This is a genomic window from uncultured Gilliamella sp., assembly GCA_945271295.1.
GTDB lineage: Bacteria > Pseudomonadota > Gammaproteobacteria > Enterobacterales > Orbaceae > Gilliamella.
Genome location: CALYPG010000021.1, coordinates 1 through 47,901, shown reverse-complemented (window position 1 = coordinate 47,901; position 47,901 = coordinate 1). Strand labels below are relative to the sequence as shown.

Here is a 47,901-nt window from a genome sequence, read left to right as displayed (position 1 = left end):
GCAGAGCGTCTGAGGTGTAAATTTTATTTCGCTCATCCATATTCATCCTGGGAGCGAGGGACAAACGAAAATACGAGTGGATTAATCAGACAATACTTTCCAAAGAGAATGGTATTTGATAGCATCAGTGATGAAGAGATTAAAGCGGTCGAAAATCGACTTAATCATCGTCCAAGAAAAAGGCTCAAGTATAAAACACCTTATCAAGCCTTTTACTAACTCGATTCGCACTTAGATGTTGAATTCAGCACCTGCATTTGATTGAAACGTATGCTTGACCTGAAACTTTTTGTCAAAAAATAAGAAGTGATTAGTACGCTTTTTTACAAATAACCATCATCATAAAATCTGAACAGGTTTATAACATATTAGAAAGACAGAGGTTATTCTCTGTCTACTCTGAATTTTACACAATATTAATAAGGAAAATTGATTATTAGCATCACTAGTTATTATGAAATATCTTTTGCAACATAGCGTTCACTATTATTATGGATTAACAAAAACAATCCAATTACAGCCCCTAAAATAAATAACGTAACAACATAAAATGCCGGTGCCATTTTGCTGAGGAAATCACTAAAAAAAGAAATCAGTAATGGCGTTAAACCACCAGCAATTGCATAAGCCATATTAAACGAAAATGACACGCCACTATAACGGATTTCGGTAGGAAACACTTTCACCATGAAATAAGCGAAAGAACCAACAATCCCAACAGCAAAACCAGCTAACGGATAGGTAATAAATAAAAGATGAGGATTATCCAAAGATAAATAAAAAATAGTGATAATAATGGCGGCAATAATACATCCAATAAATAGCACTTTACCCATAGCAAATCTGTCCATCATCATCCCATAGAAAGTACAGCTAATAATAAGTCCGATAATGGCTAAAATATTCCCTTGTAATGCATCAATCGCGGAGAACCCAAACTGCTTTTGTAACAAAATCGGAGTCATCAACATGATAACCATGATACCAGCAGATAAAACCCAAGTAAGTAACATAGATAAAATAGTTTGAGGCAAATATTGAGTAATAACGGTTACTATCGGAAGTTTTTTCGATAATTCTTGTTGCTTACGTTTTTGGATCGCTAAAAAAATGGGCGTTTCTTTTAGCCATCGACGTAAATACATAGCGATTAAACCAAAAATACCCCCAATAATAAACGGGATTCGCCATCCCCAATCCATCATTTGTTCAGGTGTTACACTTTTATTCATTACTGTTGATACTAATGAACCCAATAAAATCCCTAAACTTAATCCGCTGGTTAAAATTCCACAAGCTAAACCAATCTTGTTCTTTGGTACATGCTCAGCAACAAAAGTCCAAGCTCCGGGAACTTCACCGCCCACAGCCAAACCCTGGCATAATCGCATAAGCAATAGCAATAAAGGAGCAAAAATACCAATTGTGGTATAGGTTGGTAAACAACCAATAAAGAGCGTCGGTAACGCCATGAGTAATATACTTAACGTAAACATCCGTTTACGACCAAATAAATCGCCGAAATGCGCCATGACAATACCACCAAATGGACGAATTAAATATCCGGCAGCAAAAATACCAAAAGTTTGTACTTGACTTAACCATGTTGGCATATCAATAGGGAAAAATAGATGGCTAATAGTAATTGAAAAAAAGACAAAAATAATAAAATCGTAAAACTCTAATGCCCCTCCTAATGCAGAAAGTGCTAAGGTTTTATAATCTTGATTACTTAAACCACGTGTTTGTGAGACCGTTGCAGAGTACGACATAATCATCCTTGTAAATAAATATTTACATACAGTATATTAATTTGTACTACTATACCTCAACTGTTTCTTTTTTAAAAGAAATAACCTCTTTATTAGTAATTTTAATGTTGTTACTAAATTAATTGCACTATGCAATTATTTTTTCCATTAATCAGAATGTCAAAGTCATAAAAACAGATTGATTTATAAAAAATTTATTTAAAGTCAGATCTAGCACAAATGATTAATAAACAACCGGACAATAAACATACAATAAGTGCAATTTATTAAATGGAGATTTACAAAATGGCTATAAAAAGAATGTCTCGTGGCAAATTTACACGTATGCAACAATTGTCAAATCAAGAAGGCGTTATTGCAGCTTTAGCAATTGATCAGCGTGGATCAATGGTTAAAATGATGGAATCAGCTGTTGGAAAGGACCGTTATCACATTGATATGGTTTATGAATTTAAAGAGCTGGTTTCACAAGAATTGACTAAATATGTTAGTGCAATTTTATTAGATGAAGAATATGGTTTTAAAGGCATGGCTAAAAAGAATAAAAATGCCGGATTAATAATGTCTTATGAGAAAACCGGATATGACGCCAATACTCCCGGTCGATTACCTGATATCCTACCAGAAGACTCATTACAACGTTTATTGAAAAAAGGGGCGGATGCTGCCAAAGTACTTGTTTATTATAATCCAGATGATCCACAAGATATTTTAGATAAAAAACACGCCTTTTTAGAACGTTTAGGTAACGAAGCCAGAGCCGCTGATATTCCAGTTTTTGTAGAACCTATTGTTTATGATAATGTGATTACTGATGATAAAAGTCCTGAGTTTGCTAAAATCAAACCACAAAAAGTGATTAATACCATTAAAGAATTCACTAAAGATCAGTATTACATTGATGTTTTAAAAGTGGAAGTTCCAGTGTTGTTTAAAAATGTAGAGGGATTTAACGGCAATAATGTTGCGGTTTATTCGCAAAAACAAGCTGCTGATTACTTTAAACAAGCCAGTGATATTGCAACCCGTCCTTTTATTTATTTAAGTGCTGGTGTGCCAACCAAAACTTTCCATGAAGAATTGATTTTTGCTGGCGATAATGGGGCTAAATATAGTGGTATTTTAGGTGGTCGCGCAACATGGTTTGAAGGTGTAGCCGCTTATGCCAAAGATGGTAAAGAAGGATTAAAACGTTGGTTAGATTCAACTGGTCGTGAAAATATTGAACATCTCAACAAGATTTTACAACAATATGCAACACCGTGGTATGACGTTTATGGTGGGCTTAAAAATATTGAAATTGTTGATCTAATAGTTAGTAATTAATTTTGCATTAACATCTTTATTTGAATAAAAGATCAATTACTTAGTATAGATCTAACAACAAGGATTCTTCTCATTTTTTATGCAGTTCTGTCGCCATTTAGCGACGGAACTTTTTTTATTATCAATTTAATAATTGGGTGATTTTTGTGCTAAATGGCTTTATCAAAAAACAGATTAACTTTACTTTGTTCAGACATTGATTGCAGGTAGCTTTTAATTTTTACTGGAAACATTAGATTTTTAACGCAAGTTAAATTACGTAACACCGGGAACAAACAAATATCATCTAGAGATAATCTTCCATTACATGCATCTGGTGAGATGATCAATGGCTCAAGTTCATTAAGCAAGTTAGCTACAAATGAAGCTAATGTTTCGGTCTGTGCTAAACAATCTGCAAATGATCCCATTTTTTGAGCTTTACTTGTTGTGAAATCATCAATCGCGCTTTGCGTTGCAAATTCGGCTAAATTCATTTTTATATAACGCGGGCATTCTAAACGGTAATCATATTGATTTATCTGTGTAATTAATTTTGCAATTTTAGCTGATCTATCACCTGTTAAAATAGGTTTATCACCATAATTGCTATCGATATAATCAACTATATCCAGACTTTCTGGCATGTAACTACCATCATCCTTTTGTAAGATTGGTACCATTTTTTCACCAATCATATTAGTGGGTGATTTGGAATCATCACTAAGTAATATATGTTGCTCAACTGGGATATGTTTAAGACCAAAAATCATTCTAGCTCTTGCACAAAATGGACAATGCTCATAAATATATAGTTTCATTTTCGTTTCCTTAAGTATTCAATAAGCCATAAAAAAAAGGCCAAACCAAGAAATAATACAACCACCATACTTACAGCCAATAATGCTTTTGGATAACCTATTCGCGTCACATTGATAAAAGGATACGGATATTGATTAGTATAGTATCCCCTAACAAAAATATAAATACCATAAGCAAGCATCGATAATAATGAACTAACTATTACTTTAAAATTGATTCGTCGAAACGGTCCCCAAATTAGCCAAGTTAAAAAACCTAATGCAGGAATTACAACGTGTAAACACTCATTAGTAAAAGATAATATTGCATTAGGCGGTCTATGAATTGCTCGTAAAATTAAGTTATAAACCAATGCTGTGATAATAACGCCTATTAACCCATTTAAACGAATAACTTTAAAACTGAATCGATTGCAATTAGGATTAAAAGCGAGCCAAAAGCAACTTAATGCCAACATGAAATTAGATAATACCGTAAAAAAGCTATAATAAAAAACCAATCGCCCAATTGAAGTAATAGGTTGCCAAGGACGGAGCTGCACATGCCAGTAAATATAACTTTCAATACCAATAACAGTAATAGCAAACAGCGCAACAAAAAGATTAATACTTCGGTTTAACATAATTAACTTTAGAAAAATGAACTAATCTAATAGTATATATTAAATTATATAAAAATACCTAATATATTAATAAGTTATTATTAGTGTATTTCAATCATAATCTTGTAAAGAAGTTTCAGGTTAAGCGTACGTTTAAGTATTATTCTCGATAATTCATTCTTCTATTTCTTTGTTAATATATTCAAAATAAGAGTAAGGTAACAATACATTGTTTTTACATTGGCACAACTGCAACTTATGGTTACTTAGTATATAATATGAGGAATTATTTAAGATCTGAGATATCTTTTAATGCCAGAAAAGAATATATCCGCATCGGATAAAATGTTAATTGAACAGTTTCTAGACTCATTATGGTTAGAACGTAACTTAGCAGAAAATACCATCGCATCTTACAAACTGGATTTACTTGCATTAAGTCAATCATTACAGCAACAACAAGTTACCTTCCTTACTACTCAAACAACGCACTTACAAGATTTTTTAATGCAACGAGTAAAAGATGGCTATAAAGCGAGTAGTTCTGCACGTTTACTAAGTGCTACTAAACGTTTTTTCCAATATTTATACCAAGAAAATTATCGCACTGATGATCCCTCTGCTATACTCTCATCACCTAAATTACCCAAGAAATTACCGAAAGATTTAACAGAATCTCAAGTTGAAGCATTACTTGAATCTCCCCGTATTGATGATGCCATTGAGCTTAGAGATAAAGCGATGCTAGAAGTGCTTTATGCTACTGGATTACGCGTATCTGAATTGGTTAATTTGGAGATTAGTGACGTGAGTTTACGCCAAGGCGTGGTGAGAGTAATTGGGAAAGGCAATAAGGAACGTCTAGTACCACTAGGCGAAGAAGCCGTTTACTGGCTTGAATATTTTTTCAAATATGGTCGAAATGATCTGCTCAAAGCAGGACCAATTGATGTGCTATTTCCTAGCAGATTAGGCAAAAAAATGACCAGGCAGACATTCTGGCATCGAATAAAATATTATGCCATACTAACGGGCATTAATATTGAAGCGCTTTCACCACATGTTCTACGTCATGCTTTTGCAACTCATCTGCTTAATCATGGCGCAGATTTACGTGTGGTGCAAATGTTACTTGGTCATAGTAGTTTATCTACTACGCAAATTTATACACATGTTGCCACTGAAAGGTTAAAACAGTTACATCGTAAACATCATCCTCGAGCTTAACGCTCTTACCATTAAGGATTATTGAATGAAGAAATTAGTTTTAGGTTTAGCATTAATCTCAACATCAGTATTTGCCAACAATGCTGATATTACCAAAACACTAAACAAATTAGGCTATGACACCAAAGATTTAAAAATCTCTAATAGTCCAATACAAGGCTTTAAAAAAGTACAGACACCTGATGGTCTTTTTTATGTTACTAATAATGGTAAATATTTAACCAAAGGTCCTATGTATAATTTTTCAGGTAATGAACCTGAAAATATTGCTAATAGTGATAATGCTAAATTAATTAAATCAATTGCGAAAGATGCTATTGTTTATCAAGCCAAAAATGAGAAGTATATTATCTCTGTATTTACTGATTACACTTGCCACTATTGCAAATTATTGCATGAAAATATTAACCAATATTTAGATGCTGGCATCTCTGTACATTATTTTGCCTTCCCTCGTGCTGGAGCGAACAGTGACGTTGGTAAAAATATGCAATCAATTTGGAGTATGGTTGATCGCAAATCTGCCTTTGAAAATGCTTATAAAGGTAACGCTATTTCACCAGCTAATAGCATGGTGCCTTATGTAAATCAACAATTTAAAGTTGGCAAACAACTTGGCATCAGTGGTACGCCTGCCATTGTTTTAGCCAACGGGGAACTTATTTCAGGCTATGTACCAGCTGATAAACTGATTGAAATTTTAAACCAAAAATTCGACTAAATTATATTTAGTCATATAAATTAAAATTTAACTATCAGCTTACTATAATTACTGTGTTAGCGTCTCAGCGCTAACATTTAAAATATGAATAAAAATAAATTACTACATCGCAAATTACCAGAATCTTTACCAGAGTTACCAAAAGACATTCCGTTATTATTGCAACGGATTTATGCTTTACGCGGCATTAAATCTAGGCAAGAGCTGGATTATAGTACTCGTAATTTATATAACTACGATAAATTACAAGGCATAACCTATGCCGTTGAAATTCTCTATTTAGCCATGAAAAACAAACAACGCATTATGATTGTTGGTGATTTCGATACAGATGGCGCAACGAGTACCGCTTTAATTGTTAAGGCACTAACCAAGATGGGATGTCCATTTGTCGATTATATTATTCCTAATAGATTTGAAGATGGTTATGGTTTAAGTATTGCTGTAGTTAAAAAAGCTATTTTACAAAAAGCCGAACTGATTATTACTGTCGACAATGGTATTTCATCGATTGAAGCCGTTGAGTTTGCTAAACAAGCTAATTTAAAGGTAATAATTACTGATCACCATTTATGTCCGGAAAAATTACCTGCTGCTGATGCAATAATTAATCCTAATTTACCAGATTGTACTTTCCAATCTAAACACCTAGCGGGTGTTGGAGTGGCCTTTTATTTTATGTCAGCTTTACGAGCAAAATTACGGCAAGAAAATTGGTTTGTTGATAATAATTTAGCTGAATATAATATTGCTAATTTGTTAGATCTCGTTGCTTTAGGAACAATTGCTGATGTAGTTAAACTTGATCACAATAATCGAATTTTAGTTCATCAAGGCATAAATCGAATTCGCTCGGGTTACTGTTGTGAAGGTATAAAAGCCTTATTGCATCTAGCGAAAAAAGAACCATCCTCATTTACATCCACTGACCTGGCATTTTATGTTGCACCAAGACTAAATGCGGCAGGACGAATGGATAATATGTCGCTTGGTGTTGAATTATTACTTTGTGACAATTATGAAACGGCGATTCGCAAAGCAACTGACCTTGATATGCTTAATAGAGATCGTAAATTGATTGAACAGACAATGCATCAAGAAGCGTTGTCATTTATTCAACAAATTGAAAAAGAAAAGACTACCATTCCTAATTCCTTAGTAGTTTATCACCCAGAATGGCATCAAGGTATTATCGGCATTTTGTCTTCTCGTTTAAAAGATAAATACTATCGTCCGGTCATTTCATTTGCTGCAACACCCGATGGTTTTTTAAAAGGTTCTGGTCGTTCAATTCAAGGAGTCCATTTACGTGATCTGTTAGACGAATTAAATCAACAATACCCCGATTTAATAGTCAGTTTTGGTGGGCATGCAATGGCCGTAGGATTAACCATTCGAAAGGAAGACTTAGCTTATTTTTCTAGCTGTTTTGAGTTACTGCTCGCTGAGCGATTACATGCTGACTTATTCGAACATATTATAGAAACTGATGGTGAAATAGACAATCAAGATTTTACTTATACAATAGCTAAACAATTGAAAGAGTCCGGGCCTTGGGGCGAAGGATTTTCTGAACCCATTTTTGATGGTGAGTTCATAATTCATCAACAAAAAATATTTGCCCAAAAACATCTTAAGTTAGTACTAGCATCTAAAGATGGTGGTTGCCTTATTGAAGGGGTCTATTTCAATGCTAATTTACTTCAATGGCCGGATCAATCAGTAAAAAAAGTAAAATTAGTTTATCATTTAGATACTGATGAATTTAGAGGAAACCAAACAGCAAAATTAATGATTAAGCACTTATGGCCTATCGCATAAATGATAAAAATCGATTATAATTTTTAAAATTATTCAAAATTATATCCAATTTTTCCGTTCAAAATAATATTGGTAGTAAAAAATCATCGTTAATAAAATTAAGGATTTAAAATGCATATTCATATTCTTGGGATTTGTGGCACATTTATGGCAGGAATTGCATTAATAGCCCGATCACAAGGTCACAAAGTCACAGGCTCGGATGCAAATGTTTACCCACCTATGAGTACTTTATTACATAAAGAAAAAGTGGATATCATTGAAGGATACGATCCATCACAACTTACACCGATACCTGATTTAGTGATTATTGGTAATGCCTTGTCAAGAGGTAATGCTTGTGTTGAATATATTCTTGATAATAATATTCCTTATATTTCTGCACCTCAGTGGCTACATGATAATGTATTGTGTAACCGTTGGGTTATCGCCGTTGCTGGTACGCATGGAAAAACTACCACCGCAGGCATGATTAATTGGATCTTAGAACAGCAAGGGTATAAACAAGGTTTTGTTATTGGTGGTGTACCGGGTAATTTTGAGGTTTCAGCTCGTTTAGGTGAAGGTAATTACTTTGTTATTGAAGCCGATGAATATGATTGTTCTTTTTTTGATAAACGCTCCAAATTTATGCATTATTGCCCTAAAACATTAGTGTTAAATAATTTAGAATTTGATCATGCTGATATCTTTGATGATCTTAGCTCAATTCAAAAACAGTTCCACCATTTAATACGTTTAGTACCAAGTACAGGTTTAATTATATCACCACAAGAAGATGTTAATTTAAAACAAGTATTAGCAAAAGGGTGTTGGAGTGAACAAACTTTCACCGAATCAGAAACTGATTGGCAAGCACAACGAATCAATAATGATGCCAGCCATTTCGCTGTCTATTTAAACAATAATAAAGTTGGTGAAGTTCAATATTCATTAGTTGGTGAGCATAATATGCATAATGCGTTGATGGCTATTGCCGCGGCACATAATGTTGGCATTAAGCCATCAGATGCTTGTGATGCACTTACTTCATTTGTTAATGCTAAAAGACGCCTGGAACTTTATGGTGAAGTGAATAATATAGAAATCTATGACGATTTTGCTCACCATCCAACTGCAATTTTAGCCACATTAGAAGCTCTCCGTAGTAAGATTGGTGCTAATCGCCGAATTCTAGCTGTACTTGAGCCACGCTCAAATACTATGAAGTTAGGTATCTCAAAAGATGAATTGGCACCATCACTAGGCCGTGCTGATGAGGTTTTTATTTTCCAACCAGAACAATTACCTTGGCTTGTTGTTGATGTAGTTGATGCTTGTATTCAACCAGCTTATTGGTCTGGCGATATTGATTTATTGGTGGAAATGATTACTAAAGCAAGTCGACCAACTGATGCTATTTTAATTATGAGTAATGGTGGATTTAGTGGTATTCATAAAAAGATTTTAGAGAGTTTGCAAAAACAACAAATTAAATCAGAAGAAGAAAACCCACTAATTTAATAATAACATCGACACGTTAAGGTATGATTTTGTGTCACATCTGTGACATATCATGCTAACAAGGGGTTGTTATGCAATATTTAGTTACTTCATCTGAAATGAAGCATTTTGATGCTTATACATCACAACAAATTGGGTTACCAGCAATGGTTTTAATGGAACGAGCCGCGTTAGCCATTGTACAGCAGCTTAATTGTGAGCAATATAATCTACTTAAAGTTGCGGTTGTTTGTGGTTATGGTAACAATGGTGGCGATGGTGTCGCTGTTGCTAGATTACTTAAATTACAACATATTGAGGTTACCATTTATTTAATTGGTAATCCCAATAACGCATCACAACAAACCCACCAACAAATTAAAATAGCTCAGTATTATAATATTAAAATAAACACTTCACTTCCGGAAACATTTCATGGTTATACGACTATTGTTGATGCTATTTTTGGCATAGGTCTTAATCGCGTTGTAACCGATGATTTTTTACATGCAATCGAGTTAATTAATCAAAGTGGTGCTGATGTTCTTGCGATTGATATACCATCTGGAATCTGTGCAGATACCGGTCAAATACTTGGAAATGCAATAAAGGCCAAACAAACTGTCACTTTTGCTTATCAAAAAATAGGTTTAACGCTTTACCCTGGTGTTGATTTGGCCGGAAAGATTGTTATTGCAGATATTGGAATTTATATCGATAAACCAACTAATCATTTTACTTATCACTCTTCTGAATTAACTAATCTCTTACCAAAAAGGGAAAATTACACCAATAAAGGCAGTTTTGGTAAAGTGCTTGTTATTGCTGGATCGCAAAATATGTGTGGCGCGGCCTATCTCTCGGCCAAAGCGGCTTACCGAACAGGTGCTGGGTTAGTGCGTATTTACACACCTCAATGTAATCATGATGTCTTACTCAGTCAGCTTCCTGAAGTAATTTTAACACCATTTATTCCAAATCAAATTAACAAAGCTCAACTTGAACAATTAATAAATTGGGCGTCAGTTATTGTCATTGGTCCAGGCATGGGGGTATCGGATGATACATATAATATTTTATCTCAAGTATTAGCATATAGTACTGTACCAATAATTATTGATGCTGATGCTCTAAACACATTAGCACAAGATATAACATTACTTAAACATGCGCAAGCAACTATTATTCTCACACCTCATTTAGGTGAAATGGCTAGATTAACACAACTCTCTATTGAAACAATTAAAAATAATCTAATTAAAACGGCGGAAAAATTTGCTGAAGCTAATCAGGTAATTTGTGTTATGAAAGATGCTAAAACTATTGTAGCAACCCCAAAACAAGCAACCTATATTAACCAGTCTGGTAATAATGGCATGGCAACTGGAGGTGCGGGTGATGTCTTAACTGGCATTATGGCGGGATTAATTGCTCAGCATTTGCCTGCCTCTAAAGCTGCCTGCCTAGGTGTTTACTTACATGGCCTAGCTGGTGATATATCTGCTAATAAAATTAGTAAATACAGTATGTTAGCTAGTGACATTATTGATGGCTTAACTGATATATTAAATAGTAAAGCAAAATAGATGATTGACTATTTTATTAATAAGTTAAATTATGTGGCTTAAAGTCGCAAGCTAGACCAATAGTTATAATATTATATTTACCCAATATTAACTACAATGTACGGTAATGGCTAATCCTCCACGAGAAGTTTCACGATATTTCGCATTCATGTCTTTACCTGTTTCGTACATAGTCTCAATAACTTTATCAAGTGAAACAATAGCCGCGCTTGTTCGCCTTAGTGCCATACGTGTTGCGTTAATGGCCTTTACTGCTGCTATCGCATTTCGTTCAATACAAGGAACTTGTACTTGACCATCAACCGGATCGCAAGTCAAACCTAAATTGTGTTCCATCGCAATCTCAGCCGCCATACAAACTTGCTCAGGGCTACCACCAAGTAACTCGGCTAAACCTGCCGCGGCCATAGAGCAAGCAACACCAACTTCTCCTTGACAACCAACTTCAGCACCCGAAATCGAGGCATTATTTTGATATAACAAGCCAATTGCTCCGCAGGTTAAAAAGAATTGGATATAAATTTCAGGAGTAACAGGATCGATAAATTTGTCATAATAAGCAAGTACAGCAGGAATAATACCACAAGCGCCATTAGTGGGAGCCGTAACAACACGTCCACCTGCCGCATTTTCTTCACTGACTGCAAATGCAAACATGTTGATCCAATCGATAATAATCATAGGATCATTATTATTTTTACTAGTTGATAACTGTCGATAAAGTGCATTAGCTCGACGAGGTACTTTGAGCGCTCCTGGCAATAACCCTTCAGTTAACATGCCGCGTTTAATACAATCTAACATCGTTTGCCCGACTGTGGAAAAATAACTTATGATCTCATCATGACTATGCAGTTGTAATTCATTTTTTAACATTATGCTGGAAATAGACAACGAATTATCATTACAATAATGAAGTAATTGTTCAGCAGAAACAAAAGGAAATGGTAATTTATCTAAATGTTGCTCTTGTTGCCCAAACAAAGCTTCATCAACAATTTTACCCCCGCCTACCGAATAATATGTTTTGCTAAAAAGCACTTTCTCACCTTGATAAGCTGTTAATGTCATACCATTTTCATGTAAAGGCAAAAATGAAGAATGAAAAACAATGCTATCTGGTTCAAAATCAACAGTATAACGGCCATTGTAGATAGATAAATGGTGACTACGATTCATATTTTCAATCACTACAGGAATCTGATCAATATTAACTGTATCTGGTTTTTCGCCTGTAAGCCCCATAATAATTGCAAGATCGGTATGATGTCCTTTACCTGTAAGTGATAACGAACCATAAATATCCGCAATAATTTTAGTTACTGACTGCATATAACCATCATCAATAAGTTGATCAATAAACGCCTTACCTGCTTTCATTGGACCAACAGTATGCGAACTTGAAGGACCAATACCTATTTTAAATATGTCAAAAACCGAACCCATATTTTCCCTTTAAACTTATGTATTTTATTTTGTATGATAATGAACAAAATTATATGAATAACGGCGGGTATATTATGGTGCTACCCAGGCAGAATCAAGCTTTGAATATAGGTTAATCCAGAACCGAATCATAATAACAGATAATCCCAGTGTCCAAATCCTGAATTTCTAATTCGCCACCAGTCAAAATCTCACCCATTGAAAAAAAACTTGGTTTTTCTTTCAACGTTACCTTACCTATAAGTTTATCACCTATATACATTAATCCGTCTTTATTAATCGTACTTTCACTGGGATCTAGCAACCCTCCACCACAAGGACACTCTTTATCCTTATAATTCGGATAGTCATTTTTATTACAGCCATCAGTTCGCCAACCAATATCTAAAATCTCATCATAACTGAGATCCATTAAATAATATTTGGCGATTTTAATTGGATAATACAGTAACATCAGCGTAACGATAATACACACCAGATGATGAGACTTTAGTTTTTTCATATTTGTTTGATATTCCTTTTTTTTATTAGCCAATTTACAATTAATCTTTAAAGATCACAACAATTACCAATAAAATTGCTTTAGTGTTGCGTTAGGTACTGCTAAACTAATCAGCATTTTGTATTATATAAGTAAGTTTAATATTTTTTCGGGATAAATTCATGCGAACCAGTAAATATCTTCTTTCTACTTTAAAAGAAACCCCAGCTGATGCTGAGGTGATCAGTCACCAATTAATGTTACGTGCGGGAATGATCCGCAAAGTCGCAGCGGGTTTATATACTTGGCTTCCCACTGGTTATCGGGTACTAAAAAAAGTTGAAAATATTGTTCGCCAAGAAATGAACAAAGCTGGAGCTATTGAAATATTAATGCCTGTTGTTCAACCCGCTGACATTTGGCAAGAAAGCGGTCGTTGGGAACAATATGGTCCAGAGCTATTACGTATTAAAGATCGTGGCGATCGTGATTTTGTCTTAGGTCCAACCCATGAAGAAGTGATCACCGATCTACTTCGTAACGAAGTCAGTTCTTATAAACAATTACCACTTAATATCTATCAAATTCAAACTAAATTCCGTGATGAAGTCCGTCCGCGTTTTGGTGTCATGCGATCGCGTGAATTTATTATGAAAGATGCTTATTCATTTCATACCTCGCAAGCATCATTACAACAAACCTATGATGACATGTATAAGGCCTATAGTGCGATTTTTACGCGTGCTGGCTTAAATTTTAGGGCTGTTCGCGCTGATACAGGTTCGATCGGTGGCAATTGGTCACATGAGTTCCAAGTATTGGCTGAGAGTGGTGAAGATGATATTGTCTTTTCAACTGAATCTGACTATGCCGCCAATATCGAAATGGCACAAGCATTAGCGCCAACGCAAAAACGTTTAGCACCGACTAAAGAAATGGAGTTAGTTAATACACCAAATGCTAAAACCATTGATGAATTAGTGGAACAATTCAATTTACCAATTGAAAAAACAGTTAAAACGTTAATGGTCAAAGCTAGCAAAGAAAGTGGTCATCAATTGGTTGCTTTATTAGTGCGTGGCGATCATACTTTGAACGAAATCAAAGCCGAAAAAATTGATATTGTCGCTTCACCACTTGAATTTGCTACTGAAGAAGAGATTCGATCGCTAGTGAATGCTGGACCAGGATCGTTAGGCCCAGTTAATTTAGATATGCCAATTATTATTGATCGTGATGTGGCTGTAATGAGCGACTTTAGTGCCGGTGCGAATATCGATCACAAACATTATTTCAATATCAATTGGCAACGAGATGTAACCTTACCACGCGTTGAAGATATTCGTAATGTAGTTGAAGGCGATATTAGTCCTGATGGCAAAGGGACTTTACAAATCAAACGGGGTATTGAAGTTGGCCATATTTTCCAACTTGGAACCAAATACTCTGAAGCAATGAAAGCAACAGTTCAAGGTGAAGATGGACAAAATCATGTAATGATTATGGGATGCTACGGTATTGGCGTAAGCCGAATTGTGGCAGCGGCAATTGAACAATGTCATGACGAACGTGGTATTGTTTGGCCGGAAGCTATTGCACCATTTAGTGTAGTGATTATTCCAATGAACATGCATAAATCCCAAAAAGTACAAGCTACAGCAGAAAAACTCTACATTGATTTACAAGCGGCAGGAATTGAGGTGTTATTTGATGATCGCAAAGAACGCCCAGGTGTAATGTTCGCTGATGCTGAACTTATTGGTATTCCACATACAATTGTCATTGGTGAACGTAATCTGGATAATGGTGAAGTTGAATATAAACATCGTGCTGGTGGAGATAAAGAAATGGTTAAAGCCGATAATATTATTGAATTCATTAAAAATCGCTGTAATATTAAATAAATACTTAGATTTTGGTGATTAATACTAGTGCAACACACTACACAACAATTGAAGCCTTATCACTATGATAAAGTAGCTACAATTGCTAGCTTTTTATTGTTGTGTATGTTACTCCTGATAAGTAGTTGTCAATCACAAATTAATCCAAATGTGGATAATATGTTACCCGATAATTTCCATAAAATTTCAAGTGATGTATATAGATCTGAGCAGCCTTCACTCAAACAGATGCAATATCTGGATAAGTTAGGATTTAAAACTGTTGTTAATTTGCGATTATGGCACAGTGACCAAGATGAAATTAAAGATACGGGAATTTCAGAAGTCTGGATTAAATTGCGAGCAGGAAAAATCACAGACGAAAAAATGATTGAAATCCTTAAAACTATTGATAAATCACCCAAACCAGTATTGATTCATTGCTGGCACGGTAGCGATCGTACAGGCGTAACTATTGCATTGTATCGTTTAGTTTTTCAAAATTGGACTAAAGAACAAGCCATAAATGAGTTAATGACACCTGAATTTGGTCATCACTATAATGTTTATCCAAATATCGTTAAATATATTGAAAATGTCGATATTGAAAAAATCAAAATCGCTGTATTTGAATAACACATTTCGGTAAATTATTGCAACTAACTCAAATTTATTATTATAAAATATAAAGATGGCTTTTTCTTAACATTTAATTTTGATAATTTGATTATAAATTCAAAGTGATATTGTGTCATTTTTAGGCTAGAATAATGATACCTGAATTTTATCTCAATTGGATGAAATAATGTTAAAAAAAGCAGTCGCTCTTGTAATCTCAACCTTATTACTATTGCAAAATTCTTTTATAGTTTACGCTGATAATATTACCCTTCCAGATATTGGAACAGCTGCAGCTTCAACATTAAGCATTGGGCAAGAGATGGAAATGGGTGATTATTATATGCGAATGCTACGAGCCGATGCACCTATCATTAATGATCCAGTATTAAATCAATATATAAATGATTTAGGTAAAAAATTAGTCTCAAAATCCGAATCGGTAAAAACACCTTTTCATTTTTACATCATGCAAAGTGATATACTTAATGCGTTTGCTTTTTTTGGTGGTAATGTTGTTATTCACTCTAAACTTATTTTAGACACGGATAATGAAAGCCAATTAGCTTCGGTTATGGCACACGAAATTGGCCACGTTACTCAACGCCATTTAGCTAGAAGAATGGAAGCTCAAAATCGTAATAGCCCTTATGTTTGGGGAGCGACATTAGGCTCACTTTTATTAACATTGGCAAATCCCGAAGCAGGAATGGCCGCCATTACAAGTACTATGGCTGGTTCAACACAAAGTATGATTAGCTTCACTCAAAGTAATGAACAAGAAGCCGATCGTGTTGGTTTACGAACACTAGCAAAAGCAGGATTTAATCCTTATGCTTTCTCCGAATTTTTACAAAAGTTAGCCGACCAAACGCGTTTTTCAAGTGAACAACCGGAAATTTTACTTACCCACCCTTTACCAAATAGTCGCTTAACTGATATTCGCAATCGTTCGTTGCAATATAGCAAAAAAAATGTCATTCCATCTCTCAATTATTATTTAGCTAAGGCACGATTAGCAATTTTTCTAGGTAAAAATAAAAACACTGCCCATTTGTTAATTGAAGAGTATAAGAAACTTAATAATGAACAATCTAAAATTGCTCTTGTTTACTGTCTTGCATTAATTGACTATCGTAATGGCAATTACCAAAAAGCTAAACAGCAACTACAACCTTTATTGGATAGTGATCCGGATAATATTTGGTACATTGATTTAATGACTGATATTGATTTAGAAATGAATAATAACAGCATAGCAATTAATCGTTTACAAACGGCTTTGAAAAAGACACCTAATAGCTCAGCATTGCAATTAAATTTAGCTAATGCTTATGTGAAGAATAAAAATTATCAACAAGCGATTAGTTTATTGCACCGATACACCTATAGTAATAATGATGACACAAATGGCTGGGAATTACTCATCACTGCATATGGTGGGGTACATTCCAGAGCCCAAGAAATGACTGCTCGTGCTGAGTTGATTGCATTACAAGGTCAGTTTCAACAATCAATTCAATTACTGCAAAATGCGAAAAATCAAACGCGAGGCAACCAAACAATGGTATCAAGAATTGATGCAAGAATAAAACAGTTGCAGCAATTACAAAAGCGCTATGCAGCATATAAACGATAATTATCAGGTTAAATAAAATTTTTTCGGTTGGTGCAAATTTGCACTTACCGAAAAGATAATTATAGATAGTGGCTTTATTATTTGTTAGTCAAGTGATCCACACTATTGTAGAACTTAACCGTGAATTTTCCGTCTGACTGATCATTAGTTTGTTGATAGTTAACAACACTAATACTGGTGTTTAGCATCCGCGGAAAATAGTCTTCTTCTCGATGAAAACGCCAATCCCCCCCATTTAATACACAAAGTAATAACCGTAAAACCGTGCCATGAGAAACCACTAAAATATTACCATTATCTTGCGGAGCATTTTGAATAATCGTATTTAAACCTCGCTTCATACGAGTAAGTACATCTAAGTAGTTTTCACCTTTATTTACTGAAGCATCAAACTTAGCAGGATCAGTTAAATAATAAGTAAATTCGGGGAATTCTTTTTTAAGTAATGGCACGGGTTTACCTTCCCAAATACCAAAATCCATTTCACACAAATCAGCCAATTCCAAAGTAGGAATTGCCATATTATGTTCTTGTACAATATAATCTCGAGTTTCCATGGCTCGCTGTTGAGTACTTGAATATGCTTGCATAAATGGAATATTCTTTAAGTGTTTCCCTGTTATTTTAGCACCTAAAATTCCTTCTTCTGTTAATGGTGAGTTTTGTGACCCTTGCATCTGATCTTTAATGTTCCATTCCGTTTGTCCATGTCTAATTAAGTATAAATTAAGATCTTTCATTTGTGCTGACTACCTTTTTATTTAAAAGTCTATCTGTTGATATTTATGATTTCTAATTTCGGTTAAACAAGCTTGTAAAATTTTATCCAACGGTGCAACTAATTGCATCTCTTGCATAGTTTTAGGATGAATAAATTTTACCTTGGCAGCATGTAAAAACAGTCGATTAAGTTTAGTTTTCATTAACAAGGCATCAAATTGACTATCCCCATAACGATCATCAAAGGCAATCGGGTGATTAGCATATTGGGTATGAACTCGAATTTGATGCGTTCGACCAGTAACTGGACTAGCTTTAATCAGTGTTGCAAAATTAAAGCGTTCCTCAACTTTGAAGCGAGTTTCTGAAGGTTTGCCTTCTTTATCAACTTTGACAACACGTTCACCACTTTTTAATACATTTTTAAGCAGTGGTGCTTGTATTACTTTGCACTCTGAAGGCCAATTACCTTTCACTAATGCCAAATAACTTTTTTGCATTTGTTTGAGTCGCAGTTGCTCATGTAATGATTTTAGTGCAGAACGTTTTTTGGCAATTAATAAAATGCCTGATGTTTCTCGATCAATTCTATGTACCAATTCCAAAAACTTTGCTTCAGGTCTTAGTGCTCGTAAACCTTCAATCACACCAAAACTAAGGCCACTACCACCATGTACAGCGATACCTGAAGGCTTGTTAATCGCTAAAATAACATCATCTTCATAAATAATGGTGGTTTCAAGTTCAGCAACTTTATTGAGCTTACTTGAGATTTCAGGTGCCGCTTTTTCAGCAATTCGAATAGGTGGAATTCGAATTTCATCCCCAGTATTTAATTTATACTCAGGTTTAACCCTTTTTTTATTAACTCGCACTTCACCTTTTCTTAATATTCGATAAATCATACTTTTAGGCACACCTTTTAGATGTGTAATCAAAAAGTTGTCGATTCGTTGCGTCGCATTTTCCTCAGAAATAGTAACAAATGAAACCTGTAATTTTGTTTGTGGCGCGTTTTGGTTCATATAAGATGAGTTATCCGCTATCAATAATTAAAAGTCGTTTACATTATTGTAAAATAAACTACACTACTAATAAAAAGATAGTTCATTTTCATAATAGTTAAAGATAAAGATTATAACGGAATACGGGAGAATAAAATAGTATGTTATTATTACTCAATCATTACTCAAAAGGAAAATGCGCTTGGTTTTTACTTTTACTTTCCACCGTTATTTTTGAAAGCATAGCCTTATATTTTCAACATGGTTTAGGCCTTGCTCCTTGTACACTTTGCATTTATCAGCGTTGTGCACTTTTGGGGATATTTTTCGCCAGTGTTATTGGCTTTACTGCCCCTAACAATATTATGTTGCGAGTAATAGCCATTTTAGTTTGGTTATTTAGTGCATTCAAAGGTTTTAATTTGGCTACTTTCCAAGCCCAGTTACAATTTGAACCAAAACTCGGTGACACCTGTTCTATTAATGTACAATTTCCATCATGGTTATCATTAAATGAATGGTTTCCTGGTATGTTTAATGCTTATGGTACTTGCGCTGAAAAACAGTGGTCATTTTTAACCATCGAAATGTCACAATGGATGATTATAATCTTTGCTTGCTATTTAATTGTTGGTTTAGCCGTTCTTATTTCGCAACTATTTTCATCTAATAAAAAGGCAATCTAGAGTAAGTAAGTTTTTCATAAGACTGGCACTTTTTGTTGGTTTTGTTAAAATGTGTGGCAATTTTCGTTTACAAATTGTCACACATCAATGCTTTTGGAATATCATCCGCCCATTAATCCTTGGCTTTCTATTTTATATCAAGATGATCATATTGTTGTTGTTAACAAACAACCAGGGATCTTATCTGTGTCAGGTAATAAACCTCAGTTTATTGATAGTATCATTTACCGGCTACAGCAAAAATATAATTATGTTGAATCTGTTCATCGTTTAGATATGGCCACAAGTGGTATTATGGTTGCCGCATTATCTAAATTGGCTGATCGAGAAATAAAAAAACAATTTAGAGAACGAATACCTAAAAAACATTATATAGCTGTAGTATTTGGACATGTTAAGCATGATACTGGTACTATTGAATTACCTTTAATTTGTGATTGGCCTAATCGGCCTCGGCAAATGGTTGATTTAGAAAAAGGCAAACATGCATTAACTGAATATCAAGTTCTAACACGTAATCCAGATAATACTACCAGAATTAAATTATTCCCATTTACTGGCCGCTCTCATCAATTGCGTGTTCATATGCAAGCAATTGGTCATCCAATTTTAGGCGATAAATTTTATGCGCATCATGAAGCTTTTTCGATGTCAAAAAGATTACTATTGCATGCGCAATTATTGACTATTAATCATCCTAAAACCGGAGAAAGTATGACTTTTATTTGTGAACCTGATTTTTAGAAAATTAATAAGAATAATTCAGCCCGAATAGTTATCAATGACAAATAACCAAGTAATTATATAAAGGAAATTAAAATGCAAAAAATTGTTTTAGCAACCAATAATCCTGGTAAAGTGAATGAATTGCAAAAATTACTGGTTGATGCAGGTTTTAATATTATTGCGCAAAGTGAATTTAATGTACCTGATGCAGATGAAACCGGTTTAACCTTTGTCGAAAATGCTATATTAAAAGCAAGACATACAGCAAAATTGACCGGGCTACCAACTATTGCTGACGATTCGGGCTTAGCCGTTGATGAATTAGATGGTGAACCAGGTATCTATTCCGCTCGCTATGCTGGTGAGCATGGTAATGATAAAAGTAATAATAAAAAATTACTACAAGCATTAGCTAATATTCCAAAAGAAAAACGTACTGCTTATTTTTATTGTGCACTTGTATTTATGCGGCACGAAAAAGATCCTACTCCGATCATCTGTTTAGGAAAATGGAATGGAATAATTTTAACTGAGGAATATGGTGAAGGTGGTTTTGGTTACGATCCACTTTTTTACGTGCCAGAGCTAGGTTGCACCGCTGCTGAACTGACTAAAGAACACAAAAGTCAGATTTCACACCGAGGTCAAGCCCTTAAGCAATTGATAACTAGAATTAAAACTGAATTTTAATTTATCAATTTTAATTAGCAATATTTTGTTTACTTGAAATTGCATCTTTAGAAACAAAGAGTATATACTAAATCAATTAATTATATTGGAGTTAATACTGTGATTCTAATGATAGTAAGTGGCCGTTCTGGCTCTGGAAAATCTATTGCTTTACGTGCACTGGAAGATATGGGATTTTATTGTGTTGATAATATTCCTGTGGCTTTATTACCACAATTAGCTGATTCATTAAAAGATAATAATACCCCTGTGGCTGTCAGCATTGATATCCGAAATTTACCCGAAAAATTTAATTTTAATCAGGACATTATTCAACGTTTACCTGAATCTATTGCTCCTGAAATGATTTTTTTTGATTGTAGCCGTGATATTTTAATTCGTCGTTATAGTGAAACGAGAAGAACTCATCCATTAGCTAACCAGCAATTTTCATTAGAAGAAGCCATAGAACTTGAGGAAAAATATTTAGAACCGCTTAAATCACACGCTGATTTAATCATTAATACTGATAATTTGTCCATTCATGAATTATCGGATATTTTACGAACTAGAATTTTAGGTAAAAAAGAACGGGAATTAACCATCATTTTTGAATCATTTGGTTTTAAACATGGTTTACCTATAGATGCAGATTTTGTACTTGATGTGCGCTTTTTACCTAATCCTCATTGGGATACTAATTTACGACCATTAACAGGATTAGATCAAGCTGTAAAAGATTTTTTATCTCAACAAGCAGATGTGAACAATTTCATCTATCAAACCGCCCATTACTTACAACAATGGTTACCCATGTTAGAAAAAAATAATCGTAGTTATTTAACTATTGCTATTGGTTGTACTGGTGGTCAACATCGTTCAGTTTTTATTGCTGAACGCTTAGCAGAGTTATTCAGAACCCGCGACAAACAAGTGCAAACTCGTCATCGGACCTTAGAGAAGAAATAGTTATTTTTCATCTGAACGATAAAATTGATATATTTCATTGATTAGTTTTTTATACTTTTCAATAATATCTTTTAAAGTAATATTATGTGGTGTTGTTGATAAAGGTAACAAAGCAATTAGATCACTAACTTTGGTTAATTCAATATCTGCAGGTAAATTTGCTAACTTACGTTTTAATACCTTAACTGTTTGTGGATGTGGGTGACCAATAGCTATTGCATATCCATTTTTTCGCGCTGTTAACACGGCTAAATCAAATTGATGGGCAATTTTGCTTTCATTTTGTTCATCATCCAAAAAAACATCTCGTACAACAATAGGAATATTATAATAACTTGCGGCTTTTTTTACTTGGGTTTTACCAATAGTTTTACTATCTAAAAAAAACATCGAATATGGGCTAAGCGCCTTCATAACATGTTGCATACCATTTAAGTTAGATGTCATCAAACTACCCATATGATTATTGACACCTATAGCATAAGGTACTCGTTCAATAGCACTAACAATAATTTGCTCAACCTCTTTTTCATTCATATCAGGGAAAAGCGTATCTTTCTCCAATGGTTGTTTACTTATTGGCGCCATTGGTAGATGAATAATGACATCATTACCATGTTGATGTGCTAAAGTTGCAATATATTTAGCATTTGGAGATTGAGGTAATACGGCAACGGTTATATTTGATGAAAATGAAATAATCTGTTCTTCATTGTGTTGGCGATAGCCAAAGTCATCAATGACTAACGCCAATTTAGCAGCCCATACATTTTGCATATTTATTAGAAAAAAAGTCGCAATGAATGTGATTAATAAACGATTACTCATTTTAACCACCCGCTCGGGTCAAGTGCTTTACCATCACGACGGATTTCAAAGTATAATGATGGCGTATTTTGCCCACCACTAGATCCAACTAAAGCAATTGCTTGACCACTTTGAACACTATCGCCAACATCAACCAATACACGCTGATTATAACCATATAAGCTCATATCACCTTTACCATGTTCAAGGACAACGACAAAGCCGTAACCTTGCAGCCAACTTGCTAATAACACTCGTCCATTTTTTATTGCTTTAACCTGTGTTCCATCTTTAGCATTTATCACCATCCCTTTCCAGTAAAGCTCTCCTTGTAATGATTCCCCAAATTTATGGGCTACTGTACCATTCACCGGCCAATTAAATTGATGTTGTGGTTGACCTATTCCACTCACTCGCGCCATCAATGAACGTTCATCTGAATTAAGCGTATAGTTGGCATTTTTTTGTTTTTCTTCTATATGTTTTACTTGCCTTGCTTCTTCTTCAGCTATACGGCGACTTTCTTTTTCTGCTTGCGCAATTTTCGCTTGAAGTTTTACTTCATTGTCGCGAAGTTCTGCCAATATTTGTTGATTTTCCTGCATTGATGATTCAAGCGCAGTAATGGTCTTTTGGCGGTCTTGACGTTTTTTTTCGAGTCCAACATAAACTTGCTGTTGTTTACTTTGCAACTCTTTTTGAGACATTTGTTTTTTTTGCAAGCTAATTTTTTTATCATTGAGTTGTGATTGGGTATCACGAAGCGCATTAATTAGTTGTTGTCTTGCTTCATTTATATAGTTGTAATAAGTAATAATACGTTCATTGCGCTCACGTTGCTCACCGGAAAAGATAAGTTCTACACCGGACATTTTTCCTAATTTAAAAGCACTTTCCAATTGTTTAGATAAAATATTCTGTTGCTGTTGTTGCTTGATAGTTAATTCATCTATTTGTTTAAGCGAATTATTAATTTCTGTAGTAATCTTTTTTAAGGATAAATTATTTTTTTCAATTGAGGATAATAATTTGGCAATTTCAGTTTCTTGTTGTTTGAGAGCATTGACTAACTGCTCACGTTCTTTTTTCTGCTGGGCTAGACGATTTTCGTGTTCTTGAATGGAATGGCGCAAGGATTGAAGCTGTTGATTATCATCAGCATAAATAAAATTAATATTTAATAATCCAATTAGAAAGATAACTAAAAATTTTTGATAAGTGGACATGGTGTTTTATTTATAGTTAATTACCAAGCTGCAAAGATAAGTCCACTATACCTAGAAATAGGTAAAGTTGCAAAACCAAAACACATTAGCCACTTTAAATAATTTAACAATTAATATTGAAATATAACAAGATTAGTCCTTTCACAATAACCAATAAAAAGTATAAAATATAAAACTGTTTAATTTATCGCAATAACTAACTCAACCACAAAGATAACATCATGCAAAAGTTTAATGTCAAAACCTTCCAAGGTTTAATTCTTACGTTACAAGATTACTGGGCTAATCAAGGTTGTACAGTAATTCAGCCATTAGATATGGAAGTTGGTGCAGGTACATCCCACCCTATGACTTGTTTACGCGCACTTGGGCCAGAACCTATTAATGCCGCTTATGTTCAACCTTCTCGACGTCCTACTGATGGTCGTTATGGTGAAAATCCTAACAGGTTACAACATTACTATCAATTCCAAGTTATCTTGAAACCGTCACCTGATAACATCCAAGAGCTTTATTTAGGATCACTAAAAGAACTAGGACTTGATCCAACTATTAACGATATTCGTTTTGTTGAAGACAATTGGGAAAACCCTACTCTTGGTGCTTGGGGGCTTGGTTGGGAAGTTTGGTTAAATGGTATGGAAGTGACACAATTTACTTACTTTCAACAAGTAGGCGGACTAGAGTGTAAACCTGTCACTGGTGAAATCACTTATGGTCTAGAACGCCTTGCCATGTATATCCAAGGCGTGGATAGTGTTTACGATTTAATTTGGAGTGATGGCGCATTTGGTAAAACGACTTATGGTGATGTATTTCACCAAAATGAGGTTGAACAGTCTACTTATAATTTTGAATATGCCAATATTGATTTCTTATTCTATTGCTTTGAGCAACATGAAAAAGAAGCCAAACTATTACTCGAATTAGAAAAACCACTGCCATTACCTGCTTATGAACGTATCTTAAAAGCAGCACATTGTTTTAATTTACTTGATGCGCGTAAAGCAATTTCGGTTACTGAAAGGCAACGCTACATATTACGCATAAGAGCATTAACCAAAATGGTGGCTGAAGCATACTATGCATCTCGTGAAGCACTTGGATTCCCCATGTGTCAAAATTCATGTTTAAACGAAACTGTATCAAAGTAGGAAAGAATATATTATGCAAAAAACATTTTTAGTGGAAATTGGTACAGAAGAGTTACCGCCGAAATCACTCCGCACCTTGGCTGAAAGTTTTGCGACTAATTTTATAGATCAACTTAATAATGCCAATATTGAACATGGTGAAGTACTTTGGTACGCCTCTCCTCGACGTTTAGCTTTAAAAGTTTTAAACCTTAATGATACACAACCAGATAGTCAGATTGTTAAGCGTGGCCCAGCAGTTAGTGCTGCCTTTGATGCTAATGGTAATCCAACCAAAGCTGCTGAAGGTTGGGCTCGCGGTTGTGGAATTACTATAGCCCAAGCTGAAAGAATACAAACTGATAAAGGGGAATGGTTGTCTTATACACACAATCAAAAAGGTCAACCTGTTGTTAATCTTTTATGTGATATGGTCAAAACAGCATTAAGTAAACTGCCAATCCCAAAACCAATGCGTTGGGCTGCACGCCAAGTCGAATTTATTCGCCCAAGTCATACTGTTACGATGTTATATGGTAGTGATCTTGTGCCTGGTACAATTTTAGATATTGAATCAAACCGTATTATTCGTGGGCACCGTTTTATGGGGGAACAACAACTTTCCATTGATAATGCCGATCAATATCCGGAAATTTTAGAACAACGTGGCAAAGTCATTGCTGATTATGATAAGCGCAAAGCAATCATTAAACAACAGGCCGAAGAAGCGGCGGCAAAACTTAATGGTAAAGCAGATTTAACCGAAAGTTTACTTGAAGAAGTATCATCATTGGTTGAATGGCCAGTTGTCTTAACCGCCAAATTTGAAGAGCGTTTTTTATCTGTTCCAGCAGAATCACTAGTTTATACCATGAAAGGCGATCAAAAATATTTCCCTGTTTATGATAAACAAGGTAAATTACTACCTAATTTTATTTTTGTTGCCAATATTGAGTCCAAAGATCCACAAGTGGTTATTTCGGGTAATGAAAAAGTAGTTCGTCCTCGCCTTGCTGATGCAGAGTTTTTTTATAAAACTGATTTAAAGCAACGCTTAGAAGATCGCCTGCCTCGTCTTGAAACTGTGTTATTCCAACAACAGCTTGGTACGGTTAAAGATAAAGCACTTAGAATTGAAGCGTTATCAGGTTATATTGCTGAAAAAATTAGCGCTAACATTGAGCAAGCAAAACGAGCAGGGAAACTCACTAAATGTGATTTAGTCACCAATACTGTATTTGAATTTCCTGAAACACAAGGCATTATTGGCCGATATTTAGCTCTTAAAGATGGCGAAGGTATTGAGGTAGCAACTGCCATAGAGGAGCAATATAAACCACGCTTTTCAGGTGATGAACTACCGAGCACTTATGTATCTTGTGCCGTATCTATTGCAGAAAAAATGGATACTCTAGCGGGTATTTTTGGTATTGGACAATCGCCAAAAGGTGATAAAGATCCTTTTGCACTGCGCCGAGCAGCAATTGGGGTTTTACGAATTATTGTAGAAAAAAACTTACCACTTGATCTTGCCGAATTATCTAATTTTGCTGTTTCATTATATGGTGATAAACTCAACAACAAAAATGTTATTCAAGATATAGTTAGTTTTATGCAAGGTCGCTTTCGGGCTTGGTACCAAGAACAAGGTTTTGCTATTGATACTATACAAGCCGTATTGGCACTTAATCCTACTAAGCCTGCTGATTTTGATGCTCGTGTTAAAGCGGTCACCTTTTTTAGAACATTACCTGAATCATCGTCATTAGCAGAGGCGAATAAACGAGTATCCAATATTTTATCCAAAGCTGAAATAGCTGTTCCTGAAAAAATTAATGTAGCATTATTAGAAGCAGGTGCAGAAGGTGAATTAGCCAAACAAGTAGCTATCTTAACAGATAAACTTGAACCATATTTCAATGAAAGTCGCTATCAAGATGCATTAGTTGAACTGTCTTCACTTAAAGTACCGGTTGACGCATTTTTTGTATCGGTTATGGTAATGGTCGATAATGAACAAATTAAACTTAACCGTTTAGCATTATTGAAAAGACTACAAAACTTATTTCTAAAAGTAGCCGACATTTCACTATTACAATCGTAATTTTAACATTTACTTATAATAATTCGTGGTAACTTGATGGTTGCCACTAAGGTAGTAGCAAAAACATGCAAACCAACTTATCTTTTTCTATAATTTTCAATCAAGCTTCCAATTTTATCCAAAATCGTTTTTGGCAGCTCATGATGATTAGCATAATAATAGGAATATTTAATACATCTGTGAATAATTATTTTATGGATAGTGAAACAATTGAATTATTATCCAAGGCAGAAGATACACAAGATATATCAATTCTATCCCCTGCTATATTAAAAATAATAATTCTATCAATATTCACTTCTTTAATTATTACCTCAGTGAATATTGCCACTATCTACAATCTATCCATAAATAATAAGTTGAATGTTAATATATTACTGTCAAAATCAGTTTCAAGCATAATAAAAGTATTGGGATTTAATCTTATCTATACACTTATTGGCCTATTTATTACATTATTCTTTAGTTTAATAATTACTGTTTTTCTAATAATTGCACCGACATTAGGCCTTACAATAACTGTATTAGTGATATTAGGTTTAGTATTTTTCATGAAAATTGTTAATTACTTTTTTATTAGCCTAATTATTGAACCATCATCAAAAACTTTTATTCAACTTTTTGTGCAAAGTCATCAATTTGTTAAAAAGTACTGGCGATTAGGTAGTTTAATGATGGTTATTAATATTGTTTGTATTATTATGCTTTCAACACTAGCAATGACTTATGAAAAAGGTAATTTTGTTTTAGATTTAATACTCGCAACAGTATCAAATTTTATTGATCTTTTCGTAATTTGCTTTTTTTATCGTTTAAGTCAACTAATTTCTGATAAAGAAACAGATTTAATTAATAATAACGCTAATAATACAAATTTAATATTATAATGAAAAAGATACTGACTTTTTCTCTACTAATTAATTATTAATAAAGACAAAATACTAAATAATTAGTTATTCTTTAAGTGGATATTATAATGACACCTGCTGTTAATTTACTAAAAAAATTAAAAATCAAGTTTAATATTCATCAATATGAGCACGATTCCAAAGAAACTCACTATGGGAAAGAGGCTATTAGCAAGCTTGACCCTCAGTTAGATATTGTTGCAGGACAAATATTTAAAACATTAGTTGTGAGTTTAAATGGTGATAATAAATCATTTGCTGTTTGTGTGTTACCTGTGAATTGTCATTTAGATTTTAAAAAAGTAGCTAAAGCCTTAAACTGTAAGAATATTGAATTGGCTGATCCTAATGTGGCTCAAAAAATCACAGGTTATTTAGTTGGAGGAATTAGTCCACTAGGTCAAAAAAAACAACTACCAACACTAATTGATTTGACTGCTAAACAATTTCCCATGATGTTTATATCTGGTGGAAGGCGAGGTCTAGAAATTGAAATTTCGCCAGATGATCTATTAAATATATTACATGCTCAATTTGTCGAAATCATAGTTTAAACTTATTTGAATTAATTTTTGGAATATGAATATCGTTGGCAAATAAAATTATTTAATGAATTAATGATTTTGAAAAACAAGGTCATAAGCTTAGCTTATGACCTTTAATAAATAACATCTATCTAATTAATAATATAAAATATAATTATTTAATTGCTTCTTTTAGGCTTTTACCAGATACAAAAGCAGGCACTTTACTAGCTGCAATTTTGATTTCTTTACCAGTTTTAGGATTACGACCAATACGAGCTTTACGATCATTAACTTTAAATGTACCAAAACCAACTAATTGTACTGGTTCACCTGCTTTTAAAGATTCAGTAATAGCTGCCAATGTTGCTTCTAAAGCAGTTTTCGCTGCAACCTTAGTAATATCAGCTTTGCCAGCAATTGCATCTACAAGTTCTGTTTTATTCATGGAAATATCCTTACATAATTGTTTATTGTTAAAGTTAACATAAAAAGTAAAGTTAACAACTTACTTAACCTTACCCTGTAAACAGCATCCGATTTCTAATAATAATGCTAAATGTAGTCTATATTTCTCTAATATTAAAGAAAAATTTAGTAAAAAGTAAAAGAATTATTGTCCGATTGATTTAATCGCTCAAAAAAACACCGATATTGCTTGTTTTTGCTGACCGGATATCGCTTCTTAAGCCTTTTATTAAATCTATCATCTCATTATTTTCATCACATAATAATCTAAAAATTTCCCATTGAAGATCAAATTCATCGATTACACAAGGTAAACGCTTCTGTTCTTCTTCTGAAAGATAAACATCCGATTTGGTCATTTCTAATTCAGCAATAGTCGTTGCCGAGATACTACTTACTTGGGCAACATGCTCAGCAATTTCGCCACTTAAATAAGAGTGTAAAAGCTCGCTAAGCGCTTGGCAAGCATCTATTGCAGGGTAAATCATATAAGGACTATCATCATTTACAGTTGGAATAATAACTTCTATTTTTGCTAACTGCAAATCAAAATTGATTTTTACATTTTCAACTAACAATGATTCCCAAATTAAATCGAGTATTTTTTTGTAACTTTTTGCATCTTCATCCTTTTGTTGCTGTTGACAATAGAAAACAAAATTTGGATACATTCGTTCACATAAACAAACCATAAATAAACGTTGTTGCCATACAGGCAATTTTTCGATTCTTAATTGCACAGGATTTTTAATCACAATGAAACCTTTTTGACTGTTGGTGTACAGCATGAATAAAATGTTGCACATGCTCTACTGGAATATCTTGCAAAATACCATGCCCTAAATTAAAAATATGCCCATTATGATAGCCATATTCAGTAAGCACCGCCTCAACATTCGATTCTATTGTTGATTTGTCAGCATATAAAACTGAAGGATCTAAATTACCTTGTATTGCAATTTGACCTTTACTTTTGATCTTATTTAAATCAACCGTCCAATCGACACCTATTGCGTCACATCCTGTTTGCCTAATCGGTTCTAACCATAATCCACCGCCTTTAGTAAACAAAGTCACGGGAACATAAGACAACATATCTGCGCTTTTAGTACCTCGAATTAACTCAGATATGATCATTTGCATATAGTAAAGTGAAAACTCTTGATAGCTTTGATGACTTAATACGCCACCCCAAGTATCAAAAATCATAATAGACTGGGCTCCAGCTTTGATTTGTGCATTTAGGTATAATGCAACACTATTGGCTAATTTTTCAAGCAACAAATGCAAAGCCTTTGGATTACTATACATCATTTTTTTGATTTTGGTAAATGATTTACTACTTCCCCCTTCAATCATGTAAGTTGCTAAAGTCCAAGGGCTACCGGAAAATCCAATTAATGGTACTTTACCATCTAACTCTTTTCGGGTAAGACGAATGGCATCCATTACATATTTTAACGATTGTTCAGGGTCTGGAATAGGTAATTGTTTAATGTCAGTTACATTTATAATTGGTTTAATAAATTTAGGACCTTCGCCTGTTTCAAAATGCAAACCAAGCCCCATTGCATCTGGAATAGTCAAAATATCCGAAAAAATAATAGCGGCATCAAGATCAAATCGCTTAAGCGGTTGTAAAGTAACTTCACAGGCAAGCTCAGGAGTTTGGCATAAATTCATAAAACTTCCAGCCGTTAATCTGAGTTGACGATATTCTGGTAGATAGCGACCGGCTTGACGCATTATCCAAACAGGCGTGTAATCTACAGGCAAACATTGCAAAGCTCGCAAATAGCGATCATTTTTTAATTGACTCATAATCATTGGCTCCCTGAATTATTAATGCAAACTGTAAAGAAGTTTCAGGTATACATAATGTTTTAGTATAAAAATTGATAGTTTCAATAATTATTTACGGTCTTGAGATTGAGATAATGTATTATGTGCATAATGAAGCAAAGTTTCAGAAATATTTTGCATTACACTACTTTCAGGCGCAAAACGGTGCCAGTAAAGCATTCGTCTTTGAAACAAACCATCGGTAAGATCAATTAATTCACCAATTTTCAATTCTTTTTCAACTTGTAACTTTGGCAACATACAACAAGCAGAACCTTGTTTGGCAAGTTGAACAAAAGCTTCCGAAGAACTGGTAATATGACATATCACACTACCTGGCGTAAGATTAAAATTTTCATGCAAAAAGGCTTGATGCATATCATCTAAATGATCGAAAGCAACTGCTGGGGCTTTTAATAATGAAGAACGAGTAACACCATTGGGAAAAAATTTTTTGGCAAAATCAGGAGAAGCTACGAAAATATAGTCTAAAGCACCTAACAAATCTGATAGACAACCGGGTAAAGGATTGGCTTGAATACTAATTGCACCAACAACCGTCCCCAAACGTAATAGTTCTAAAGTATGCTCTTCATCTTTTACTTGAATATCAAAACGTAGAATATTTTTATCTAAAACAGGTTTTAATGCCGGTAATAACCAGGTAGCCAACGAATCAGCATTAACCGCAATAGATAATGATAACGGTGTCACATTTTGATCATTATCACCTAACCATTGTTGTTCAAGTAATTCAACTTGGTGTAATAACCCTAATAGATGCTCACCTTGTTTAGTCGCTTTCGGTGGAATGGTACGTACCAATAATTGTTGACCGAAGAAGCTTTCTAATTGCTTTATTCGTTGCGATACCGCAGGTTGTGTAATACACAGTTTATCTGCTGCCCTTTCGAATCCTCGTTCTTTTATAACTGCATCTAATGCTTGGAGTGCTCTATAATCTGGACGCTTCATAATCTCTTTATAAATGATTCAACTATTGCTTAAATACACAAGTCATTTCAATTTTGAAAAAAGCCTTAGATACCTAAAACTTAAGATATTTTATTAAAATCCTAATGATTTTTGCTTTCCAATTAGTTACTATGCCATATCTTTAAAATTTTTGCTTTTAAAATTTTAATTTTACAAAAAAATTATCTTAAATACGGTGGTATTATGACACAAAATGAATTAAAAAAAGCAGTCGGTTGGTCAGCATTAAAGTATATTAAACCTGATTCATTGGTCGGCGTTGGCACAGGATCAACTGCGGCTCATTTCATTGACGCATTGGCAACAATTAAAGATCAAATTAAAGGAACGGTATCTAGCTCTGAAGCTTCAACACAAAAATTAAAAAGCTATGGGATTCCGGTACTTGATTGCAATGAAGTGGATAGTTTAGATGTTTATGTCGACGGCGCAGATGAAATTAATCATCATATGCAAATGATTAAAGGTGGGGGTGCCGCTTTAACTCGCGAAAAAATTGTTTCGGCTTTAGCTAAACAGTTTATCTGTATTGTGGATGAATCAAAAGTAGTTGATGTATTGGGAAGATTTCCATTACCTATTGAAGTGATTCCGATGGCACGTTCTTATGTTGCCCGAGAGCTTTATAAATTAGGTGGTAAGCCAATATATCGGCAAGGGGTTATTACTGATAATGGTAATGTTATTTTAGATATTCATGATCTTGTTATTGCTAAACCTATTGAGTTAGAAAGCCACATTAATAATATAGCCGGCGTTGTTACAGTAGGTTTATTTGCTAATAAAGGAGCAGATATAGCATTAGTAGGAACTAGCTCTGGAGTGAAAGAACTTAAAAAGTAGCATCTACTATCAACAATTAATTACACATTATAACAATATATACCTATTTATATTCTGAAAGAAAAGAGAGGAAATAATGGTTGTTCAGGCTTTAACCAAAAATGAAAACAAGTTTTTATTACTTGAAGGCATTCACCCTAGTGCAATTGAAACTCTAAAATCAGCTGGTTATACAAATATCGAATATTATAAAGGAGCATTAACTCCTTCTGAACTCAAAGATGCTTTAAAAGATGTTCGTTTTGTCGGTATTCGATCAAGAACACATTTAACTAAAGACATTATTGATGCTGCACCAAAACTTGCTGGTATTGGTTGTTTTTGTATAGGTACTAACCAAGTTGATCTAAATGCTGCTACGGTTAAAGGGATACCTGTTTTTAATGCACCTTTTTCAAATACACGATCAGTTGCTGAACTTGTATTGGCTGAAGCTATTTTATTATTACGCCGGATACCTGAAGCGAATGCCAAAGCACATCAAGGTAAATGGAATAAGATGGCCACTGGTTCACACGAAGCTCGTGGTAAAAATCTAGGTATAATTGGTTATGGTCATATTGGTAGCCAACTCAGTGTTCTGGCTGAATCATTAGGAATGAACGTTTATTTTTATGACATTGAAACTAAACTGCCATTAGGGAATGCTAAACAAATTTCTACCATGAAAGAGTTACTCGCTATGAGTGATATTGTTAGTATGCATGTCCCAGAAAATCAAACTACCATCAATATGATTAGCCAAAATGAGATCGATATGATGAAATCTGGAGCCATTTTAATTAATGCTTCTCGTGGTAGTGTAGTTGATATTGATGCGTTAACACTAGCATTACAAAGTGAAAAACTTAGTGGTGCTGCAATCGATGTTTTTCCAGCCGAACCTGCAAGTAACAGCGAACCATTTGAGTCACCGTTATGTCAATTCGATAATGTAATTATTACGCCTCATATTGGCGGTTCAACCACTGAAGCACAAGAAAATATAGGTATTGAAGTAGCGAGTAAACTTGCTAAATATTCTGATACCGGTGCAACGCTTTCGGCAGTCAATTTTCCCGAAGCATCGTTACCTATCCCAGCTAAAAGCACGAGCCGTTTTTTAAATATCCACCATAATCAACCAGGTGTTTTGACAGCAATTAATACCTTATTTGCTGAACAAGGTCTCAATATTTCCGGGCAATATTTGCAAACAGATCCTAAAATTGGTTATGTAGTTATTGATATTGATAGCGTTGAACAAAGTAAAGCGGAAGAATTATTGGTTAAATTAAAAAGTGTACCAGGCACTATTCGAGCAAGATTACTGTTTTAAGTTAAATATTAAAGCACATACCTATCACAAGTACGGATCATAAAATTGCATTCGTACTTAGCTTTAATAAGAATAAGGCATAAAATAAAATAGTTTTAACATTTGGTAAAAAATAAAGATATTTTATAAAAAATCAGCTTTAAATTATTTATCCATAACTTTCACTTTTACCACATTAATACCTTTTTGAGTAAGTGCATTATCATATCTATCATCCAATTTTTCATCAGTAATAATCGTATTAACAGCACTCAAATCACAAACAACATTAGGGCTGCGGCGGCCAAATTTTGACGAATCGACTAATAAAATTAATTTAGCTGCTGCTTTACTCATTGCCACACTGCCATGATAACTTTCATTGAAGGTGGTTACTCCACCAACTAAATCAACGCCATCGGCCCCCATAAATAATTTATCAAAAGTATAAGACTCAAAAGCCGCAATAGCAGATGCATTATTACTATGAAAAGAAGCAGACTTACGACGAAAAGTACCACCCGTTAATATAATTGTTTGATCATTATCATTAGCGACTAATTCATTCACCATATGTAAACTATTAGTCATAATGGTAAGATTATTAAATTTAGCAAGCATAGGAATCATTTGAGCAACTGTACTACCAGCATCAAAAATAATGGAATCTCCTTCATAAATTAGCTTAGCGGCCTCTTGGGCAATGGCTTTTTTGGCTAATGTATTTATATAGGTTTTATGATCGATAGCTCTATCACCAATTTCTCGGTTTAGCATTGCTCCACCATAAGTACGTAAGATTAAACCACTTTCATGAAGTTGGGTAAGATCTTTGCGAATAGTGGTGCCGGTTGTTTTAAAATGCTCAACAAGCTCGTCAACACTAACTTGTCCATTACTTTGCAGATATTCTAAAATAGCTGTTTGTCGTTGTCTTACTTTCATGATTAAATTCCAATGTGATTATTAGCGAATACTGAAAAATTATCGCTATCAAGTATTATACTTTAAAATGAAAGAAATTACTTTTCAAAATAAAAGATAATTACTATTTATTTGCTGTTAATGCTACAGTTAATGCACTTTGTGAACCAGGATCGTTGGGGAAAATTTTTTCGGGAATAATTTCTGTGGCAGACAACCCATGTAATTGAAATATTGGCTTAGGTAAAGCAAAGACTGTGATTCCTTTCATCAATATAGAATCAATAATAATCTGATTTTCATCTAACGAAATAGCTATTAATACTCTGGGTTTAAATCGTTTAGTTTTACTACGACCCACGCCCAAATAAGTTCCTTTTTTCATTGCTAAAAAGGCGTGATTAAAACGACGAATCTGGAACCAACTAAATATAATTTGAATACACCAAGCAATAAGCGCAATCACAATTAAAGTAGTAGTCATATTCATAGATGGCTCCATTCAGATATTGATTGAATAAAAAGTGCGAAAATTATTAATAATATTTTTTCGCACCTTATTTTTTCTAGAACATTACTTGTCCACCAGTAATGTTAATTGACTGCCCTGTACAATATGAAGCTTTATCGCTAGCATAAAACAGTAAAACATTTAATACATCTTGATAATCGCAACCACGTTTAAGTGGTACTTTATCAATATAAACTTGCTCTACTTGACTTTCTGGTATACCTAACTTTTTAGCATATTGTGGCAATAATGATTGGAACATTGGGGATTTTAACAAATTACCTAGCATCAAAGAGTTAACAGTAATACCATAGTCAGCCAAATCTAATGCTAAAGATTGTGTCAACCCAACACCACCAAATTTAGCTGCACTATATCCTGAATTATGCTTACTACCGACTTTACCTGATTTTGAATTAATTTGTATAATTCGACCATGAGATTTATGTTTGATCATCAATTTTGCAAACTCACGAGCGCACAAAAAATAGCCGGTAAGATTCACATTGACAGACAATTGGAAATCACTTAATGCAAAATTTGTTATTGGAGCTGCCTTAGCAACACCTGCGCTATATACCAATAAATCAACATGTTTAAAGGTAGTGTCGACTTCATTAGCTAATTTAATGACACTTTCTTCATTGGTTGCATCAACACCAAATCCTTTTGCAGAACCTGCGCCATGTTTTTGATTAATATCTTCAGCTACTTTATTAGCGTTATCAATATTCAAATCAGCAACCACGACATTATACCCCGCATCAGCGATACCTTTACATAAGAATTCGCCTAAGGTTTGCCCACCACCAATAATAACTGCTACTTTTTTCATTTTTCAGTTCCTTAATTGCTTAAAATTTTGACTTCATCACCAACAAAAAGTTGAGTTGGTTGTTGACCATTGACATGAACTGTTCCGGGTAATTCTGCTTGTTGATTACCATCAAACCTTAATGTAATGTGTCCCAATTCACGAAAATTGACGCTAGCAACATCTCCTACTGAAGTTATGTTGAAAACATGATCACCTAAATGTATTGTCTGCCCCACTTGTATATCTTGTTTTAAATCATCATGACTGTGAACAAAACAGTAATCGGCTAAATCCGCTGGCGCACCTTCTTTAAACAGGATCAACATGCCATCTGCTAACGCTTCTTGTGCAAACTCTCCAATTTGATTAATTTTTGAATGATAGATAACCTTTGACATTATTAACCCTCTTAAGATTTATATTTAATCTAAATTTTTTGTCCTACTTTTTAGTATTAACACGTGACAAAAGATGAGATGCTTTCCATCCCATCTATTTTTTAAATATTTATTGATAAATAAATAACGAAACAGCCCATGCAATTAATACGGTTGGTGCGCCTGTTAAGAAACGACTAACTAGTACCGACGGTACCCCAACTCTCACTGTATCTTGTTTAGCTTCAGCAAGTGATAAGCCAACTGGAATAAAATCACATGCAGCTTGAGCGTTAATTGCAAACAGTGCTGGTAATGCTAAATGCGGTGGAATATTTCCAAGACCGATTTGCACACCCACTAATGTACCAATAACCTGAGCAATAACGGCTCCAGGGCCTAAGAATGGAGAAAGTAATGGGAAAGAACAGATTAATGCTAAAATGACTAGCCCAAGTGGATTATTCGCTAATGGAACTAATCCATTAGCAATAAAATCACCTAATCCTGATGCAATAATAATTCCTATTAATGCTGAAACAAACGCCATAAAAGGAAGGATGGTTTTAAGCACCGTATCAATAGTATCGCGCCCAGCTTGGAAAAATACTGCCACTCCAGAACCCATACCGATACCAATTTTTGCTAATAAGCCGTCACTTTGTTCAGAAATCTTTTTACTACTATCATATTCCTTATATGCTGACGATTTTCTGCTTGGTTCTTGCTGTGTTGATATTGTTGGTTCTACAGTATCACTTTCTTTTTCAATTACTTTAATATTATTAGGTTTAACAGCAGAAACATAAATATCTTCAACAATATATTGAGCAAGTGGTCCTGATTTTCCTGTAGCATGAATATTGATAGTCGGTACTCGATTTTTGGGATAAATACCACAACGTAATGTACCGCCACAATCTATTACAGCCACCCCTATTTCTTCTTTAGGTGGTTCACCTTCTTTAAAACCATCTATTGCTTCCCAGCCGGTTAGTTCGACTAATGTATCTACAATTGCTGGTCTTGTACCAGCTGCAATATAAACAATTTTTTTACCGGCGATGATAGGAAGTTCTAAAGGACCACCCCAACCTGCTTCACCTTTCTCGATATGAATAAACTTAGCCATTTTTGATTCCTTTTATTGTTAAAGATGAACTTTTCGATCTAATTTGATAGCCATTTTTCTTTCAAAAATGGCGGTACAAAAGTCAGTGATCCACCCTCTAAAAAAGTTTGTGACTAAACCAACAAGAAAATAGCTCACGGCAAGAGGACCTAATGGCAAACCCAATTTAGTTAAACCAGCGGCAATACCTAAATAAACAAATAGCTCTCCGGGATTAACATGTGGAAATAATCCATTCATTGAATGGCAACTATAAGAGGAAGCTGCATAGTAACTTGGTTTGTAACACTCTGGCATAAATCGACCTAAACTTAATGTCATCGGATTACAAAAAACGAAAGTTCCAATTAGCGGTAATAAAAGATAACGTGAAACAGGATTACCCGCACAAGCTTGTGCCAAACGCTCTATACGTTCTTGACCTATGAATTTAATTAACGCATTCATCACTACAAGTAATGAAATCAATAATGGTAAAATCGCTGTTACCATCCCCACAAATACTTTGCCACCTTCCTGGAATAAACCGATAAACCATTCAGCACCGTACGAAATAGCATCAATCATATTGTCTCCTATTGAGTTAAATTTCAAAGAAATAATATCAAGTATAAAAACAAAAAACTTTTAACTGGATCACAATTTGAAATATTTTCTTTTATTTTGAAAGAAAATATTTCAAATGATCTTTTAAATGAAATTTATATAACAATCATAGACAGCTAAAATAACAGTGATAGTCATAAATAGCTTATTTTTATTGGACTTTAATAATGAGTTGGCGTAACTTGATATTGCACAGTTATTTTATTATTTAATTTAAGAGGAAAATATCATGGTTAAAAGTACTGCTTCTGCAAAAAAGTTACAACAATCAGCTATATTATTTCCAACTGATTTAGGACAAAAAGCATCCAAAGATATTTCTGGCGCAATGAATTCTGTGTTAGCAGACGTATTTGCTTTATATTTAAAAACTAAAAACTTCCATTGGCATGTAAGTGGACCACATTTCCGTGATTACCATTTAATGCTAGATGATCATGGTGAAGAATTATTTGCAATGACCGATCCTATTGCTGAACGAGTCCGTAAATTAGGCGGCACTACCTTACGTTCAATTGGTCATATTTCTAAATTACAAAGTATTTCTGATAATAACGCCGATTTTGTTGAGCCTTCAGATATGCTTGCTGAACTTTGTCAAGACAATATAAAATTAACCGCTCGTATGCGCCAAGCTCATGATATCTGTGATAAATATAACGACACGGCTACAGCTAGCCTGATTGAAGAGTGGATTGACCAAGCTGAAAGACGTGCCTGGTTCTTATTTGAAACAGGACGTAAAATGGATTCATCAGGACATTAATCGATTTTCTGCTATATCAATAATAATCGTTAATAAGAGACACATTTCGTGTCTCTTAATTTAATAAGTGGGGATTGAAGATGAGTAAAAAAATAGCCGTATTAGTCGGAAGTTTACGCAAAGATTCTTACAATTTAAAAGTGGCAAAAGTATTGCAAAAAATTGCTCCACCATCACTTTCATTACAAATCATCTCTATTGGAGATTTGCCTTTATATAACGAAGATATTGATACACAAACACCTCCTGATTCTTATACACGCTTTCGTCAAGAAATAGCTGATTGTCAAGGTGCTATTTTTGTTACACCTGAATATAATCGAGGTTTGCCTGCGGTAATTAAAAATGCTTTAGATGTTGGATCGCGTCCTTATGGTAAAAGTGTTTGGTCAAAAAAACCTGCAGCTATTATTTCAGCTTCACTCGGAGCGATAGGTGGATTTGGCGCAAATCATCAATTACGCCAATCTTTAGTATTTCTCGATATGCCAACATTACAACAACCTGAAGCCTATTTTGGTGGTGTTAATGCTGCTTTTGACTCTCATGATAATCTAACAGAGAAAAGCCAAGAATTTCTTTCGTTAATCATTAATGCTTATGCAGCTTGGGTGGAAAAATTAAGTTAATTAATGTTTGTTTTTAATATACACAACTAGGATAATTAGTTGTGTATTTAATATGAGATATGCTATAAAAATTTGAGATGACAGAATTTTTTCCAATAAATGAACACCAATTAATGAATAGAGCACAAACTGTAGCTGGCTATAATTTTGCTGAGATAGCAAAGTATTTAAATTTGCCAATACCAGAAAATCTAAATAAACAAAAAGGTTGGGTTGGCAATCTGATTGAAACCTTTTTAGGTGCAAATGCTGGAAGCAAAGCTGAACGTGATTTTGTTAATCTGGGCATTGAACTTAAAACAATACCTGTTGATAAACACGGTAAACCTTTAGAAACCACTTTTGTCTGTGTCACACCATTAATGGCAAACTATGGCGTTATTTGGGAAACAAGCCATGTTAAATATAAATTAACTAAAGTACTTTGGATTCCAATTGAAGGAGATAGACTCATACCACTTGCAGAACGTAAAGTTGGTAACCCTATATTATGGACGCCAACATCAAAACAAGAACTACAACTTAAACAAGATTGGCAGGAATTGATGGATATGATTGCACTTGGTCAAGTTGAAAAAATAACCGCTCGCTATGGTACCTACCTTCAAATTAGACCAAAAGCTGCCAACGGTAAAGCCTTAACAGAAGCAATTGGTGAAAATGGACAAATTATTATGACTCGTCCTCGAGGATTTTATCTTAAAAAATCATTTACTGAGCAAATTTTACAATCATCTCTAATCTAATTTATCTATTTTAATTAAAGCTAGTTACATTTCTTAATATCTTTACATTTTATTTATAACATATTGATTAATATATATTTAATCTCACATTAACTTTAAATACTCAACATTATCCCCTGCAAATTTTTTTTTAAAAATCCAATCAACTTCACATTTTTGCACATTAGTGATTTACTTTGAGAAATTGTGCATATAAATTTACATTTAACATTTGTGACTAAAACAGAGAATTTGTGAAAGAGGTATTGTATGAATTTTATTTTATCCGGACACGGAAAAATTGCCTGTGAAATGAAAAATAGTATTGAGATGATTGCGGGGATTTATCCAAATTTATATACCGTAACATTTGAACCAGGTGACAGTATTGAAAAACTACAAGATAAGTATTTACAGATAATTAACCAGTCTAAAAATCAACCTTTCATCATTATTACAGATATTTTTTCTGGCAGCCCTTATAACGCTGCGACAATTTTGGCAATGCAATTAAGTAATATTGAAGTCATTAGCGGTTTATCTCTACCACTGTGCTTGGAACTATTAAATTTAGATTTCTCTTTATTTAACATTGAGAACGCATTTGAACAACTTAACGATGTCAAAATGGATTTTATTAAATCATACAAATCATTATCAAAACACGTATCAACTGAGGAGGAACTATAAATGATTATCAATTTAGTTCGTATTGACGACCGTTTAATTCATGGACAAGTAACGACCGTTTGGACAAAAGAGGCTAAGGCAGAAAGAATTATTGTGGTTAGCGACGAGGTTGCTAATGATGAAATTCGCTCCACACTAGTAAAACAAGCAGCGCCTCCTGGAATTAAGGTGTCAGTAATTAGTATAGATAAAGCCGCTGCAGTTTATAAAAATATCAAGTATGAGCATGATACTGTTTTTTATCTTTTCACTAATCCGACCGATGTTTTACGTTTAATTGAAGCCGGCGTACCGATTAAAGATATCAACATTGGGGGGATGTCGTTTAAGGAGGGGAAAAAACAAATCACCAAAGCAGTATCCGTTGATGAACACGATGTAGCTGCTTTTAGAAAAATGCATGAAATGGGGATTAATCTATGTTTAAAAGTTGTTATTACCGATCCTTCTGTCGATTTTATTAAACTTCTTGAACAAAATTTTCCGCATTAACCAACATTATAAATAATAGGAGGTCACAATGGATGTCTCAATTTTTCAGATTGTGCTAATTTTTATTTTTTCTTGTATTGCCGGCATGGGAAGCGTGCTTGATGAATTTCAAACTCATCGCCCCTTGATCGCTTGTACTGTAATTGGCTTAATTTTAGGTGATATAAAAACTGGTATTATCCTAGGTGGTACCCTTGAACTTATTGCTTTAGGTTGGATGAATATCGGTGCAGCACAGTCTCCCGACTCAGCCCTTGCTAGTGTGATATCAACTATATTAGTAGTAGTAGGTAAACAAGATATTCAAACAGGGATAGCTATTGCACTTCCTGTTGCCGCGGCGGGACAAGTATTAACTGTTTTTGCCAGAACTATCACCGTTGCATTCCAACATGAAGCCGATAAAGCGGCTGAAAAAGTCCAATTTAGGAAGATTGAACTTTTACATTTTAGTGCACTTTTTGTACAGGCATTAAGAGTAGCTATTCCCGCAACATTAGTTGCAATTTATGTTGATGCTAATACCGTACAAACCTTATTAAACATGTTACCTGGTATTGTCACAGGTGGTCTTGCTGTAGCGGGTGGATTTATCGTAGTAGTAGGTTATGCCATGGTGTTAAACATGATGATGGTTAAATATTTGGCGCCATTTTTCTATTTAGGTTTTGTATTAGGTGGATATCTAAACTTTAGTTTACTTTCATTTGGTATTTTAGGTGTAATTTTTGCCATTATTTATGTTCAATTAAATAGTAAATTTAATACCGTTAAAAACAATGAAAGAGTGATAAATTCCGCAACCAACACTCATGAAATAGTTGCTGACGACGAACTAGATGATTAATTTATAAGGATTTTATTATGAGCACGTTAATAAAAACTATTCAAAAGAAAGATATTATCAGTACTTTTATTCGTTCTAATTTTCAACAAGCTTCTTTTAATTACGAACGTATCCATGCATTAGCTTTTTGTGTAGATATGATTCCAACTATCAGGCGGGTTTATCAATCAGAAGCGGAACAACGAGAAGCACTAAAACGACATTTAGCTTTTTTTAACACGACCCCCGCAATGTGCGGTCCAGTACTTGGTGTCACTATGGCTATGGAAGAAGCCAGAGCTAATGGTGCATCAATTAATGATGGTACTATCAATAGCCTAAAAATTGGTCTAATGGGACCTTTGGCTGGCGTTGGTGATCCATTAGTATGGGGAACATTGCGTCCAATTACAGCCGCATTAGGCGCCTCCTTAGCGCTTAGTGGTAATATTGCAGGTCCATTGTTATTTTTCGTGTTATTCAATTTAGTTCGACTAGCGATGAAATGGTATGGTTTAACCTATGGCTTATCTAAAGGAATTGGTATAGTTAAAGATCTTTCTGGCAATATTTTACCAAAATTAACTGAAGGCGCCTCTATTCTTGGTTTATTTATAATGGGGGTTCTGGTTACCAAATGGACCTCAATTAATGTTCCATTAGTTGTATCTAAAACGGAAGATATAAATGGTAACGAGATCATCATGACGGTGCAAGGTATTCTCAATGATCTAATACCCGGTTTATTGCCACTTGGATTAACTCTTTTAATGATGAAATTACTTAGGAAAAAAGTCAGTCCGATCATCTTAATTTTTGTGTTATTTGCCGTCGGTATCATTGGTTATGGTTTAGGTATTTTGGCTTAACAACAATCAAATCAATATAGTTTGAGATACATTTAATATTTAAGAATAAAACTGAGTTAAATATTAAATATATAAAACCAATTTCAGAAGCAGGCATTTTAATACTAGCCCGCATTTGCACGGTACAAAACTAAACTATATTGACTACAAACTTGAATAAAAATTAATTCATTAAAGAGGAATGTATGATAACTCAAGCAGTTCGATTATATGGCAAAAATGATCTTAGATTAGAATCATTTGAACTTCCAACTATTTCCGATGATGAAGTGCTGGTATCAGTCATCGTCGACAGTATGTGTATGTCTTCATTAAAATTAGTAAATCAAGGAGAAAATCATAAAAAAACCCCACCTGATCTGAAAAATAACCCTATCATCATCGGGCATGAATGCTGTGGTGAAATTCTACAAGTAGGTAAAAATTGGCTACACAAATTTAAAGTAGGACAAAAATATGTAGTACAAGCCAATTTGCAACTTGCCAATAGCCCTTATTGTGTTGGTTACTCTTATCCATATACGGGTGGATGCGCTACTTACATGATAATTAATCATGATGTACTTAAACAAGATTGTTTAATTCCATATGATGGTCAAACCTATTTTGAAGGCGCATTAATTGAACCATTATCCTGTATTATAGGTGCATTTAATGCTAACTATCACTTAAAACCCAATAGTTATGAACATATTATGGGAATAAAACCTAATGGAGAACTGATTATACTTGGCGGCACCGGTCCTATGGGAATGCTTGCCATAGATTATGCTTTAGGCGGGCCAATAAAACCAAAGAAAGTGGTTATCACGGGTCGAAGTAAAGAAAAAATTGAACATCTCAAAACATTATATCAATCTCGTAATGGTATCGAACTTGAATTTGTCGATATATCTAATGTCGATGATCAGTTGTCATTATTAAAAACCAAATCTACTAAAGGTTGCTTTGATGATATTTTTATCTTTTTACCATCACAGGAGTTAATTTATTTAGCTTCACAATTATTAGCATTTGATGGTTGTCTGAATTTTTTTGCTGGTCCACAAGATAAAAATTTTTCAGCTGAAATAAATTTTTATGATGTTCATTATAACTTTACGCATATTGTTGGTACATCAGGCGGGAACACTGATGATATGCGATCTGCTGTGAAGTTAATTGAATCTGGAGCTGTTGATGTTGCTAAAATTGTTTCCCATATTATGGGCATTAATCAAGCTAGTGAAATCACCCAAATACAAGACAAAATAAAAGGTGGCAAAAAACTGGTTTATACTCACAAACAATTTGCACTTAAAAGTTTAGATTCATTAAGTGAAAGTTCTGAAGATATAGCACTACAAAAAATATTAAATAAAAGCAAAGGAATTTGGTCAAAAGAAGCGGAAGATTTTGTATTAAACTATTTTCCAGATATTGAATCTTAATTTTTTGATATACACTAACAACATCAAGATGTCATAATGTTAGTTATAACAAATGACATCTTGATATTATCAAAATATAACGTAATTTTAATAGCCACGATAAATAAGACAATACTATCATGATTAATAATAACTTTGGTCACTCCGATTTTGAGCAACATAAATTGTTAATTAAAATTGCTCAGCTTTATTATGCAGAAAATAAAACCCAATCAGAAATAGCCAAAATTGTAAATATTCACAGATCAAGCATTAGTCGAATGTTAAAAACAATACGAGAATTAGGCATCGTTTCGATATCTATTAATTATGACTTGCTGCCAGATATTGCCTTAGAAGAAAAAATTCGCAACAAATTCAATTTAAAACAAGTTATTGTCGTACCGGTCAATTTAGATATGGACAACGACAGTAAAAATCAAATTGTTTGTAATGTGGCAGCAAATATATTACTGAAAAATATTCAAAATAATGATGTAATTGGTGTATCTTGGGGGCGTTCAATTAATTATATTGTTAATAGCGTCAAAAATGACAGTGTTCAGTTAAATAATATTACTGTGGTCCCAATGATTGGCGGCCCTTCTGGTAAAATTGAAACTAAATTTCATGTTAATAATATTGCTTACAAACTTTCTAATAAATTAAAAAGCCGAGCAATATTAATCGATTACCCAGCTATTGTTGATACAGATCAATTAAAAATTGAAATTGAAAAAACTCAGCATATGAAAGAACTGAAGAGTTGGTGGAGCAAAATCACTATTGCCCTTTTTAGTATAGGCTGTCCAGCGATTTCTAAAAATTCTATTTGGTATGGCTTTTATGGTGAGCTATTTCAAACCATTACTGATAAAAAAATTGTGGGTGATATTTTATCCAGATTTTATGATAAAAACGGCAGTGAATTAAATACCCCTTTTTGTAATCAAATTATTGGGGTCACCTTAGATAATCTTAAAAAAATCCCATTAAAAATCTGTGCAAGTGGTGATTTTGAAAAATTAAATAGTTTAATAGCTGCATTAAATGCTAATTATATTGATATACTTGTAGTTAGTGACGAAATGGCAGAACAGTTAAATAACTCCTCTGCACGATAAGACTATTTATAACTGATTAATTTTATATAAAAAATTCAAAAATCATTAAATTATTTTATTAATCTATATTAAATCAAACATCAATATTTTTGAGTTACGTTGATAGTTATATAGTTTCTTCTTTTTGATAGGTAAATCATCTACTTCTGCGGGAGTAAAACCTTTTTCTCTAAACCAGTGAATACTGCGCGTTGTCAGGACAAATATTTTTTCAAGACCCAAATTACGCGCACTTTCTGCAATTTTTTCAATAAGTAAATCACCTCGAGAAGAATTACGATAATCAGGATGAATGGCAACACAAGCCATTTCGCCCATTTTCTCTTCCGGATAAGGGTAAAGTGCTGCACATCCTATGGTCATATTATCACGTTCTATAATGGTGAATTTATCAATTTCCATCTCTAACTGTTCACGCGAACGTTTAACTAAAATACCTTGTTCCTCAAGTGGGCGAATAAGTTCTAAAATACCACCAATATCATTAATAGTCGCAAAGCGAATTTGTTCAGAATGTTCCATGGCAACTTGGGTACCAATCCCATCACGTGAAAATAACTCTTGTAAAATTGAACCATCAATTAGATAACTAACTAAATGACTACGTCTAACACCATTACGGCAGGCTTTTGAAGCGGCTCGCAAAAAGCGAGCTTCACTTGATAAGTGCTTACCCTGATGTTCTTTGTTATTAACATAGTTATCAGCATCAATTGGAAACAGATCAGTGATCACCTGTCCTTGCTCATCAAGTACTCCCTGCTCAGCACAAAAACTAATTAATTTATCCGCTTTTAATCGAATAGCGACTTCCGCTGCAACATCTTCAGATGACAAATTAAAACTTTCACCAGTGACCGAAACACCCACTGGACCGAGTAAAACAATTGAACCTCGCTTTAATTGTTCATCAATAGCTTCATTATTTATCCGGCGGATTTTACCTGTATGGCAGTAATCAACACCATCCTCAACCCCTAAAGGTTGAGCTATTACAAAATTACCACTAACCACACTAATATGTGCTCCTTGTAGTGGTGTATTGTTTAAGCTCATAGATAAACTAGCAGTGATATTAAGTTGTAATAATCCCGTAACTTGTTTTACAACATCTAATGTCGCTGCATCAGTAATACGTGTATTTTTATAATATTTAGGTTCTATATTGTGATTTTTAAGTGACTCATCTATTTGGTTTCGCGCGCCATTAACAATAACCAGCTTAATTCCAAGGCTGTAAAGCAAACCAATATCATTAATAATATTTGAATAATTATTATGTTTCAGTACTGCGCCAGTTAATAATATAACAAAGGTTTTACCATGGTGAGCATTAATATAAGGTACTGAATGTCTTAATCCTTCAACTAGTTCTGTTGTTCTTTCTTTCATTTTAACAAGCACCTAAAAATGAATATTTATTCATATATTTTGTATTTTTATTTATTTCTGAATAGATAGCAAGTTTTTTTTGAAAAATTTGATAAGGCTAAATTCGCTTCTTCATCTTAAATTTAATCGGTAGAGTTTATTGTAAAGATATTTCAGGAGCACCATACGTTTCAGTATAAAATTTAACCTACATTCAACATCTAAGTGCGAATCCAGTCAGTAAAAGGCTTGATAAGGTGTTTTATACTTAAGCCGTTTTCTTGGACGATGATTAAGCCGGTTTTCA

49 protein-coding genes are annotated in these 47,901 nt (G+C 34.0%); 29 read left to right on the top strand and 20 right to left on the bottom strand.

What is annotated here, in order from left to right:
* The coding region (locus Q0K76_RS10205; RefSeq protein WP_294615322.1) for an IS30 family transposase at positions 1-219 on the top strand (219 nt) is incomplete at its 5' end.
* Positions 220-452: 233 nt separating this feature from the next.
* Here the strand turns inward: Q0K76_RS10205 and Q0K76_RS10200 are convergent.
* Positions 453-1,772, bottom strand: coding sequence for an MFS transporter (locus Q0K76_RS10200; RefSeq protein WP_294615319.1), 1,320 nt, complete (start codon positions 1,770-1,772; stop codon positions 453-455).
* A 291-nt stretch (positions 1,773-2,063) separates the two neighbouring features.
* On the opposite strand from Q0K76_RS10200, the gene Q0K76_RS10195 reads away from it, so the two are divergent.
* A complete protein-coding gene (locus tag Q0K76_RS10195; RefSeq protein ID WP_363322468.1) occupies positions 2,064-3,098 on the top strand; it encodes a tagatose 1,6-diphosphate aldolase in 1,035 nt (344 codons plus the stop codon).
* A gap of 149 nt (positions 3,099-3,247) precedes the next feature.
* On the opposite strand, the gene grxB is transcribed toward Q0K76_RS10195, so the two are convergent.
* Both grxB and Q0K76_RS10185 read right to left on the bottom strand, forming a co-directional pair.
* Positions 3,248-3,898 (bottom strand): glutaredoxin 2, encoded by a 651-nt coding sequence (gene grxB, locus Q0K76_RS10190; protein WP_294615293.1) that lies wholly within the window; start codon positions 3,896-3,898, stop codon positions 3,248-3,250.
* Complete coding sequence (locus Q0K76_RS10185) at positions 3,895-4,521, bottom strand: Pr6Pr family membrane protein (RefSeq protein WP_294615290.1); 627 nt, start codon at positions 4,519-4,521, stop codon at positions 3,895-3,897. Before Q0K76_RS10185 ends, grxB begins: the two co-directional genes overlap by 4 nt.
* Before the next feature lie 291 nt (positions 4,522-4,812).
* On the opposite strand from Q0K76_RS10185, the gene xerD reads away from it, so the two are divergent.
* From xerD to Q0K76_RS10160, 5 genes are all read left to right on the top strand, one after another.
* On the top strand, positions 4,813-5,727 hold the full coding sequence (xerD, locus tag Q0K76_RS10180) for a site-specific tyrosine recombinase XerD (RefSeq protein WP_294615287.1): 915 nt from the start codon (positions 4,813-4,815) through the stop codon (positions 5,725-5,727).
* Positions 5,728-5,752: 25 nt separating this feature from the next.
* Positions 5,753-6,448: a bifunctional protein-disulfide isomerase/oxidoreductase DsbC gene (gene dsbC / locus Q0K76_RS10175; protein ID WP_294615284.1), complete on the top strand. Its 696-nt coding sequence runs from the start codon at positions 5,753-5,755 to the stop codon at positions 6,446-6,448.
* Positions 6,449-6,532: 84 nt separating this feature from the next.
* Positions 6,533-8,269 carry a single-stranded-DNA-specific exonuclease RecJ gene (gene recJ / locus Q0K76_RS10170; RefSeq protein ID WP_294615281.1) on the top strand — a complete coding sequence of 579 codons (1,737 nt, stop codon included), beginning with the start codon at positions 6,533-6,535 and terminating at the stop codon, positions 8,267-8,269.
* A gap of 111 nt (positions 8,270-8,380) precedes the next feature.
* Positions 8,381-9,772 (top strand): UDP-N-acetylmuramate:L-alanyl-gamma-D-glutamyl-meso-diaminopimelate ligase, encoded by a 1,392-nt coding sequence (gene mpl / locus Q0K76_RS10165; RefSeq protein ID WP_294615278.1) that lies wholly within the window; start codon positions 8,381-8,383, stop codon positions 9,770-9,772.
* 71 nt (positions 9,773-9,843) lie between these two features.
* Positions 9,844-11,337: an NAD(P)H-hydrate dehydratase gene (locus Q0K76_RS10160; RefSeq protein ID WP_294615276.1), complete on the top strand. Its 1,494-nt coding sequence runs from the start codon at positions 9,844-9,846 to the stop codon at positions 11,335-11,337.
* A gap of 87 nt (positions 11,338-11,424) precedes the next feature.
* Here Q0K76_RS10160 and Q0K76_RS10155 read toward each other — a convergent pair whose 3' ends face one another.
* The gene (locus Q0K76_RS10155) at positions 11,425-12,783 is read right to left on the bottom strand and encodes an L-serine ammonia-lyase (protein WP_294615273.1); all 1,359 of its coding nucleotides are present in this window, start codon (positions 12,781-12,783) and stop codon (positions 11,425-11,427) included.
* A 112-nt stretch (positions 12,784-12,895) separates the two neighbouring features.
* The gene (locus tag Q0K76_RS10150; protein ID WP_294615270.1) at positions 12,896-13,285 is read right to left on the bottom strand and encodes a hypothetical protein; all 390 of its coding nucleotides are present in this window, start codon (positions 13,283-13,285) and stop codon (positions 12,896-12,898) included.
* Positions 13,286-13,446: 161 nt separating this feature from the next.
* Here Q0K76_RS10150 and proS point away from each other — a divergent pair, with 161 nt between their 5' ends.
* The 3 genes from proS to Q0K76_RS10135 all read left to right on the top strand — a co-directional run bounded on the left by proS (position 13,447) and on the right by Q0K76_RS10135 (position 17,404).
* A complete protein-coding gene (gene proS, locus Q0K76_RS10145) occupies positions 13,447-15,168 on the top strand; it encodes a proline--tRNA ligase (RefSeq protein WP_294615267.1) in 1,722 nt (573 codons plus the stop codon).
* 27 nt (positions 15,169-15,195) lie between these two features.
* On the top strand, positions 15,196-15,783 hold the full coding sequence (locus Q0K76_RS10140; protein ID WP_294615263.1) for a dual specificity protein phosphatase family protein: 588 nt from the start codon (positions 15,196-15,198) through the stop codon (positions 15,781-15,783).
* Positions 15,784-15,952: 169 nt separating this feature from the next.
* Complete coding sequence (locus tag Q0K76_RS10135) at positions 15,953-17,404, top strand: M48 family metalloprotease (protein ID WP_294615260.1); 1,452 nt, start codon at positions 15,953-15,955, stop codon at positions 17,402-17,404.
* Between the two features lie 77 nt (positions 17,405-17,481).
* Here the strand turns inward: Q0K76_RS10135 and Q0K76_RS10130 are convergent, their stop codons facing one another.
* Together Q0K76_RS10130 and rluC are read right to left on the bottom strand one after the other, a co-directional pair.
* The gene (locus tag Q0K76_RS10130; protein WP_294615257.1) at positions 17,482-18,144 is read right to left on the bottom strand and encodes a histidine phosphatase family protein; all 663 of its coding nucleotides are present in this window, start codon (positions 18,142-18,144) and stop codon (positions 17,482-17,484) included.
* Positions 18,145-18,165: 21 nt separating this feature from the next.
* The gene (rluC, locus tag Q0K76_RS10125) at positions 18,166-19,149 is read right to left on the bottom strand and encodes a 23S rRNA pseudouridine(955/2504/2580) synthase RluC (RefSeq protein ID WP_294615255.1); all 984 of its coding nucleotides are present in this window, start codon (positions 19,147-19,149) and stop codon (positions 18,166-18,168) included.
* Between the two features lie 140 nt (positions 19,150-19,289).
* Between rluC and dsbB the strand changes: the two genes are divergently transcribed.
* The 4 genes from dsbB to rapZ all read left to right on the top strand — a co-directional run bounded on the left by dsbB (position 19,290) and on the right by rapZ (position 22,178).
* Positions 19,290-19,814 carry a disulfide bond formation protein DsbB gene (gene dsbB / locus Q0K76_RS10120; RefSeq protein WP_294615252.1) on the top strand — a complete coding sequence of 175 codons (525 nt, stop codon included), beginning with the start codon at positions 19,290-19,292 and terminating at the stop codon, positions 19,812-19,814.
* Between the two features lie 87 nt (positions 19,815-19,901).
* Positions 19,902-20,558, top strand: coding sequence for a bifunctional tRNA pseudouridine(32) synthase/23S rRNA pseudouridine(746) synthase RluA (rluA, locus tag Q0K76_RS10115; protein ID WP_294615249.1), 657 nt, complete (start codon positions 19,902-19,904; stop codon positions 20,556-20,558).
* A 75-nt stretch (positions 20,559-20,633) separates the two neighbouring features.
* On the top strand, positions 20,634-21,230 hold the full coding sequence (locus tag Q0K76_RS10110) for an XTP/dITP diphosphatase (RefSeq protein ID WP_294615246.1): 597 nt from the start codon (positions 20,634-20,636) through the stop codon (positions 21,228-21,230).
* A 99-nt stretch (positions 21,231-21,329) separates the two neighbouring features.
* On the top strand, positions 21,330-22,178 hold the full coding sequence (gene rapZ / locus Q0K76_RS10105) for an RNase adapter RapZ (RefSeq protein ID WP_363322466.1): 849 nt from the start codon (positions 21,330-21,332) through the stop codon (positions 22,176-22,178).
* Here rapZ and Q0K76_RS10100 read toward each other — a convergent pair whose 3' ends face one another.
* Entirely contained in the window at positions 22,179-23,006 is an 828-nt protein-coding gene (locus Q0K76_RS10100; RefSeq protein WP_294615243.1) for a divergent polysaccharide deacetylase family protein, read from the bottom strand. It lies immediately after the preceding gene.
* A complete protein-coding gene (gene envC, locus Q0K76_RS10095) occupies positions 23,003-24,211 on the bottom strand; it encodes a murein hydrolase activator EnvC (RefSeq protein WP_294615240.1) in 1,209 nt (402 codons plus the stop codon). Before envC ends, Q0K76_RS10100 begins: the two co-directional genes overlap by 4 nt.
* A 221-nt stretch (positions 24,212-24,432) precedes the next feature.
* On the opposite strand from envC, the gene glyQ reads away from it, so the two are divergent.
* The 4 genes from glyQ (at position 24,433) to ybaK (ending at position 28,910) form a co-directional block, all read left to right on the top strand.
* Positions 24,433-25,365, top strand: coding sequence for a glycine--tRNA ligase subunit alpha (glyQ, locus tag Q0K76_RS10090; RefSeq protein WP_294615236.1), 933 nt, complete (start codon positions 24,433-24,435; stop codon positions 25,363-25,365).
* Positions 25,366-25,375: 10 nt separating this feature from the next.
* Entirely contained in the window at positions 25,376-27,448 is a 2,073-nt protein-coding gene (gene glyS, locus Q0K76_RS10085; protein WP_363322467.1) for a glycine--tRNA ligase subunit beta, read from the top strand.
* 65 nt (positions 27,449-27,513) lie between these two features.
* Positions 27,514-28,335 (top strand): hypothetical protein, encoded by an 822-nt coding sequence (locus tag Q0K76_RS10080; RefSeq protein WP_294615230.1) that lies wholly within the window; start codon positions 27,514-27,516, stop codon positions 28,333-28,335.
* A gap of 89 nt (positions 28,336-28,424) precedes the next feature.
* On the top strand, positions 28,425-28,910 hold the full coding sequence (ybaK, locus tag Q0K76_RS10075) for a Cys-tRNA(Pro) deacylase (protein WP_294615227.1): 486 nt from the start codon (positions 28,425-28,427) through the stop codon (positions 28,908-28,910).
* Positions 28,911-29,055: 145 nt separating this feature from the next.
* On the opposite strand, the gene Q0K76_RS10070 is transcribed toward ybaK, so the two are convergent.
* The 4 genes from Q0K76_RS10070 to Q0K76_RS10055 all read right to left on the bottom strand — a co-directional run bounded on the left by Q0K76_RS10070 (position 29,056) and on the right by Q0K76_RS10055 (position 32,165).
* Positions 29,056-29,328, bottom strand: a complete 273-nt coding sequence (locus Q0K76_RS10070) for an HU family DNA-binding protein (protein WP_294615224.1) — start codon at positions 29,326-29,328, stop codon at positions 29,056-29,058.
* 181 nt (positions 29,329-29,509) lie between these two features.
* Entirely contained in the window at positions 29,510-30,103 is a 594-nt protein-coding gene (locus tag Q0K76_RS10065) for a DUF416 family protein (RefSeq protein ID WP_294615221.1), read from the bottom strand.
* Entirely contained in the window at positions 30,096-31,169 is a 1,074-nt protein-coding gene (hemE, locus tag Q0K76_RS10060; protein WP_294615218.1) for a uroporphyrinogen decarboxylase, read from the bottom strand. The genes Q0K76_RS10065 and hemE overlap by 8 nt, the downstream gene beginning before the upstream one ends.
* A 90-nt stretch (positions 31,170-31,259) precedes the next feature.
* Positions 31,260-32,165 (bottom strand): LysR family transcriptional regulator ArgP, encoded by a 906-nt coding sequence (locus Q0K76_RS10055; protein WP_294615216.1) that lies wholly within the window; start codon positions 32,163-32,165, stop codon positions 31,260-31,262.
* Between the two features lie 204 nt (positions 32,166-32,369).
* Here Q0K76_RS10055 and rpiA point away from each other — a divergent pair, with 204 nt between their 5' ends.
* Both rpiA and serA read left to right on the top strand, forming a co-directional pair.
* Complete coding sequence (gene rpiA, locus Q0K76_RS10050) at positions 32,370-33,029, top strand: ribose-5-phosphate isomerase RpiA (protein WP_294615213.1); 660 nt, start codon at positions 32,370-32,372, stop codon at positions 33,027-33,029.
* Between the two features lie 76 nt (positions 33,030-33,105).
* Complete coding sequence (serA, locus tag Q0K76_RS10045) at positions 33,106-34,347, top strand: phosphoglycerate dehydrogenase (protein ID WP_294615211.1); 1,242 nt, start codon at positions 33,106-33,108, stop codon at positions 34,345-34,347.
* 144 nt (positions 34,348-34,491) lie between these two features.
* On the opposite strand, the gene Q0K76_RS10040 is transcribed toward serA, so the two are convergent.
* The 6 genes from Q0K76_RS10040 to srlA form a co-directional block, all read right to left on the bottom strand.
* A complete protein-coding gene (locus tag Q0K76_RS10040; RefSeq protein ID WP_294615209.1) occupies positions 34,492-35,271 on the bottom strand; it encodes a DNA-binding transcriptional repressor in 780 nt (259 codons plus the stop codon).
* A 103-nt stretch (positions 35,272-35,374) separates the two neighbouring features.
* Positions 35,375-35,740 (bottom strand): transcriptional regulator GutM, encoded by a 366-nt coding sequence (gene gutM / locus Q0K76_RS10035; RefSeq protein ID WP_294615207.1) that lies wholly within the window; start codon positions 35,738-35,740, stop codon positions 35,375-35,377.
* A 76-nt stretch (positions 35,741-35,816) separates the two neighbouring features.
* On the bottom strand, positions 35,817-36,596 hold the full coding sequence (srlD, locus tag Q0K76_RS10030; RefSeq protein ID WP_294615205.1) for a sorbitol-6-phosphate dehydrogenase: 780 nt from the start codon (positions 36,594-36,596) through the stop codon (positions 35,817-35,819).
* Between the two features lie 11 nt (positions 36,597-36,607).
* Positions 36,608-36,976 (bottom strand): PTS glucitol/sorbitol transporter subunit IIA, encoded by a 369-nt coding sequence (gene srlB / locus Q0K76_RS10025; protein ID WP_294615203.1) that lies wholly within the window; start codon positions 36,974-36,976, stop codon positions 36,608-36,610.
* Between the two features lie 109 nt (positions 36,977-37,085).
* Positions 37,086-38,087: a PTS glucitol/sorbitol transporter subunit IIB gene (locus Q0K76_RS10020; RefSeq protein ID WP_294615201.1), complete on the bottom strand. Its 1,002-nt coding sequence runs from the start codon at positions 38,085-38,087 to the stop codon at positions 37,086-37,088.
* Between the two features lie 18 nt (positions 38,088-38,105).
* The gene (gene srlA / locus Q0K76_RS10015) at positions 38,106-38,654 is read right to left on the bottom strand and encodes a glucitol/sorbitol-specific PTS transporter subunit IIC (RefSeq protein WP_294615199.1); all 549 of its coding nucleotides are present in this window, start codon (positions 38,652-38,654) and stop codon (positions 38,106-38,108) included.
* A gap of 268 nt (positions 38,655-38,922) precedes the next feature.
* Here srlA and Q0K76_RS10010 point away from each other — a divergent pair, with 268 nt between their 5' ends.
* The 9 genes from Q0K76_RS10010 (at position 38,923) to Q0K76_RS09970 (ending at position 46,223) form a co-directional block, all read left to right on the top strand.
* On the top strand, positions 38,923-39,459 hold the full coding sequence (locus Q0K76_RS10010) for a DNA starvation/stationary phase protection protein (protein WP_294615197.1): 537 nt from the start codon (positions 38,923-38,925) through the stop codon (positions 39,457-39,459).
* A gap of 80 nt (positions 39,460-39,539) precedes the next feature.
* Positions 39,540-40,088: an NAD(P)H-dependent oxidoreductase gene (locus Q0K76_RS10005; protein WP_294615195.1), complete on the top strand. Its 549-nt coding sequence runs from the start codon at positions 39,540-39,542 to the stop codon at positions 40,086-40,088.
* A 77-nt stretch (positions 40,089-40,165) separates the two neighbouring features.
* Positions 40,166-40,834, top strand: a complete 669-nt coding sequence (gene mutH / locus Q0K76_RS10000) for a DNA mismatch repair endonuclease MutH (RefSeq protein ID WP_294615193.1) — start codon at positions 40,166-40,168, stop codon at positions 40,832-40,834.
* Between the two features lie 249 nt (positions 40,835-41,083).
* On the top strand, positions 41,084-41,503 hold the full coding sequence (locus tag Q0K76_RS09995) for a PTS sugar transporter subunit IIA (RefSeq protein ID WP_294615191.1): 420 nt from the start codon (positions 41,084-41,086) through the stop codon (positions 41,501-41,503).
* On the top strand, positions 41,504-41,995 hold the full coding sequence (locus Q0K76_RS09990; RefSeq protein ID WP_294615189.1) for a mannose/fructose/sorbose PTS transporter subunit IIB: 492 nt from the start codon (positions 41,504-41,506) through the stop codon (positions 41,993-41,995). It abuts the gene before it with no gap.
* 28 nt (positions 41,996-42,023) lie between these two features.
* Positions 42,024-42,842 (top strand): PTS mannose/fructose/sorbose transporter subunit IIC, encoded by an 819-nt coding sequence (locus Q0K76_RS09985; RefSeq protein WP_294615188.1) that lies wholly within the window; start codon positions 42,024-42,026, stop codon positions 42,840-42,842.
* Positions 42,843-42,859: 17 nt separating this feature from the next.
* Positions 42,860-43,690, top strand: coding sequence for a mannose/fructose/sorbose PTS transporter subunit IID (locus Q0K76_RS09980; RefSeq protein WP_294615186.1), 831 nt, complete (start codon positions 42,860-42,862; stop codon positions 43,688-43,690).
* Between the two features lie 185 nt (positions 43,691-43,875).
* Positions 43,876-45,120 carry an alcohol dehydrogenase catalytic domain-containing protein gene (locus Q0K76_RS09975; RefSeq protein WP_294615184.1) on the top strand — a complete coding sequence of 415 codons (1,245 nt, stop codon included), beginning with the start codon at positions 43,876-43,878 and terminating at the stop codon, positions 45,118-45,120.
* A gap of 119 nt (positions 45,121-45,239) precedes the next feature.
* On the top strand, positions 45,240-46,223 hold the full coding sequence (locus tag Q0K76_RS09970; protein ID WP_294615181.1) for a sugar-binding transcriptional regulator: 984 nt from the start codon (positions 45,240-45,242) through the stop codon (positions 46,221-46,223).
* Positions 46,224-46,286: 63 nt separating this feature from the next.
* On the opposite strand, the gene argA is transcribed toward Q0K76_RS09970, so the two are convergent.
* On the bottom strand, positions 46,287-47,615 hold the full coding sequence (argA, locus tag Q0K76_RS09965; protein ID WP_294615178.1) for an amino-acid N-acetyltransferase: 1,329 nt from the start codon (positions 47,613-47,615) through the stop codon (positions 46,287-46,289).
* Between the last annotated feature and the right edge of the window lie 286 nt (positions 47,616-47,901).

Bases quoted from the DNA above. Each gene is read 5' to 3' on its own strand.
- Q0K76_RS10200 (WP_294615319.1), bottom strand. From the start codon at position 1,772: ATGTCGTACTCTGCAACGGTCTCACAAACACGTGGTTTAAGTAATCAA.
- grxB (WP_294615293.1), bottom strand. From the start codon at position 3,898: ATGAAACTATATATTTATGAGCATTGTCCATTTTGTGCAAGAGCTAGA.
- Q0K76_RS10185 (WP_294615290.1), bottom strand. From the start codon at position 4,521: ATGTTAAACCGAAGTATTAATCTTTTTGTTGCGCTGTTTGCTATTACT.
- xerD (WP_294615287.1), top strand. From the start codon at position 4,813: ATGCCAGAAAAGAATATATCCGCATCGGATAAAATGTTAATTGAACAG.
- dsbC (WP_294615284.1), top strand. From the start codon at position 5,753: ATGAAGAAATTAGTTTTAGGTTTAGCATTAATCTCAACATCAGTATTT.
- recJ (WP_294615281.1), top strand. From the start codon at position 6,533: ATGAATAAAAATAAATTACTACATCGCAAATTACCAGAATCTTTACCA.
- mpl (WP_294615278.1), top strand. From the start codon at position 8,381: ATGCATATTCATATTCTTGGGATTTGTGGCACATTTATGGCAGGAATT.
- Q0K76_RS10160 (WP_294615276.1), top strand. From the start codon at position 9,844: ATGCAATATTTAGTTACTTCATCTGAAATGAAGCATTTTGATGCTTAT.
- Q0K76_RS10155 (WP_294615273.1), bottom strand. From the start codon at position 12,783: ATGGGTTCGGTTTTTGACATATTTAAAATAGGTATTGGTCCTTCAAGT.
- Q0K76_RS10150 (WP_294615270.1), bottom strand. From the start codon at position 13,285: ATGAAAAAACTAAAGTCTCATCATCTGGTGTGTATTATCGTTACGCTG.
- proS (WP_294615267.1), top strand. From the start codon at position 13,447: ATGCGAACCAGTAAATATCTTCTTTCTACTTTAAAAGAAACCCCAGCT.
- Q0K76_RS10135 (WP_294615260.1), top strand. From the start codon at position 15,953: ATGTTAAAAAAAGCAGTCGCTCTTGTAATCTCAACCTTATTACTATTG.
- Q0K76_RS10130 (WP_294615257.1), bottom strand. From the start codon at position 18,144: ATGAAAGATCTTAATTTATACTTAATTAGACATGGACAAACGGAATGG.
- rluC (WP_294615255.1), bottom strand. From the start codon at position 19,149: ATGAACCAAAACGCGCCACAAACAAAATTACAGGTTTCATTTGTTACT.
- dsbB (WP_294615252.1), top strand. From the start codon at position 19,290: ATGTTATTATTACTCAATCATTACTCAAAAGGAAAATGCGCTTGGTTT.
- rluA (WP_294615249.1), top strand. From the start codon at position 19,902: ATGCTTTTGGAATATCATCCGCCCATTAATCCTTGGCTTTCTATTTTA.
- Q0K76_RS10110 (WP_294615246.1), top strand. From the start codon at position 20,634: ATGCAAAAAATTGTTTTAGCAACCAATAATCCTGGTAAAGTGAATGAA.
- Q0K76_RS10100 (WP_294615243.1), bottom strand. From the start codon at position 23,006: ATGAGTAATCGTTTATTAATCACATTCATTGCGACTTTTTTTCTAATA.
- envC (WP_294615240.1), bottom strand. From the start codon at position 24,211: ATGTCCACTTATCAAAAATTTTTAGTTATCTTTCTAATTGGATTATTA.
- glyQ (WP_294615236.1), top strand. From the start codon at position 24,433: ATGCAAAAGTTTAATGTCAAAACCTTCCAAGGTTTAATTCTTACGTTA.
- Q0K76_RS10080 (WP_294615230.1), top strand. From the start codon at position 27,514: ATGCAAACCAACTTATCTTTTTCTATAATTTTCAATCAAGCTTCCAAT.
- ybaK (WP_294615227.1), top strand. From the start codon at position 28,425: ATGACACCTGCTGTTAATTTACTAAAAAAATTAAAAATCAAGTTTAAT.
- Q0K76_RS10070 (WP_294615224.1), bottom strand. From the start codon at position 29,328: ATGAATAAAACAGAACTTGTAGATGCAATTGCTGGCAAAGCTGATATT.
- hemE (WP_294615218.1), bottom strand. From the start codon at position 31,169: ATGAGTCAATTAAAAAATGATCGCTATTTGCGAGCTTTGCAATGTTTG.
- Q0K76_RS10055 (WP_294615216.1), bottom strand. From the start codon at position 32,165: ATGAAGCGTCCAGATTATAGAGCACTCCAAGCATTAGATGCAGTTATA.
- rpiA (WP_294615213.1), top strand. From the start codon at position 32,370: ATGACACAAAATGAATTAAAAAAAGCAGTCGGTTGGTCAGCATTAAAG.
- serA (WP_294615211.1), top strand. From the start codon at position 33,106: ATGGTTGTTCAGGCTTTAACCAAAAATGAAAACAAGTTTTTATTACTT.
- Q0K76_RS10040 (WP_294615209.1), bottom strand. From the start codon at position 35,271: ATGAAAGTAAGACAACGACAAACAGCTATTTTAGAATATCTGCAAAGT.
- gutM (WP_294615207.1), bottom strand. From the start codon at position 35,740: ATGAATATGACTACTACTTTAATTGTGATTGCGCTTATTGCTTGGTGT.
- srlD (WP_294615205.1), bottom strand. From the start codon at position 36,596: ATGAAAAAAGTAGCAGTTATTATTGGTGGTGGGCAAACCTTAGGCGAA.
- srlB (WP_294615203.1), bottom strand. From the start codon at position 36,976: ATGTCAAAGGTTATCTATCATTCAAAAATTAATCAAATTGGAGAGTTT.
- Q0K76_RS10020 (WP_294615201.1), bottom strand. From the start codon at position 38,087: ATGGCTAAGTTTATTCATATCGAGAAAGGTGAAGCAGGTTGGGGTGGT.
- srlA (WP_294615199.1), bottom strand. From the start codon at position 38,654: ATGATTGATGCTATTTCGTACGGTGCTGAATGGTTTATCGGTTTATTC.
- Q0K76_RS10010 (WP_294615197.1), top strand. From the start codon at position 38,923: ATGGTTAAAAGTACTGCTTCTGCAAAAAAGTTACAACAATCAGCTATA.
- Q0K76_RS10005 (WP_294615195.1), top strand. From the start codon at position 39,540: ATGAGTAAAAAAATAGCCGTATTAGTCGGAAGTTTACGCAAAGATTCT.
- mutH (WP_294615193.1), top strand. From the start codon at position 40,166: ATGACAGAATTTTTTCCAATAAATGAACACCAATTAATGAATAGAGCA.
- Q0K76_RS09995 (WP_294615191.1), top strand. From the start codon at position 41,084: ATGAATTTTATTTTATCCGGACACGGAAAAATTGCCTGTGAAATGAAA.
- Q0K76_RS09990 (WP_294615189.1), top strand. From the start codon at position 41,504: ATGATTATCAATTTAGTTCGTATTGACGACCGTTTAATTCATGGACAA.
- Q0K76_RS09985 (WP_294615188.1), top strand. From the start codon at position 42,024: ATGGATGTCTCAATTTTTCAGATTGTGCTAATTTTTATTTTTTCTTGT.
- Q0K76_RS09980 (WP_294615186.1), top strand. From the start codon at position 42,860: ATGAGCACGTTAATAAAAACTATTCAAAAGAAAGATATTATCAGTACT.
- Q0K76_RS09975 (WP_294615184.1), top strand. From the start codon at position 43,876: ATGATAACTCAAGCAGTTCGATTATATGGCAAAAATGATCTTAGATTA.
- Q0K76_RS09970 (WP_294615181.1), top strand. From the start codon at position 45,240: ATGATTAATAATAACTTTGGTCACTCCGATTTTGAGCAACATAAATTG.
- argA (WP_294615178.1), bottom strand. From the start codon at position 47,615: ATGAAAGAAAGAACAACAGAACTAGTTGAAGGATTAAGACATTCAGTA.